Raw genomic sequence first — 57,671 nt, forward strand, 5'->3', positions numbered from 1 at the left:
TACGCCGGACTGTACCTGTGGTCGTTCTGGGACCCCCAGGGCAACCTCGACCGGGTCCCCGTCGCGCTGGTCATGGAGGACCGCCCGGCCACGGTCGACGGCAAGACCCTGCACGCGGGCCAGGACCTGGCCGACGAGCTGCGCGAGCGCAGGACGTTCGCCTGGCACGAGGCCACGCCCCGGCAGGCGGCCGACGGGGTGGCCGACGGCAGCTACTACCTGTCGCTCACCGTGCCCGCCGACTTCAGCGCCCGCCTGGCCTCCCCGTCCGACGACACGGCCACCCCGACCCCGGCCCAGCTCGGCCTGCGCGTGGACACCGGGCGCAGCTACATCGTCGGCAGCATCTCCGACGCGGTCTTCAACGAGGTACGCGCCGCCGCCGAGCGCACGGCCATCCACGACTACTTCGACAAGGTCTTCGTCTCGATCGGCGACATCCACGACGCCACCACCGAGGCCGCCGACGGCGCCGGCAAGCTGCACGACGGCGCGGTCAAGGCGGGCGACGGCGTCTCCCGGCTCAACTCCGGCCTCGGCACCGCCGAGAACGGCGCCCAGCAGCTCTCCGTCGGCCTGAACAGCGCCAACACCGCCACCGGCAAGCTGCGGAACGGCTCGGCCCAGGTCACCGGCGGCATCGGCAAGGCGCAGCAGGCCATCGGCGAGCTGCGCGACGGCCTGCGCAAGCTCCGCAGCGAGGGCACCTCGGAGCTGCGGAAGGGCACCCGGAAGGCGGCCGACCAGGTCCACACCCAGACGCGCGCGGTCAACCAGCTCGCCGACAAGTATGTTCCGGTGCTGAACGAGTGGGGCCCGAAGGTCGCCGACGCCGCCGAACAGGTGGCCGACGCCGCCGACCGGCTGGCGGACGGCTCCGGCACGGCCTCCGGCACGGGCGCCGGCGCGACCCGTGCGGCGGGCAGCGCCCGCGAGGCCGCCTCGCAGGCGCAGGCCGCGCTCGACCGTCTCGGCGCGGACGCCGACCCCGAGGTGCGCTCCCTGCTGCGCAGCGCGGCGAAGGCCGCGGAACGCGCCGCCGAGCAGGCCGGCTCGGCCGGCGCCGGCGGCACGGGCAGCGGCACGGGCGGCGCCTCCGCCCTGTCCGCCCAGGCCCGCGAGCTGGCCAGGAACGCCAGGAAGATCGCGGCCGTGGCCCCGCAGATCGGCCCCAAGGTCGACCAGGTCAGGACCCAGGTGAACGCCCTGGACGACGGCCTGGCCAAGCTGGCCGCGGGCGCGGCGACCGTGGACGCGAGCCTGGCCAAGGCCGGCACCGGCGCGGGCACCCTCTACCAGGGCGCGGCCAAGCTGCACGACGGCTCGGCCCAGGTCACCAGCGGCCTCGGTCAGCTCGGCGGCGGGCTGGTCAAGCTCAGCGACGGCGCGAGCACCCTGCGCACCGGGGTCGGCCGGCTGCACGACGGCGCGGGCCAGGTGGACAAGGGCATGGACCAGCTCGCCAAGGGTTCGAAGGACCTGGCGGGCGGGCTCGGCGAGGGCGCGGAGAAGATCCCCGACTACGACGCCCAGCAGCGGGCCGCCCGCGCCGACGTGATGAGCGACCCCGTGCGGCTGGCCAAGACGGTCGACAACGAGGTCCCCAACTACGGCACCGGCTTCGCGCCGTTCTTCCTGCCGCTGGCGTTGTGGGTGGGCGCGATGATCACGTTCATGGTGCTCAAGCCGCTGAACCAGCGGCGGCTGGCCGGGACCCAGGGCGCGGTGCGCATCGCGCTGGCCGGCTGGCTGCCCGCGGTGGCGCTGGGCGCGGCCCAGGTCGGCGTGCTGGCGGCGGTGCTGCGGTTCGCGCTCGGCCTGGAGGCGGCCCACTGGCTCGGGGTGATCGGGCTGCTGCTGCTGGCGGCGGCCGCGTTCCTGGCGGTGGTCCAGGCGGTCAACGCGCTGCTCGGGCCGCCCGGCCGGGTGGTGGGGCTGGCGCTGCTGATGCTCCAGCTCACCTCGGCGGCGGGAACGTACCCGATCGAGACCTCGCCCGGGTTCTTCCAGACGATCTCGCCGTGGCTGCCGATGAGCTGGGTCGTCTCGGCACTGCGCAGGCTGATCAGTGGTGGCGATCTGACCGTGGTGTGGCAGGCTTGCGGCGTGCTGTCCGCATTCCTCGTGCTCGGGCTCGCGCTGACCACCCTCGCGGTGGAGCGGGGCCGCGTCTGGTCCATGAAGCGCCTGCACCCCGAGCTGTCGCTGTGAGCAGGCAGGACACCCGGGCGAAGGTGTTCACGGCGGCGGTCGAGCTGATCGCCGAGCAGGGCTACGCGGCCACCACGGTCGACGCGATCGCCGAGCGCGCCGGGGTGGCCAAGGGCACCGTGTTCTACAACTTCGGCAGCAAGGAGGGCCTGTTCTCGGCGCTGCTGGAGCACTCGATCGAGCGGCTGGCGGGCGCGCTGGCCGCCGCCGACACCGGCGGCAGCGGCCTGGCCGCCCTCGACTCGGTCGTGCTGGGCCAGCTGCGCTTCTTCGAGGAGCACGGCCCGTTCGCCCGGGTGTTGCTGGCCGAGATGTGGCGCACCGCCTGGCAGGAGGCGGTGGCGCGGCTGCGCGAGAGCGCGCTCGGCGTGTACGCGGGCGTGCTGCGCAGGGCGGCGGCCGGCGGCGAGATCCGCGCCGACCTCGACGTGGAGACGGCGGCGACCGCCCTGTTCGGCATGGTCCTGACGGTCGCCATCGAGCGGCGCGCCCTCTACCCGGAACGGCCGATCGAGCAGACCCACCAGACCCTGGTCGAGCTGCTCCACGGCCGCATCAGGTGAGGCGGTCCCAACGCACCGGCAGCCCTCGTAGAGGGCTGGCTCAGCGCGCCGGCAGCTCTCGCAGAAGGCGGGTTCAGCGCACCGGCAGCTCGTAGACGCGGCGCACGCTGCTGCCCAGCTTGCCGACGTCGGCGCCGTACACGTGCAGCGACACCCCGACCTCGTCGCTGGTGTTGCGCACCATGTGGATGTCGCCGGGCGGGGCGAAGCCGCTGACCTCGCCCGGCCGGTTGTCGGCGCGTCCGATCTCCAGCAGGTGGTCGCCCATGTCGCGGTAGAGCGTCTCGTGCTCGATGCCGCTGAGGATGCCGAACGTGCACCAGGACACGTGGTCGTGGATCACCGTGTACTGGCCGGGACGCCACACGACCGCCACGATCGAGAACTCGTCCTGGGCGTGCAGCAGGTGGGAGGCATAGCGGTCGGGCGTGCCGAGGCGTTCCTCGGGCGTGAGGATGTCCATGCCGGGCAGCCGGTCCCGCAGCAGGTCCGCGACGGCGAACGCGGTCTCGCGGGCGACGAGCTTCCTGGCCACGATCTCGGAGATGCCGGACACCAGAACGTCGAGCCCTGGCCTGGTGGTGGTCGCGACCATGTTCACGGTGTCCCCCTAGAGAGAATGTGGCAATTTGTCCTCCCTCTCTACGGTGGCCCATGGCGATCGATAGGTCCAACAGAAGTCTTCTGGCCTATTGATAGATACGATTGATGAATGCTCGACGTCGCCCGGCTCCGCGTCCTCGTCGCGGTGGCCCGCAAGGGGTCGCTCACCGCGGCCGCCAAGGAGCTCCACTATTCCCAGCCGTCCATCAGCCACCACCTGGCCCGGCTGGAGGCCGAGACCGGCGCCAAGCTCGTCCAGCGGGTGGGGCGCGGCATCCGGCTGACCGAGGCGGGCCGGCTGCTGGCCGACCGCGCCGCCGACATCATCGGCCGGATCGACGCCACGGCCGAGGAGCTGGCCGCCCACGTGGGCCTGCGCGAGGGCCGGGTGCGGCTGGCCGCCTTCCCGTCGGCGCTCGGCACGTTCATCCCGTCCGCCGTCCGCCGCCTGTCGGCCGCCCATCCGGGGCTGCGCCTGGAGCTCACCGAGACCGAGCCGCCCGAGGCCCTCAGGCTGCTGCGCGCCGGCCGCGTCGACGTCGCCGTCATGTTCCGGTACGACGACACCGCCCCCGAGGACGCCGGCCTGCACCTGATCCACCTCCTCGACGACCCCAGCTACCTGGTCTCCGCCGAGCCGGGCGGCGAGCTGGCCGACCACGCCAACTCCCCCTGGATCGCCGGCTGCGACCGCTGCCGCAGCCACCTGCTCGACATCTGCGCCAAGGCCGGGTTCGAGCCGCGCATCTCCTTCACCAGCGACGACATCGTGGCCGTGCAGGCGCTCGTGGCGGCCGGCATGGGCCTGACCGTCCTGCCCGGCCTGGCGCTCAGCGCCCACCGCAACCCCGACGTCGAGGCGACCCAGGTGCCCGGCTCCACCAGGCACGTCTACGCCGCCGTCTACGGCGAGCCGCCGCACCCGCCGGCCACCGGCGCCCTGCTCGAAGCGCTCGGCGCGAGCCTGCCGCCCGCCCGGGAAAGCCGTTGACGGTGTCCTTACCATGAGCACATGCCGGACATCACGCATATCGCGCTGTTCTGCGCGGCCACGCTGGGACTGCTCGTGGTCCCCGGCCCCGCGGTCCTCTACATCGTCACCCGCAGCGTCTCCCAGGGCCGGTCCGCCGGGTTGGTCTCGGTGCTGGGCGTGCACGCCGGCTCGCTGGTCCACATCGGCGCGGCGGCCGTCGGCCTCAGCGCGCTGATCGCGGCCTCGGCGACCGCGTTCACGGTCGTCAAGTACGTGGGCGTGGCGTACCTGCTCTGGCTCGGCCTGCGCAAGCTGATGAAGCGCGGCGGGGAGTCCGAGGAGGTCGTCGAGCTGAAGGTGCAGTCCAGGCGGCGGCTGTTCTGGGAGGGGTTCGTGGTCAACGTGCTCAACCCGAAGACTGCCGTGTTCTTCCTGACCTTCCTGCCGCTGTTCACCGTCCCCGCGGCGGGGCCGGTGGGGCCGCAGATCCTCCTGCTCGGCGGGTTGTGGCTGGTGCTGGGGATGGCCAGCGACGGCATGTACGCGCTGCTGTCGTCCACGCTGGCCGGACGGCTGCGCGGGTCCGTACGCGCGCGGCGGCGGCTCGACGTGGGCAGCGGCCTGGTGTACCTCGGGCTGGCCGCGTGGCTCACAACCGAGAAGGCATGACAAGCCGCGAAATTTCCCGCTCTTAATGCGATAGTGAGATCGATCGGGGGACGAAAAGCCGGGACGTAGCAGCTAGGCGGACCCATGGACGCGCCACCGCACCGCCTCGGCCTCGAACGAGTCGTCGAGGTCTACTCGGGTCACGACGACGTTGTCGGCGTGACCGGGACCGGCCATGTGATCGGCACGGATCTCGTGCTGACCGCGTCCCTCGTGGTGGACCCCGGCGCGCCCTGCCAGGTGCGCCCGCCGTGGTCGTCCCGGTGGGCGGCGGCCGAGCAGGTCTGGCGCGGGCACGGCGCGGCGCTGCTGCGGGTGCCCGGAGAGCCCTGGGCCGACGTGCCCGGCATCGGGCACGTCCGGTGGGCGGCGCCGGCCGGGGAACGGGTGCCGTGCCTGGCCATGGGGTTCCCGCAGGCGCCCCGGCGGTCGGGGTTCAGGGACGTCCGGGTGTTGTCCGGAACCGCCGCCGCCCCCACGGGCCCGGCGTCGCGGACGCTCAGCATGGACGTGCCAGGCCCGCCGCCTCCCCTGCGGGTGTGGGCGGGCCTGACCGGGGCCGCGCTGCTGGCCGAGCCCGCCGGGCAGGTCGCCGCCGTCGTCACGGCCTCGGCCGCCGGGCACGCCCGGGGGCGGCTCGACGCGGTGCCGGTGGGCGTGCTGCTGGGCGACGACCGGTTCCGCGAGCTGACCGGGGCTGCGCCTGGCGCGTTGGAGAGCGTGTCCGCCGGTGACGGGCGGGTGGTCCTGGCCGGGCTGTTGTTGCCGGCGCGGGAGCCGTTGCCGTCCGACTGCCCGGACTGGCGGCTGCTGCTGCCGCGACACGCCGTGGTGCCGTACTCCGGGCGGGACGGGCAGCTCGCCGCGCTGCGGGCCTGGGCCGGGGAGCCGGCCGCGCTGTCGGTCGCGGTGGTGACCGGGCGGAGCGGCACGGGCCGTACCCGGCTGGCCGGGGAGTTGTGCGAGGAACTGCGGGAAGCGGGCTGGGACGCCGGTCTCCTGTCCCTGGACGCCGCGCTCGCCGCCCTGTCCGGGCGCGCGGCGGTGTCGCTGGAGGCGGTGCGGCCCTCGCTGGTGGTCGTGGAGTCGCCGGAGCCGTCCGCTCCGCTGGCTGGCGAGCTGGTACGGCGGCTGGCCAAGCACGGGCACAACCCCCGCGTACGGGTGTTGCTGCTGGCCCGCGAGCCCGGCGAGGCGGAGTGGTGGCGGCGGCTGGACACGGCGGCGGGTGGCTGGCTGCGCCGGCTCAACACCACGACCGTGCAGCTCAACCAGCACCCGCTCACCCTGAACGAGCGCACCGAGCACGCGTTCACGGCGATGAAGTCGTTCGCGCCGAGCCGGGCCGCGCTCCCCACTCCGCCGCGCCTGGACGACCCCGAGTACGGCCTGCCGCTCCGCGTCCACCTGGCGGCCCTGCTGCGGCTGCGCGGCGGCGAGACGGAGGTCCTGCCCGCGCCCACCGTTCCGGACGCCCTGCCCGGCGGCGGGATCGGCGCCCCGCCCTACCGGACGGCGCCCGAGCCCCGCCCCGGGACGTCCTGGAACGCCTTCCGTCCCGGCGGCCGGAGCGGGACCCGGACGCGCGCGGTGGTGACTGTCGGCGAGGAGCTGCTCAGCCGCTTCCTCGACCGCGAACGCGACCAGTGGGCCACCGTCTGGCCCGCCGGCCGCGCCCAGGTGGACGAGACCACCGCCCGGCAGTCCGTCGCCCTGCTCACGCTGACCGCCCCCACCCCCGCCGAGCTGCCCGGACTGCTGTCGGCCGTGCCCGCCCTGCACGGCGACCCGCAGGCCGCGGCGGTCGTCGCCGACTGGCTGGGACGCGTCTTCCCCGGCGTGGACCGGCTGTGCCCGCTCGGCCCGGACCTGGTGGCCGAGCAGGCGCTCGCCGAGACCGAGGACCTGGACGCGCTGGTCCTGGCCGTGCACGACCACGAGCGGCGGACGGCCGGGCACCTGGCACGCCTGCTCGACGTGCTCCGCCTGGGCGCGGAGCGGGCGGAGGTGGGGCGGGCGCTGCGTTCGCTGGTGACGTCCAGGCTCGGGGCGCTGGTCGCGGAGGCGGCGGCGAACCCCGCCACCCGGCTCGGCGACCTGCTCAACGCCGCGCTCACACGACTGCCGGCCGACCGGGCGACGGCCGCGGCGGCGGCCGCGCTGCCCCTCGAACCGCAGGCGGAACCGCAGGCGGAGCCGCTGGTGGCGGCGCAGGGGGATGCGCAGGGGGATTCCCGGGCGGATTCATGGGGTGGTTTCCGGGCTGGGCCGCCGCTCGGGTTGCGGGCCCTTGAGGTGACGCTGGCCGAGCTGGCCGTACGGCACTTCCGTGCAGGTGGCAGGCGGACCTCGCTGGCGGGGGCGCTGGCCCGGCTGTCGTCCCGGTTGTCGGCCGTGGGACGGGTGGGTGAGGCGGTGGTGGCCGCCGCCGAGGCCGTGGAGATCTTCGCGGCCGCTCCCCCGTACGAGGAGGCGGCCGGTCAGGCGGAGGCGCTGTTCGTCCTGGGGGCGTGCCTGCTGCTCGCGGGCGAGTCCGGGAGCGCGCTGAGGCCCGTCCAGGAGGCGGCGACCCGGTTCCGCATCCTGGCCGAGGACGACCCCCGGTACGCGGGACGGGCCGGGCAGGCGTACCACAACCTGGCGTGCGCGCTGCTGGACTCTGGGCGGACGGCCGAGGCGGTGGAGGCGTTCGCGGCGGCGGGCGGTGCCGGCGAGGTCGCCACAGCCCTGACCGACGTCCTCACGGCGAACGCCTTCCCCACCAGCCCCACTTCTGCTCCCCTGCCCCAACCCCCCAAACCCACCGCCCTTCCGTTACCCAGCCTCGAACCGGCCACCACACGCGACACGGTCCCGCCCACCATGCCCGGGATCACCGGACCAGCCACCACGCCAGGCGCCGGACCGGCCGCCATGCCGGGCGTCGTCAGGCGGGTGCCAGCGCCCGTCCCGCCATTCGCCTTCGCCGACGCCGGTCCCGAGCCGGAGGCGTTGCCCGAGTTGGCCGCCTGTCTTGCCGTGGCGGTCACCGCCGCCGTGGCGGGCGCGGCGCCGACCGACAGGGATCTGGCTGAGCGGTTGTGCCAGCTGGCCCGGTGGCTCGGAGAACACGGCAGAGCGGCCGAGGCCGTCGCACCCGCCGCGGAGGCCGTCGTACGGCTGCGCGGCCTGGCGGACGAGGAGCCGGGCCTGCGGCTGATGCTGGCCGAGGCCGCGGGCCTGCTGGCCGGACTCCACCGCGAGCTGGACGACCTGGACCAGGCCGAGCGGTTCGCCGCCGAGGCGGTGCGGAACCTGCGCTCGCTGGTCGCGCTCGAACCCGACGAGCACCGCCCGGCCCTGACCGCCCAGCTCCTCGACCTGGGCGAACTGCTGCTGACCGACGCGCGCCCCCGCGAGGCGCTCGACCCGCTCCAGGAAGCCGCGATCCTCGCCACCGAACTGGACAAACTGGACGAACGACACACGGCCGCCAGGGCCCGCTCCAGGCACCTGCTCGCCCTCTGCCTGGCCGAACTCGACCGCCCCGCCGACGCCCGAGCCCACCTGGAGGCGGCGGCCGCCCTGTACGACGCCCTCAGCACCGAAGACGCGTCCTACCGGCGACACCGGGAGGAGATGCAAGCCTGGCAGGACTCGACGACCGACCCCACCGCCGCCGCCGGAGAACCCGAACAGCCCTGGATGACCACCCTGATCACCCCGCCACCCGACGTGACCAGAGCCGAACGAACCCTGATCGAACGCCGCGCCGCCCTGGAACCCGCGGACACCCCCGCATTCGCCCCCGGCCCTGCGCCCCTGGATGGCCCACAAGCCATGGGCGGCCCGGGATCCCTGGAGGACTCGCAACTCCCCGCCGGACCACAGCCCACGAGTGGCCCGCAGACCCCGAACGGGCCGCAAACCCCAGTCAGGCTCCAGACCCCGAACGGGCCGCAAACCCCAGTCAGGCTCCAGACCCCGAACGGGCCGCAAACCGCAGACAGGCTCCAGGCCGCGAACGGGCCGCAAGCCATGAGGGTGCAAGCGTTCGTCGCCGCCCAGGCAGCGCTGGCGCGCGCCTGGGCCGAAACGGGACGCGCCCGCGACGGCCTCCGCCTCGCAACCCAGGCCGCCGACCTCCTACGACGCCACGCGGCACCTGACGACCCCGGCGACGGGGACGACGCGAACGGCGCAGGTGGCGCGGGCCTGGACGGCGCGCGACTGAGCGGCGGGGGCGGCGCGAGCGGCGGGGGCGGCGCGAGCGGCGGGGGCGGCGCGGGCGGTGGGGGCGTGGGCGGCGGGGGTACCGAGGGGGCTAGAAGCGGCGGCGGGATGTTGGGTGGGGCGGTGGTGGGTGAGCCCACCGCAGGCGCGACCACCGCAGGAGGGTCCGTCGGGAGTGGCCCCGTCGCAGGCGGCCCCCTCGCAGGAAGTCCCCTCCCAGGAAGTCCCCTCGCAGGAAGTCCCCTCGCAGGAGGCCCCCTCGCAGGAAGTCCCGTGGTGGGTGGGGCTGTTGTGGGGGCGGTTGGGCGGGCGCTTGTGGGGTTGGGGCGGTACCAGGAGGCGGTGCCGTACCTGCGGGGGGCTGTTGAGGCGTGTGGGCCGCAGGCTGAGGTCAGCTTCGTGGTGCAGCAGGAGCTGGCCAAGCTGCTCGTCCTGGAGGTCGTGGCGCTGGAGGCCACGGGCCGCCTGGAGGCCGCCGACGGCGAGGCGGAGCGGCTGGTCACGGTGTGTGAGGGGCTGGTGGCCGAGCGGCTGGAGTCCCCGGTCGTGCTCGCGGGTGCGCTGCGTCTGCACGCGGGTCTCCGGCTGGCCGCCGGGAACGTGGCAGGAGCGCTCCAATCGGTAACCCGCGCGCTGGACATCCTCGTGCCCGAGCCGCCCGAGCGCACCCGTCTGCTCACTGCCACCTGCCTGGAGCTCAGCGGCCTGTGCCACGCCGACCTGGACGAACGCGACCTCGCCGCCGCCGAGCTGGCCAAGGGCATCGCCCTGATGGCCGAGGAGGGCCCGCTCACGCGGGATCTGGCCGGCGTGCACGTACAGGCGCTGGCCCGGCTGGCCCGGCTCCGGGTGACCGGTCACGGCCCGTCCGCCGGAACCGACCTGTACGCCCAGATCCTCCGGGTACGCCCCCTACCCCGCCCCGACGTGCTCATCAAGGCCGTGGACGAGCTGTCCGCCCACCTGACCACCCCGAGGACGGCCGCCAGGCTGCTGCCGCTGCTGACGGCGTTCGCCGAGGCGTTGGAGCGCGAAGCCCCGGTGAGCGAGAACCCGCTGCTCCACGAGCGGTTCGGCCACTGCCTCATGCTCAGCGGCGCGACGGCGGCTCCGGCCGTACGCGTCCTCAAGGGGCTGGCCGCGTTCGACGCCCGCCACCGGCATTCGCTGGGCCTGGCGCTGGCCGCGCTCGGCGACGCCGACCTGACCGTCCTTGAGCAGGCCGTGGACCTGTTGGCCGAGGACGGGAGGGCGCTGGCCGACACGCTGAACAGGTACGCGGTCAGGCTGCTGGAGGCTGGTCGGCCGGTGGAGGCGCTGGCCCACTCGGAACGCGCCGCCGACCTCTGCGACGAACTGGACGAGCCCGCCGTCGCCGCCGTCACGTACGCCCAGCTCGGCGCCGCTCTGGCCGCCCTGGACCGCCCGCAGGCCGCGCTGGAGGCGGTGACCTGGTCGCTGGCCGAGCAGGAACGCGCCGCCGAGGCGCGGGGCGGCGAGGCCGGGCTGCTCGGCGTGCGCGCGCACGCGATCCAGGTACGCGGGCAGGTGCTGCGCGCGTCCGGCAGGACGCAGGAGGCGCTGGCCCACCTGGTGGAGGCCATGCGGCTGCACGTCCGGCTCGCCCGGCCCGCGGCGGCGGCCGAGGTGGCCGGGACGGTGGCCGACGACCTGCTGGCCGCCGGGCGTCCCGAGGAGGCCGCCGAGTACGCCAGGATCGCCGTCACCGGCCTGCCGCCGCGCACGCTCAGGCATGCCCTGGCCACCCAGCGCCTGGTCAGGTGCCACATGATGCTGGGCGAGGCGCGGGAGGCGGGCGCGCTGGCCGAGGAGCTGATCCGGCTGGCCAGGCGGTCGCCGGGCGAGCTGACGTACCGGGCGATCCTGGCCGATTCGCTGGCGCAGAGCTCTGAGCTGCTGCCCCTGCTGCGGCCCGGCGCGGCGGCGGAGGCCGAGCAGCGGGCCCGCGAGGCCATCGCGATCTACGACGAGCTGCTGACCACGGGCATGAACGCCGAGGCGCTGCACGTCAGCCGGGCCGGTGCCGGGCTGACGCTGGCCGCCGCGCTCCGGCTGCGCGAGCAGCCGGCGGCGGCGGTGGGGCCGCTGCGCGAGGCCGTCGCCACGCTGGAACGCCACGCCCCCGCCAACCCCCTGCTCGGCGGCATCCTGTCCCGCGCCATGCTCATGCTGGGCGACGCGCTGATGGAGTCGGGCCGGGCGCTGGAGGCGAGCCTGGTCTTCCATCGCGGCGCCCAGGTCATCGACGACGAGCCGGCCGCCGCCGTCGCCCACGCCCGGCTCGGCTTCTGTCAGGAGGAGCTGGGCAGGGACGACGCGGCCGACACCGCCCTCCGGGTCGCGCACGGCCTGCTGCGCGGCCTCCTGACCGCCGGCGGCCCCGCCGCGAACAGCGGAACCGGCGCGAACGGCGCGAACGGCGAGCTCACCGAGCTCACCGAGCTGCTGCGCGACGTGCTGCGCGGCCGGCTGCGGCTGCTGGAGAAGGCCGGCAGGCGCGAGGAGGCGGCCCAGGTGGAGGCCGAGCTACGCACGACGTAACCCTCCCCTGCGGCCGGAACCGACGAGCGACGCCCCCGAGACAGGAGAAAGGCGAGCCCCGACGAGGGCGCGCGGGCCAGGCGGTGTGCTGGGGTGGTCAGGGCGTGCGTTGGGGTGGTCAGGGCGTGCGTTGGGGTGGTCAGACGGTGGGTTGGGGTGGTCAGGGGGTGGCGGTCTCGGCGGTCTGCCTGGCCCAGCGGTAGTCGGCCTTGCCGGCGGGCGAGCGGACCATCTCCTTCACGAACGCGTACGAACGCGGCACCTTGTACCCCGACAACGACGCCCGGCAGTGGGCGTCCAGCTCGGCGGCGGTCACCTCGACGCCGGGACGCGGCTCGACCACGGCCGCCACCCTGCTCCCCCACCGCTCGTCCGGCACGCCCGTCACCACCGCGTCGAACACCCCTGGATGGCCCTTGAGCACGGCCTCGACCTCCTCGGGGAACACCTTCTCGCCGCCGGTGTTGATGCACTGCGAGCCGCGGCCGAACACGTGCACGGTGCCGTCGGCGTCCACGGTCGCCAGGTCGCCGGTGAGCAGCCAGCGGGTGCCGTCGGGGTCGGTGACGAAGGTGCGCGCCGACTTGTCCGGGTCGTTGTAGTAGCCGAACGCCACCCGCCCGGACCTGGCCACCGTCCCCATCTGCCCCGAACCCGGCGGAACGGGACGTCCCCGCTCGTCCAGGACGCTGATCCTGGCCGACGGGTTGGGCTGGTAGCGCAGCCCGGTCTCGGGCGTGGAGCCGGGCAGCGCGGAGGCGGTGTAGCCGGACTCCGTCGAGCCGAAGCTGTCCACGATCATGACGTCGGGCAGCAGGCCCTGGAGCCGGTCGCGGACCGCGCCGCTCAGGATCGCGCCGGTGGAGCTGACGACGAACAACGACGACAGGTCGTACGTGCCCGTCTCCAGCGCCTCGGCCAGCGGCCTGGCCATGGCGTCGCCCGTGATGCTCATGGTGAGCACGCGCTCGCGCTCGACCGCCCGCCACACCTCGTCGGCGTCGAACTTGGGGACGAGCACCATCGTCCCGCCCGCCCACCAGCTGATGAAGGTGGCCATCTGCGCGGCGCCGTGCATGAGCGGCGAGGTGGCCATCATGATCATGGGGGTGGCCTTGACGGCCTCGTCGATGACCTCCTGCGGGGTGGTGCGCGGGTCGCCGTACGGGTTGCCGCCGCCGAAGGCCATGAACAGGTCCTCGACGTGCCACATCGCGCCCTTGGGCATGCCGGTGGTGCCGCCGGTGTAGATGATGTAGACGTCCTGGCCGGTGCGCGGGGGGAAGCCGCGTTCCGGCCTGCCGCGCTCCAGCGCCGCCTCGTACGGCACCGCCGAGGCGATCGACGACTCGCCGCCGACCGCGATCAGGTGGTCCAGCAGCGGCGCCTGGTGCGCGACGGCGGCAACGCGGGGGTCGAACTCGACGTCGTAGACCAGCGCGCGCAGGTCGGCGTCCTGGTAGAGGTAGAGCAGCTCGGCCTCGACGTACCGGTAGTTGACGTTGATCGGCACGGCCCGGATCTTGAGCGCGGCCAGCAGCCCGGCCAGGTACTCCACGCCGTTGTACAGGTGCAGCCCGACGTGCTGGCCCGGCCGCACGCCCAGGTCGGCGAGGTAGTGGGCGAGCCGGTTGGCCTCGGCGTCCAGCTCGGCGTAGGTGCGCCGCCGCTCGCCGCAGATGACGGCGGTGCGGTCCCCGATCGTGTCGGCGAGTGCTTCGAACAGGTCCGCGTGGTTGAACTCCATCAGGGTCTCTCCCGTCCGACGATCCACATCGCGAAGAACTGGGCTCCGCCGCCGTAGGCGTGGCCGAGCGCCGTGCGGGCGCCGTCCACCTGGTGCTCGCCGGCCTGGCCGCGGACCTGGAGGGCGGCCTCGGCGAACCTGATCAGGCCGGAGGCCCCGATCGGGTTGCTCGACAGCACGCCGCCGGAGGCGTTCCACGGGATGTCGCCGTCGAGGGCCGTGGCGCCGGACTCGGTCAGCTTCCAGCCCTCGCCTTCCGCCGCGAATCCCAGGTTCTCCAGCCACATCGGCTCGTACCAGGAGAAGGGCACGTACACCTCGGCCACGTCGATCTCGCGGCGCGGGTCGGTGACGCCGGCCTGGCGGTAGACGTCGGCGGCGCAGTCCTTGCCGCCCTGGGGGCTGACGGTGTCGCGGCCGGCCCGGAAGATGGGCTCCGAGCGCATGGCGGTGCCGTGCACCCAGGCGGGGGTGCCGGTGACCTTGTGCTCGGCGGCCAGGACCATCGCGCACGCGCCGTCGCTGGACGGGCAGGTCTCCAGGTAGCGGATCGGCTCCCAGAGCATCGGCGTGGACTCGACCATCTTCTGGTCGATGCCGGGGATCCTGAGGTGGGCGTAGGGGTTCTTCAGGGCGTTGAGCCGGTCCTTGACCGCGACCAGCGTGCCGATGTGGCCGGGCGCGCCGGACCTGCGCATGTACTCGCGGATGTGCGGCGCGAAGTAGCCGCCGGCGCCGACCACGAGCGACGCGCTGAAGGGCAGATGCGTGGACAGCGCCCAGGTGGCGTTGGACTCCGACTGCTTCTCGAAGGCCACCACGAGCACCCGCTCGTGCACGCCGCCCTGGATCAGGCTCGCGCCGACCAGCGCCGTCGAGCCGCCGACGCTGCCCGCGGTGTGCACCCGCATCATCGGCTTGCCCGCCGCGCCGAGCGCGTCGGCGAGGTACGCCTCGGGCATCATCACGCCCTCGAACAGGTCGGGCGCCTTGCCGACCACGACGGCGTCGATGTCCTTGAACGTCAGCCCGGCGTCCTCCAGCGCCCGCAGCGCCGCCTCGCGGACCAGGCCCGCGATGGAGACGTCCCTGCGCTTGGTGGTGTAGTGCGTCTGCCCGACCCCGATCACCGCGCAGCGGTTGCCCATGATTCACGCCTCCAGGACCGTGACGAGGTTGTGCTGCAGGCAGGGGCCGCCGGCGGCGTGCCCGACGGTGCGGCTCGCGCCGCCGTCGAGGATGCGCCGTGCGGCCTCGCCGATGCGGATGAGCCCCGTGGCCATGACGGGGTTGGCGGCGAGCGGCCCGCCGGACGGGTTGATCACCGTGTCGCCGCCCAGTTCGAGCGCCTCGCGCAGGATGAGCTCCTCGTGCGGGAACTGGGCGTGCAGCTCGGCCACCTCGACCGGGCCCTTGCCGACGCCGGCGGCCCGTGCGGCGTCGGCCGCGGAGGCCGATCTGGCCAGGTCCCGCATGCCGAGGTAGTGCGGCTCGATGCGGTGGGCGATGCCCTTGACGAAGGCGGGGCGGCTGGTGAGCCGTCCGGCCAGTTCCGCCGTGGCCAGCACGATCGCCGCCGCGCCGTCCGTGACGGGCGGCACGTCCGTCTTTCTGAGGGGTTCGACCGCGACCTCCTCGCCGTCCGGTTCGGGCAGGTCGAGCGCGTACGGGTTGCTCCTGCCGTCCGCCCTGGACCGGCGGACGATCTCGTCGAGCTGCTTCCTGTCCGCGTCGAGCGCGTTCGCCTGGAGTGCGGCCAGGGAGAGCTGGTCGAGGCCGAGGGGTTCCAGGTAGTAGGGGTCGAGCTGGAGGGTCATGATGGCGCGCAGGTCGCCGAGCGACGACTTGCCGAAGCCGTAGACCAGGGCCGAGTCGATGTCGCCGTGCTGGAGGCGGACCCACGCCTCGTACAGGGCCCAGGCGCCGTCCATCTCGACGTGGCTCTCGGAGATGGGCGGCCAGGCGCCGAGCGCGTCCAGGGCGCTGACGAACGAGAACGGCGCCCCGGCCAGGTAGTCGCAGCTCCCCGAGCAGGTGAAGCCGAACCTGGTCAGCCCGGTCCGCTCCTTGACCTCGCTGATCACGGGCAGGATCAGCTCGGGCTCGGTGAGCCCGGTGTCGTGGTCGGTGTGGACGGTCTGCGCGAACGCGACGATCGCGACCTCTCTCATGACAGCTCCACGTCGGGCTCGCCGGTGGGGGCGAACCAGCGGATGTTCGCCATGGACTTGCTCCGCTCCTCCTCGGGCACCCAGACGGCCCTGACGCGCATGCCCTGTCGCACCTCGTGCGCGGGCACGTCGCCGATCAGGGCGATCATAGGGATGTCGGCGTGGTCGAGCAGGATGTAGGCGGAGACGAACGGCACTTCGGGCGCGCGCGGGTCCGGCAGGTTGTTGATGGCGAACGTGGTGATCGTCCCGGTGTCGGGGAGTTCGAGCGTCTCCGGGATGAGACCTCCGCACTGGGGGCACGACATCCGGTACGGCACGTACACCTGATCGCACTGCTCGCAGCGTCCGCCGAGGAAGACGCCGCGCTCGACGCCCTCCAGGAAGACGCGGAGCGAGCCGCCCGCCTGGAGGCGGTACTCGGCCCGCACGTTGGACACGATCTTCGTGACCTCGGGTGCGAAGTGGGCGATGTCGGTGATGTGGCCCGTGGGCCGGTCGCGCCACACCGGCCAGACGCGGGAGCCCTTCGACAGCGCCTTGGGGCCGTCGGCGGCGACGGCGTGCACGAGCGCGGTGTCGGCGCCGTCCAGCAGGATCGTGGCCCAGGCGAAGGGCCGGTCGAGCGGGTGGTTCGCCAGGGGCTCGGGCACCCAGGCCCAGGAGGTCACCGTGCCGGCCGGGCCGACCTCGACGTACTCGGAGGTGACGGGGTCGCCGGTGGCGGGGTCGTATTCGAGGGGCGGCACGAGCACCTTGCCCTCTTTCGTGCGCACTCCGACGATGCGGCGGCCGCGCAACTCGGTGAGGAAGCGCCCGATCACCGGCCCGGTGGTCCGGGTGTAGCCGCCGGGGAACTCCAGGACGTGCTGGGCGACCAGCGGATCGTCAGATGGCACGGTCGTGACCCTCCCAGTACGGTGCGCGGAGCTTGCGCTTGAGCAGCTTGCCGTTGGGCTCGCGGGGCATCTCGGCGATGAAGTCGACGCTCTTGGGCCACTTCATCCGGGCCAGGCGGCCCTCCAGCGAGGCGATCAGCTCGGCCGCGAGCTCGGGACCCGGCGCGACGCCCGGCGCGGGCTCGACGACGGCCTTGATCTGCTCGCCCCAGTCGTCGTCCGGGATGCCGAACACGGCCACGTCCGCGACCTTGGGGTGGATCATGAGCTCGTTCTCGATCTCGGCCGGGTAGATGTTCGTCCCGCCGGAGATGATCATGTCGGCCTTGCGGTCGCAGAGGAAGAGGAAGCCGTCCTCGTCCAGGTATCCGATGTCGCCGACCGTGAAGTAGTCCTTGAGCCGGTTCGCGGCGGTCTTGTCGGGGTCGCCCTTGTACTCGAAGGGCACGCCCATCATCTTCATGTAGATCGTCCCGGGGGTGCCGGTCGGTACGGGTTCGCCCTCGTCGTCCGCGATCAGCAGCTCGCTGATCGGCCAGGCGGAGCCGACCGTGCCCGGATGCGCCTTCCAGCCCTCGGGCGTGGCCAGGGTGCCGCCGCCCTCGGTGGCCGCGTAGTACTCGTAGATGCAGTCGCCCCACCACTCGAACATCGCCCATTTGACCGGGACCGGGCAGGGGGCGGCGGCGTGGATCATCCACCTGAGCGAGGACAGGTCGTACTTGGCCCTGGTGGCCTCGGGGAGCGCGAGCAGGCGCTTGAAGTGCGTGGGGACCATGTGGGAGTTCGTGACGCGGTAGCGCTCGCACAGCCGGAGCGTCTCCTCGGCGTCCCATCTGTCCATGTAGACGAGGGTGTGGCCCATGTGCAGGGCGCTGCCGCCGAACTGGGTGACGGCGGTGTGGTAGCTGGGCGAGGTGACCAGGTGCGCGTTGGGCGGCCCGGCCGTGATGCCGAACAGGCCGAGCAGGAAGGTCATCAGCTCGGCGCCGTCGTCGGGGTCGAGGCCGCTCAGCGTGCGCCTGACGCCCTTGGGCCGGCCGGTGGTGCCCGAGGTGTAGTGCATGGTGGCGCCGGCCGTGCGGCCGGGCGGCGCGGTGTCCGGTTGCCCGGCGGTCAGCTCGCTCGCCGGGCGGAAGCCGTCCCGGCCGCCGTCCCCGCCGCCGTCCCCGCCGCCGTCCCCGCCGCCGTCCCCGCCGCCGTCCCCGCCGCCGTCTCCGAGGAGGAAGCGGCGGTGCGGCTCGATCGCCTCGGCCCCCCTGGCGCCCTCCTGGAGGAAGCGGGGGTGGACGAAGAACGCCTTGGCCTCGCTGTCGGAGACGATGTAGCCGATCTCCGGGCCGGTGAGGTGCCAGTTGATCGGCGTGTAGTACCAGCCGGCCTGAAGCGCGGCCAGGTAGAGGACGAGGCCGTCCGCGCCGTTCGGGACCAGGCCGCAGATTCCGTCGCCCGGCTCCAGGCCGAGCTCGCGTAACCCGTGGACGAGGCGGTTCGAACGGGCCAGGAGGTCACCCGCGCGGTGCTCCGTGCCGTCGGGGTCGACGGCCGCGATCCACTCGGGATCCGCCTGCGCCAGCCTCCAGAATCCGAGCGTGCCCATCTGATCTCCTCAGCTCAGGCGTAGCAAAACAGGAACTTGTTCTCGTTTGCTGTGCGGAGCGTATCCCGCGGGTAAAGTGCGGAGCAAGCGCTTGATTCATTGCTTCTGGGATTCGGGAGGCGTACATGGAGCTTCTGCCGATCAGCACCCCGCACTGCCGGGTGGAACGCGACGGCCACGTCCTGACCGTCACGATGAACCGGCCGGAGGCCCGCAACGCCCTCTCCTCGGACATGCTGATCGGGCTGGCCTCGGCGTGGGCGTACGCGTCGGCCGAGCCCTCGATCCGGGTCGCGATCCTGACCGGCGCGGAGGGCACGTTCTGCGCCGGGGCCGACCTCAAGGCCATGGGCCAACCCTCGACCGATCCCGAGGTTCAGGCAAGGGCCGCGCAGATCCCGAACTTTCACTGGAAGGGGCTGCTGAGGGAGGACCTGCCGACCAAGCCGATCATCTGCGCCGTCGAGGGGCACGCGGTCGCCGGCGGCACGGAGCTGCTGGTCGGGACGGACCTGAGAGTGGTCGCCGAATCGGCCACCCTGGGGCTGTTCGAGGCCAAACGCGCACTCTTCCCCATGGGCGGCTGCGCCGTCCGGCTGCCCCGCCAGATCCCCTACTGCCACGCCATGGACCTGCTGCTCACCGGCCGTTCCGTGACCGCCGCCGAGGCCCTGACGATGGGGCTGGTCAACCGGGTGGTGCCGGACGGGCGGGCGCTGGAGACGGCCCAGGAACTGGCGGCGGACATCGCCGCCTCCGGGCCGCTGGCGGTCCAGGCCATTCTGCGGACGTACCGGGACACCCTGGGCATGCCGGAGCCCGAGGCCCTGAAGGTGTCGGACGAGCTCGGCTGGCCGGTGATCGGCTCGGAGGACGCCAAGGAGGGCACCCGGGCGTTCCGCGAGAAGCGCCCGGCCCGCTACGAAGGCCGCTGACCACTCCCCGGGAGGAGAGACGCACGTCACATCCGTTCCTGTCACATCCCGCCGGGCTGCCCCGTCCCAGAGGTGGAAGCAGTCGACGACGACAAGGAGCGCGTCATGGAAGCCCGTCTGAACGTCTTCGAGAACCAGGTCGCGGCCAAGGCTATGAAGCACCTCATCAGCACCAACAAGGTCATCATGGACTCGGGCCTGCCCCACGCCACGCAGGAGCTCGTGAAGATCCGGGCCAGCCAGATCAACGGCTGCGGCTTCTGCACCGACATGCACACCAAGGACGCCGCGCACGCCGGCGAGACCTCGATCCGGCTCAACCTGATCGCCGCCTGGCGCGAGGCCAAGGTGTTCACCGAGGCCGAGCGGGCCGCGCTGGAGCTGGCCGAGCAGGGCACCCGCATCGCCGACGGCGCCGGCGGCGTCCCGGAGGAGGTCTGGGCGAACGCCGCCAAGCACTACGACGAGGAGCAGCTCGGGGCGCTGGTGTGCCTGATCGCCCTGATCAACGCCTTCAACCGGGTGAACGTCATCGTCCAGCAGCCCGCGGGCGACTACGTGCCCGGCATGTTCGGCTGACGGAGAGCTGCCGGGGCTGCCGGGGCTGCCGGGGCTGCTGGAAGAGCTGCCGGAGAACCGCGGCCTGCGGGAAGGGAGTCAGTCCCGCAGGCCGCCGAGGCCCGTCCGCAACCAGGCCCCCACGGCGACAGCCGGGCGATCAGTCCCGGGTGATGCGGTCGAGGCGTTCCAGGGCCTCCGCGTACTCCTCTACGAGCCCGAACACCACGTCCTTCGTCGAGCGCACCTGGTTGGTGAGGCCGATGACCTGCCCGGCGGGGAACGTGGCCAGCTCCGAGGCGTCCGAGCGGCCGATCCGGCGCAGGGCGTCCGAGACGAGCATGAACTGCAGCGGCATCGGCAGCGTGCCCGGCGACTCCTGCGACTCCCACGCCTCGGTCCACTCGTTCCTGAGCAGGCGGGCGGGCTTGCCGGTCCAGCTCCGGGAGCGCACGGTGTCGCGCGAGGTGGCCTCCAGGATGCGGCGTTTCGCCATCTCGGGGGTGTCGGCCTCCTCGACGGTGAGCCAGAGGGAGCCGGTCCAGACGCCCTCCGCGCCCAGCGCCATGCCGGCCGCCATCTGCCGGCCGTTCCCGATGCCGCCCGCCGCGAGGACGGGGACGTCCACGGCGTCCACCACCTGCGGGATGAGCACCATGGTCGAGATCTCGCCGGTGTGGCCGCCGGCCTCGGTGCCCTGGGCGACGACGACGTCCACGCCGACCTCGACCTGCTTGAGCGCGTGCCGCGGGGTCGAGGCCAGGGCGGCGACCTTGACGCCGTGCCGGTGGGCGAGGTCCACGACGTCGGCCGGGGGCGGCCCGAGGGCGTTGGCCAGCAGGGCGATGGGATGGCGGAGCGCGACCTCGACCTGGGGACGCGCGGTGGCGTCGGTCCAGCCGAGCAGCACCCGGCCGGGGTCGGCGTCGGACGACAGCGGCGGCACGCCGTGCCTGCCCAGCAGGTTCTCGACGAACGCGCGGTGCCCCTCGGGGATCATCGCCTGCAGGCGGCCGACGAGCTCCTCGGGGGCGAAGTCGGCGCCCTCGTAGGAGGCGGGCATGACCACGTCCACGCCGTACGATCTGCCGTCGACGTGGTCGTCGATCCACTTGAGCTCCATCTCGAGCTCTTCCGGGGTGAAGTAGAGCGCGCCGAGCACTCCCATGCCGCCCGCGCGGCTGACCGCGGCGACCACGTCCCTGCAGTGGCTGAAGGCGAAGATCGGGAGCTCGATTCCGAACATGTCCGTGACCCGTGTCCGCATGGCCCGACGATAAGCCGCGCCGCAGCCGAACTGCAACGTGTTCTACTCTAGAACCTTTCGTCGGTCGGCCTCCGGGCCTGGGACGCGTTCTAGCGCGGCAGCCGCCGCCAGAGCGGCCGCGGCAGCAGGCGCAGCAGGCCGAACGCCGGGCCGAGCGCCCGCGGCACCCACACGGACGACGCGCCCTCGCGCAGCGCGCGCACGGTGGCCAGGGCCACCTGGCGGGGCGTCGAGGAGAGCGGCGCCGGCGGCAGGCCCTTGGTCATCCGCCCGATCACGAAGCCCGGACGCACGATCAGCACGCGCGCGCCCGACCCGTGCAGCGCGTCGCCGAGCCCCTGCGCGAACCCGTCGAGCCCGGCCTTGGCCGAGCCGTAGACGAAGTTGGCCTTGCGCACCCGGGCCCCGGCGACCGACGAGAGCACCACGAGGGTGCCGTGCCCCTGCTCGCGCAGGACCCTGGCGGCGTGCAGGTCCACCGAGACGTGGCCGCCGTAGTTGACCGCGACGGCCTCGGCGGCGGCGGCCGGGTCGACGTCGTAGTCGTCCTGGCTGCCGAGCACGCCGAACGCGGAGATCACCACGTCGAGGTCGCCCACCAGCTCCACGGCCCTGGCCAGGACGGCGGCGTGCGACCCCACGTCCAGCGCGTCGAACGGCAGGACGTGCACCTCGGCGGCGAGGTCCGCCGGCGGCGTGAGCTCGCCCCTGGCGGCCAGCACGACCCGGCTCGCGCCCAGCCCGACCAGCAGCCGGACGATCTCCAGGCCGATCTCGCTCCGCCCGCCCAGCAGCAGCACGCTGTCCACGGCCCCGAGCGCGTTCCTCACGACGCCCCCCGCCCCGGAGCGGCGGCCGCCCGGCTCGCGTCAGAAGTGGTGGTCACAGTCGTAGTCTCCTGGACAGGTCCGAGCGGAACAGGCCCTCCGGGTCGGCCTCGTCCCTGATGCTCCGCCATCGTTCCAGTTCGGGGTACATCGCCGCCATCATGTCGGCGCGCAGCCGGGCGTCCTTGGCCAGGTACACCCGTCCCCCGGCCTGCGCGACGCGCTCGTCGAAGCCGCGCAGGAGCCCGCTCAGGCCGCGCTGACCGGCCGGGATGTCCAGGGCCAGGGTCCAGCCGGGCACGGGGAAGGACAGGAAACCGCCCGAACCGGGACCGAACCGCTTGAGCACCGTCAGGAACGACACCGTCCCGTGGGCCGACAACGACCCGACGATGCCGCGCAACGTCTCTTCCGCGCCGAACGGCACCACGAACTGGTACTGCACGAAGCCGCGCGAGCCGTACATGCGGTTCCAGCCCTCGACGAAGTCGAGCGGGTGGAAGAACGGCGCGATGCCCTGCGTGACCGTCGCGCTCCGCGGCGCCCTGCGGTACCAGAGCTCGTTGAAGGCGCGCACGCTGAGCCCGTTGAGCAGCCCGTCCGGCGCCCACGGCGGCGCGTGCAGCCGGGCGCGCGGCGCGAAGACCGGCGGCGGCTTCTCCGCGTCGCGGGGCGCGTGGTCGCCCCTGGTCAGGACGCTGCGGCCCATCCGGCGGCCGCGGGCGAGCAGGTCGATCCAGGCCACCGTGTAGCGGTAGCGGTCGTCGGTGCGGGCCATGACGTCGAGCGTCTCGTCCAGGTCGGCTGTGCGCCGTACGTCCACCCGCATCAGGGACGACTCGACCGGCACGCAGCCGAACGTCGCCTCGGCCACCACCCCGGTCAGGCCCATGCCGCCGACGGTCGCCCGGAAGAGCGGGTCGCCGGGGCGCAGCACCCGGGCGGCGCCGTCGGCGGTCACCAGCGTGAGGGAGCGCACGTGCGCGCCGAAGGAGGAGTCGCGGTGGTGGTTCTTGCCGTGCACGTCGGCCGCGACGGCCCCGCCGACCGTGACGTGCCTGGTCCCGGGGCTCACGGGCACGAACCAGCCGCGGGGCACCAGCGCCGTCATCACCTCGTGCAGGCTGACCCCGCCCGCCGCGGTCACTTCGCCGGTGCGCTCGTCGAGGCTCCAGGCGTCCAGGCCGGTGCAGTCGAGGACGAGGCCGCCGGCGTTCTGGGCGGCGTCGCCGTACGAGCGGCCGAGCCCGCGGGCGACGACACCGCGGGCCGGCGCGGCCGCGACCAGGTCGCGCAGCTCGTCCAGGGAACGGGGGCGGCGCAGCACGGCGGGGGTGGGCGAGGTGCGGCCCCAGCCGGTGAGGAACGTGCTCACGCGTAGATCCCGAGCCCCACCAGGACGACCAGCGCGGCGGCGAAGACGAGGGTGGGCCGGTCGCGGATCACCAGTTCCTCGGGCTCCTCGCCGCCGCCCCGCTCGACCAGCAGGTTGTGCCGGAGCACGAGGAGCAGGAACGGGACGATGCTCAGTCCGTAGAACACGTTCTCGTGCGCGTTCAGCGCCCACAGGCAGTACGTGACGATCATCGCCCCGGACGCCATGATCCGCACGTGCGTGAGGTACGCGGCCGGGTAGGCGGCCAGCGTGGCCCGCGTCCCCGACACGCCCCGCGACCGCAGCTCGGCCTCGCGCTTGCCGGCCACGAGCTGCAGCGCGGCCAGCGAGACGACCACGAGGAACCAGCCGGTCACCGGCACCCCGACGGCGACGGCGCCGGCGTAGGCCCTGATCACGTGGCAGCCGGCGACCGCGATGAGGTCCACGACCTCCTGGTGCTTGAGCCAGGTCGTGTAGGCCAGGGTCAGGGCGACGTACCCGGCGACGACCGCGGGCGCCTGCCAGCCGCCGGCGAGCGCGGCGACCGCGGGCCCGAGGACCAGCAGGACGACGCCCGCCACCCGGGCCGTGCGCACCGACACCGCGCCGGAGGCGACGGCCCGGCGGCGCTTGCGCGGGTGCAGCCGGTCGGCCTCCACGTCGGAGGCGTCGTTCAGCAGGTAGGAGCCGCTGGCGGCCAGGCAGAAGGCGGCCAGGACGAGCAGCGCCGCGAGCAGGCGGCCCGGCTGACCGAGCACCCCGGCCGCCATGGGGGCGGCCAGGACGAGCAGGTTCTTCAGCCACTGACGCGGCCGGGCCGCCCTGACCAGGGCCAGCGCGGGCGCGGGCGACCAGGGGCGGGCGACCACGCCCTGGCTCATGCGGACCGGCGGCCGCGCAGGGCGAGCAGCAGGCCGCCCAGGAGCAGGACGACCCCGACCACGCCGAGCACGATCGGCAGCGTGGTCCTGATCAGGTTGATCTGGCTCTTGCCCTCGGCGGCGCTGTCCACCAGGCCCTTGACCGTGTCGTCGGTCATCTTGGCGGTGGCCACGAACGCCTTGGAGCGCTCGATGCCGTCCTGGCTCTTGAGCACCTCGTTGCGCACCTGCTCCTGCTTGACGGGCGCGCCGGTGGTGGGCTCGATCCAGTAGGTGACGGTGCCGGAGTAGAACCGGTTCAGCTGAACGTCGCCCGAGGTGCCCATGCCGAACCAGGCGGCGGGCGCGTTCAGCGTCTGCGTCCTGGTCTCGGGGACGGTCTGCTCGAACTTGTACGTGGGCAGCCCGTTGACCTGCTCCTCGCCGACGAACCTGGCGTCGAACGCCTTGCCCGCGCTGGCGTTGAAGACCTGGTAGGTCTTCTTCTCCACGTCGAACGGGAACTTGTAGATCTGGCCCTGGAGCTGTACCGGCGCCTTGTCGATGCTGGCGCCGCAGCAGTTGAGGCCGACGCCGGAGCGCTTGTCGAAGGCGCTGCGCCGCTCGCTGAAGTTGATGCCCGGCTTGCTGTTGGTGACGTCGTTGACGGCGGTGAACTCGTCCCAGACGACGCGGTCGTCGTTGGCTTCCTTAACATCGCCGCGGGTGGTCACGATGATGTCGAGGTCGGCGGTGAGCACCTTGCCGTCCGGGATGCTGAAGTACTGGGCGCCCGTCGCGTGCAGTTTGCTGATGCTGTACTGGTCGCCCTTGGCGGCCATGAAGGCGGGCGCGACCTGGAGGCGCACCAGGGGAGCCAGAACGATGAGGAATGCCCCGACGGCGATGAGGACGCTGCCAACGACGACCCGGTTCATGGACCCTCCATGTGCGCAGGTGCACTGACGCCTGTTTGGGTGGTTAAGTACTGAAACGAACTACCTACTCGCCGGTATGTTATTGCGACGAGTGACCGACGTCACCAGGGATGCGGAAACGTGACCGAAACAGGTTCTACTTCGGGCGGGGTGCCGGTGGTCTCAGGACACCAGACCTCGCTCGACGGCGTGCGCGCCGTGGCCGCCTTCGCCGTCCTGCTGTTCCACGTGTCCATGGAGGCGGGGACGGCGCTGGACCCGGGGTTCCTGGGCGGCGTGTTGTCCAGGGGCGAGATCGGCGTGCCGATCTTCTTCACGCTCTCCGGCCTGCTGCTGTACCGGCCGTGGGCGGCCCAGGTCCTGCTCGGCGACCGGGCCCCGGACACCCGCCGCTACCTGTGGAAACGCTTCTTCCGGATCATGCCGGCGTACTGGCTGGTGGTCGCCGTGGCGCTGCTGCTGTGGGGGGACGCGCACCGCGCGGACCCCTGGACGTGGGCGCAGATGTTGTTCCTCGTGCACACCTACGACATCACCCCCTGGTGGTACGGCCTCGGCCCCAAGGGGCTCGGCCAGATGTGGAGCCTCGCGGTCGAGCTGACCTTCTACCTCACGCTCCCGCTGATGGCGGCGGTGCTGCGCAGGTTCGCCCTGCGCGGCGACCCCGACCTGCGGACCAGGGGACGGCGGCTGCTCATCGGCCTGGCCGTCTTCGGCGCGCTGTCCTACGTGTACACGGTCTTCGAGTACTTCCCCGACTACCGGCCCTGGATGAACGTGTGGCTGCCGCGCTCCTGGACGTTCTTCGTGCCCGGCATGGCGCTGGCCGTGCTGACCGTCTGGGCCAGGGCCGAGGACGGCCGCGCCCGGCGGCTGAGCGCCGCGCTGGCCTCCTCCTGGGGCACGTTGTGGGTCATCGCGGGCCTGGCCTACCTCATCGCCGCCACGCCGCTCACCGGGCCGCGCGCGGTCGGCCTGGGCAGCATCTGGACGGCGTTCACCGAGCAGGGCCTCTACACGCTCGTCGCCTTCTGCCTGGTCGCCCCCGCCGCGCTGGCGGCCGGACGGCCCACCCGGGTGCACGAGCTGCTCGGCGGCCGGGTGATGAGCTACCTGGGCCAGATCTCCTACGGCGTCTTCCTGTGGCAGTTCGTCATCCTCTACCTCTGGTACGACTTCACCGGCCAGCGGCCGTGGACCGGCAACCTCCTGGTCAACCTGGTCGCCGTCACCGCCATCACGGTCACCATGGCCGGGCTCACCCACCGCTACGTGGAGGAGCCCGCCAGGCGGCTGATCCGCCTGGTGCCTCAGCGCGCCGCCGGGCCCGGCTCGCCGAAGGCCACCGCCCTGAGGCAGAACGCCTGACCCTGCGCCCCGGCCGCGGTGATCCGCATGCCCTTGCCCGGCCCGTCGTGCGGCACGTAGAACAGCGCGCCCATGGCGCCGGTCGCGGGCAGCGTGGCCGCCCGCTGGGCCTCGCCGACCTCCACCACGACCTGCACGGGCCGCGGGCTGACGTACGACATGGCCACCACCACGCCGGGCCCGCCGAAGGACTCGACGGGGAACTCCTTGCCCGCCGGGAAGCACTTGCGCCCCTTGACCGCGTCGAAGAACGGCACCACCCGCCCCACCAGGACGAGCTTGCCCGTGTCGTCCAGCACGTACGGCTCCGACGAGGGCCGCGGGTGGCGCATGCGCTCCCTGGTCGCGTCGTCGGCCAGCGGCGCCAGCACGTACGAGGTCATCCGGCGCTCCCCGTTCCACGGCAGGACGATCTCCGGTGGCACCGGACGGGCGTAGATGTCGGCCTCCCCGGCCGCCGCGGCCAGCGAGGTCTTCGCGTTCTCCAGGTACGTCCTGACCCGGTCGCCGGTGAGCGTGTCGCCGAAGGTGTTGATCGAGATCAGCGACACGACGAGGAAGACGGCGGTCAGCGCGCCGCCGACGGCCGGCAGGCTCGCCGGCACCGGCCGGCGCACGACGTCGGGCTCGTCCTCCACCGGCATGACGGCCAGCGCCAGGCAGAGCGCGAAGAGCACGGCGGCGTCGGCGACGTACCGGGTCTCGGCGCCGATCAGGTCCCAGGCGGTGGCCCGCGCGATCACGGTGGGCACCGCGTCGGCGACCACCACGTAGGCCGCCAGGATCGCCCACGCCCGCCAGGCCCGCCTGCGGTACACGCAGGTGACCACGACCAGCGCGGCGAGCACCGCCCACGCCACGGCCACGGTCACCGGGGCCGGGTCGGCCAGCCCGCCGGTCGAGGTGACGCCGCCCCAGCGCAGCGGGCCGCCGACGGCCCCGGTGGGGAAGGTCTCGCCCAGCAGCCTGCGCAGCAGCCCGGGGACCACCTCGGCCTTCGGACCGGTCAGCGCGTCGGCCCCGGCGGTGTCGCGGCGCAGCCAGTAGAGCAGCGCGTACCCGGCCAGCAGCAGGCCGTGCGCCCACCAGACGGGCTTGCGCAGCTCGGCGAGCAGGGCGCGGGCCCACAGGCCCCGGCCGAGGTAGGCGCTGCTGACGCCGAGCACCACGAACGGGATGAACACCCCCTTGGTGGAGAAGGCCATCCCGACGGCGGTCCAGGCCAGGGCCCGCCAGCGGCCCTTGCCCTCGCGTACGTACCTGACGTGCGCGGCCAGCGCCGCGATCAGCGCGAGCTGCAGCGGCACGGCGTTGAGCGCCGCCGACCACCAGCTCATGGCGGGCACGGTGAGCGGCGCGAACGCGTAGACGGTCAGCGCGGCGAGCACCGCCGCCCGGTCGCCGAACAGCCGCCGCAGCAGCACCAGGAACATGACCGAGGCGGCCCCCTGGATCGCCACGGTCACGAACGACACCAGCGCCCAGCTGTACGGCGCGACCGACGTGAGCAGCCACACCAGGCCGAGCGCGCCCGGCATGAGGTGCCCCTTGTGCACCCTCATCAGGTACTCCCAGGTCGGCCCGCTGTCGCCGGCCCCGGCCACGAAGAGGAAGTCGTCCTCGACGAAGTAGGCCTTGCTGAGCAGGCTCGCCCGGAACACCAGCGAGATCAGCACGATCAGCAGGCCCACGCCGATGACCGGCCCGGTGCGCACCGCCGGGATGGTGATCTGGAAGGGCTCGGCTCGCTTGACGTCTTCAGCCATGGACGTATCCCTCCACTGCAGTAAGCTCCGCGCCGTGGACACCGAACCGTTCCGAGCGGATCTCGGCAGATCCGTCCGGTTGCTGCGCGCCTTCCGTCTGGAGCAGAGCGACCCCGACTTCTTCTACGGCACCCTGGCCAGGGACACGGTGGCCCAGCTCGCCACCTACACCGACCTGGCCGGCGCGACCGTGGCCGACATCGGCGGCGGCCCCGGCTACTTCGCCGACGCCCTGCGCGCGGTCGGCGCGCGGCCGCTGTGCGTCGACTGCGACGCCGGTGAGATGCGCCTGCGCGACGGCGTGCCGCCCCGCGACGCCGTGCTCGGCAGCGCGCTCGACCTGCCGCTGGCCACCGGCTCGGTGGACGTGTGCTTCTCCTCCAACGTGCTGGAGCACGTGCCCGACCCGCTGCGGATGGCCGACGAGATGGTCCGGGTGACGCGGCCGGGCGGCGTGGTCTACCTGTCGTACACGATCTGGTTCTCGCCCTGGGGCGGCCACGAGACCTCCCCCTGGCACTACCTCGGCGGCCACTACGCCGCCCGCCGCTACGCCCGCACCCACGGCAAGCCGCCCAAGAACGTCTTCGGCGAGAGCATGTACGCCATCGGCGTGGCCAAGCCGCTGGCCTGGGCACGCAGGAGGCGCGACGTGGAGGTCCTCGACGCGATCCCCCGCTACCATCCACGCTGGGCCAGGCACGTCGTCCACCTACCTGGCATCCGCGAGCTGGTCACCTGGAACCTGCTCCTCGTCCTGCGCCGCAGGTGAGCGCCGCCGCGACAACCACAGGGCGGCCGCCACGCAGCCCACGCCGAGCAGGCCGCCGCCGATCGGCGCCACCGTGCCGAGCAGCAGGATCCAGCGCTTGTAGGCGGCCGCCGTCGCCAGGGCCGCGGCGACGTCCGGCTCGGCGGTGCGGAAGTCGGCGTCGAGTGCGGTCAGGCGGCCCCGGCCGTCCGCGGTGACCAGCGTCTCGGTCACCTCCTCCAGCGTCCTGACGGGCAGGCCGCTGACCGGTTCGACCCAGTACGTGCGCCGGATCTCGGCGTAGCGGCCGAGGCCGACGTCGCCCTTGCCGGGCAGGCCGAGCAGGCGGCGCGGCAGCGGCGGCGTCTCGCCGGGCACCAGCTGGCGCGGCGTGCGCTGGACGTAGCGGTAGGTCTCGACGCCGCGCACCCGCTCGACCCCGTCGAAGACGGCCGTGACCGGGCGGCGCAGGCGCAGGTCGAACAGCGGGTAGTCGCGGCGCTCGGCGTTGAACGGCCAGCGGAAGGCCTGCCCGGTCTGCCGGACGGAGACGTCCTCGTCCAGGTACTCGCCGCAGCAGTTCACGATCTCGCCGGTACGCCGGTCGAAGGCCAGGCGGCGCTCGTGGTAGTCCAGGCGGTGGCCGTCGCGGGTGGCCAGGGAGACCGACTCGCCCCACACCGCGCGGTCGTCGTCGCCGGCCAGCACGTCGCCGATCAGCCACCGGGTCTGGACCAGGTCGCCGGTCGTCTGCCGCATGGTCGCCGGGTCCACGTACGTGGCCGACTCGGCGGTCGCCCTGGTCATGCTCTGCTGTTCCAGGGGCGCCTTGAGCACCCGGTCGTAGACGTACAGGCGGCTCAGCGGGATGAGCGTCAGCAGGAAGGCCCCCACGGCGGCCAGCACCAGCGCGAGACTCCTTCGGCTCGGTGCGGTCACGGCCGGGGCACCGCCTGTCCCGGCGTCACGTCGCCCAGGCACAGGCCGGGCGGCACGTCGTGCACGACGATCCGGTCCGCGCCCGGCACGGCCAGCACGAAGACCCGGCCGAAGCCGGCGCGCAGCTTCATGTCGGTGGCCCGGTCGCCCATCCACAGGGTGACCGTCGTGTCGGACCGGGCCGCGTACCCCAGCCTGACCAGGGTGCCCTCGACGCGGGTGACGCGGTTGTCCAGCGGCACCTGGACGGTCCCGCCGGTCACCGGCCAGCACCGGTCGCGGGTGGTGGGCACGAGCGGGATGCCCTGCACGTCCACCGGCCGCAGCCGGCCCTGGTCGTCGAAGACCAGGCCGTCGAGCGCGGCGGGCGGCGCCTGCATCCTGGCCCTGAGCGCGGGCGTGGCCAGCGCGCCCAGCACCCGCGAGGTCAGGCTGTAGGTCCGGTACGAGTTCGGCAGCACCTCCGTCGGCACCAGCCGGTCGTAGATCACGCTGTCGGGGGCCGCCCTGGCCAGCTCGGCGCGGGCGGTCTCGATGTAGTCGTGCCGCCGCTCGGCCCCCAGGTACCCGGCGAACAGCGTCACCGTGACCAGCGACGCGCCCGCGAACAGCCCGAGCATCGCGCCGGCCGTCCCGGTCACCCGCTCCCGCGCCGGCAGCGCCCTGCGGTACGGCTCCGCCTCGCCGCGCAGCGGCAGCAGCACCAGGCCCACGACCAGCGCGAGCAGCGGGACGGCGTCGGCGACGTACCGGGTGTCGGTGCCGACGAACGAGCCGAGCAGGTGCACGCGCCCCCACAACACCGGCAGCGCGTCCGCGACGAGCAGGTAGCCCAGCAGCGTGGCCCAGGCCAGGACCGCCCGCCTGCGGTACCGGCTGGTGACCGCCACCAGCGCGGCCAGGACGACCAGGGAGGCGATCACCAGCGGCAGCGGCGGCGAGGCCACCCCCCAGTCGCCGCCCGCGAACCACCGCCACGGCCCGCCGAGCACGGTGGTGGCGAACGTCTTGCCCAGCAGCTCCCACAGGAAGCCCAGGGCCTGGTCGAAGATCGGCAGCGCCCCGGTGTTCGGCGCCGACAGAGACCGCTGGACGTAGAGCGCGCCGAAGGCCACCAGCACGGTGGCGTACATGGCCCAGGCGGCCAGGTGGCGGCGCAACGCGGCGCGCAGGCCGCCGTGGTAGATCGCGGTGAGGGCGAACAGCAGCAGCGGCAGCGCGAACCCCTTGACGAAGCCCAGCAGCCCGACCAGCACCCACAGCGCCGCGGCCACGGCGTGCCGCAGCCGGCCCGTCCGCAGGTGGTGCCAGTGCGAGGCGACCGCCATGGGCAGCGCGACCTGGAGGAAGACGGTGTTGAGCCCGGCCGCCCACCAGGCCAGCGCGGGCACGGTGACCGGCGCGAGCAGGAAGACCAGCAGCGGCACGAGCGTCGCCGGCCGCCTGCCGAACATCACCCGCAGCATGCGCAGCACGCCCAGCGCGGCCAGGGCGTGCAGCGCCAGCACCGTGCCGGCCGCCCACCCCCAGTCGAACGGGTGCAGCCGGGAGACCAGCCAGGCCACCAGGAAGCCGCCCGGCATGAACTGGCCGAAGTGGATCCGGGTCAGGTAGTCGAAGGACAGGTCGCTCTCCATCGCCCTGGCCACGAACTCGTAGTCGTCCTCCTTGAAGTACGCCTCCTGGACGACGGCCGCCTTGCCCGCCACCGCGGCGGCGACGAGCAGGAGCCCGGCCAGCAGGACGCCGTGGCGGCGGACCCAGCGGGCGGCACGCGCCACCGGGCCGGGCACCGTGATCACGGTCCCCGGACGTGGCTTGATCGTGTCGGTCACGGAACACTCGTCATGGTCGGGCCGCCGGCGGCGACGGTGATCGGTACGGTGGTCTGCCGGGCCGGCGCGCGCCTGGCCGCCACCTCGACGAGGAGCTGCCCGAGCAGCGGCAGGCAGAGCAGCTGCGCCCACAGGCCGCCCGCGCCGAGCGCCACCGCGACCGTGGCGGCCAGGTAGAGTGCCAGCCCGCCGGGCGGCCCGAGCAGCAGGGTCCAGCGCCGCCGCCCGCGCAGATGCTCGGCCTCCCGCAGCGGACGCGACCAGGCGCCCAGCACGAACGCCACCCCGGCCACGCCCGCCCCCGCCGGCCCGCCGACCCAGTAGCCCAGCGCCACGGCGAACACCGCGACGTGCCGGACCCGTGGCCGGGCGGCCAGGACGGGCGCCAGATGGCGTCCCGGCCGGCCCCTGCCCACCAGGGCCAGCCCGGCGACGAGCAGCGCCAGCGCCCCGCCCGCGGCGAGCCCGGCCCGGTACGGCTCGTCCGGCTCGTAGGTGAGCCTGACCGTCCCGGCCGTGAACGCGGGCAGGAACCAGGCCTGCCGCCAGCCGTCGAGCCGGACCGGCTTGAGCGCCGCGGCCCCCAGCGTGGCCTTCCAGCCGGCGTTGAAGTTCTCGTTGACCACCAGGTAGGCGTCGTCCTGGACGTTCACCTGCACGACCCGCTCGCCGGCCGCCCACTTGGTGACCGGCGTGCGCCGCATGACGGTGGGCCCGGCCGCGGGGCTGCCCGGCTCGTGCCGCACGACCGCCGACTCGACCCGGTACGACTCCCCCGGCCGCACCGACAGCCGGGTCGGACCGGCCACGAGCTGCAGCCGCTCGCAGGTCTCGAAGGTCACCGGCCGGCCGGTGACCACGTCGTGCAGGGTGCCGCCGGTGACGGCGGTGTGCACCTCGTTGCCGTCGATGGTGAGCGTCGGCCCGAAGCCGCACGGCAGCGTGAGCTTGAAGCCGGTCAGCGCGCCGAGCGGCCGCACGCCGGGGAAGGCCACGTCGCTGATCTCGATCGGCCGGCCGCCGGACGCCCCGAACTCCAGCGCCACCTTCCTGGCCTTCATCGCCGGGAAGCGGACGAGCCCGTCCGTGCCGACCCAGCTCTGCCGGACGCCGCCCTCGGCGCGGATCGTCACCCGGACGGGAGGGGCGCCGAGGTAGGAGTCGGGCGTGATGACGCGGATCTGCGACAGCTTCGTCTCGCGGGCCAGCTCGACGTTCAGCGTGGGCCTGGGGTCGAGCGGGTCGGCGAACCAGGCCGTCCTCGGGTCGCCGTCGAAGGCCCAGCGGCCGCCCGCCGCGCCGCTGTCCACCGCGGTGGAGGAGGCGCGCACGCTCAGGGAGTCGCCGGGCAGCGTGCTGAGACGTTCGATCGTCGCGCGGTCGGTGACCGTGGCGCGGCCCGAGATGCCGTACGCGCCGTCCTTGCCGGTGACGAAGGAGCGGTCGAAGCCGTTGCCGTCGTCGCCCAGCACCTCGTGGCCCTTGGCGCAGCTCCAGGCGGCCGAGCCCCGGACGCAGCCGGGCACGTCGCCGGTCCTGGCGACCGAGATCGTGGCCGGCTCGCCGGTGTCCTCGCGCGGGTCGGGCACGACGATCGAGCGTCCGGGCCGGACGCCGGGGATGTCGAGCTCGGTGATGCCGACCCGGCCGCCGAGGCGGTTCGCCGGCTCGTACGCGGTGGCGACGACCTTCACCCGCAGCCGCTCGACCGGCCCCTTCGGCACGGCCAGCTCCTGCGGGTCGGCGGTCGCGCGCACCTTCTGGCGCAGCGCGCCGGCGCCGGTCTCCACGACGACCTCGCTGGGCGGCGGGCCGATCGGCGAGTTCTCGAACGCCACCTGGATCGTGGGGATCGTCAGCGGCTCGGCGAAGGTCACCTCCAGCCACTCGCCGACGGCGCCGTTCCAGCCGGTGGAGCGCCAGCTCGTGCGCCGGTCGCCGTCCAGGGCGGCGAAGGGCTGGTGGCCGGGCTCGCGGCTGTTCGCCGCGGCGCCGACGTCGGCCTCGGAGCTGGAGGCGGTGACGCCCGCGACGCCGGTGAGGCCGGCCGTGGAGACGTACCGCGCCCAGCCGGGGTCGAGCAGGTCGTTGGAGGGCGAGCTGCCGCGCAGGGGCTCGTCCGCGGTGAGCGTGGCGCTGGCGTTGCGGCGCAGGTCGGCGAAGGCGACCTCCCTGCGGCGCAGCGTGTCGGTCAGGATCGTGTCGTGCGCGGGCACCTTGACCACGCCCGCGTCGTCGTTGAGCAGGACGGGCCGGTCGTCGTCCAGGAGGCCCTGCTCGGCCAGGGAGAGCACGGACTCCGGCGCGCCGCCGACGCGCAGCGGGCGGGTGGCGTCCACGGTGCCGACCAGCGGCGCGGCGCCGGCCACGCGGTAGATCTCGACGGCCGGGTAGGGCTGGTCCAGCCAGGCGGCGGCCCGGCCGTACTGGGCGATGCCGACGCCCGGTCCCATCCGGGCCACGAGCGAGACGCCGGGCGAGTCCTCCAGCGCCTGGTGCACCCGGACCGGCCAGGCCGTGCCGATCGTCGCCCGGTCCAGGTCGTTCCGGACGACCAGGTACGACACCCCCATCCGGCGCAGCGTGGCGGACAGCCCCGGCGAGCCCTTGCCGGTGGCCAGGCGGTCGTCCACGGCGGCCATGAGCCGCGAGATGCCGGCCGAGCCCCACGGCACGATCGTGTGCGTGGCCCAGCGGGCCTGCGAGAGCGCCTGCAGCGGCTCGTCGAGGGGGCGGCCCCACAGGTACTCGCCGCGTTTGGCGCCCGGCACGGCCAGCACCATGCCGTCGCCGGCGTTGCGGTTGAGCCAGGTGATGGCCTGCCGCCAGTAGTCGGGGATGGCGGTGAAGCCGCCGGCGGGGGCGAGGCCGGCGTACAGGATGGGCAGGCCCGACAGGGTCACGAGCCCGGCGGCCAGCACGGTCAGGGGCGTGCGCAGGCGCGGCCGGGCCAGTGAGAGCAGCCCGGCCAGGCCGAGCGCGACGGGCAGCCGGATCAGCGCGTCGAACTTGTGCAGGTTGCGGAAGGCGGCGAGCGGGCCGTCGAGCAGCCCGACCATGAACTGCTCGTGCGGCGTGCCGGGATGGCCGGTGGTGATGATCGCGATCCCGCACAGCAGGCTGATCACCAGGAACGGCCGCTCGGGCAGCCGGCGCAGGGTGAGCCCCGCCAGGCCGAGCGCGGCCACGGCGGCGGTGACCACGATCAGCCACGGGACGGTGGACTGCTGGTGGGCGTCGGGCAGCCAGGTCTGGCCGTCCACGGTCAGGAAGCTGAGCCAGCTCGACGTGCCGCGCAGCGCGTTGACCAGCGACGTCACGCCGGTCGTCGCGGTGGCGGTCTCGATGTAGGGCAGGAAGGAGAAGATGTAGCCGCCGAGGGTGAGCAGCGGGACGGCCCACCACAGCGAGGCCAGCAGAACCAGCGGCAGCCACCAGGCGATCAGGCGGCGCTTGACCGGCCCGCCGCGCCTGGTCAGCAGGTAGACCATCGGCACCACGAGCACGGCCGCCTCGGCCACCGCGTTGACGCCGCCGCAGAACAGGAAGGCGAACGCCGACAGCGCGGCCGACCGGCGCGGCGTCAGCTCGCCCTTGGCCCCCTTGACCAGCGGCAGCAGGATCCACGGCAGCACGGCGCTGGGCAGGAACTCCGAGGAGTTGATGCCGATCAGCGCCTGGGCGTGCGGCGCGAGCGCGTACACGAAGCCGGCCAGGACGCGGGTGTGCGGGCCGCCGACGCCGAACGCGCGGGCGAGCTGGACCACGCCGAGGAAGGCGACGCACAGCACGAGCGACATCCACAGCCGCTGGACGGCCCACGACTCCATGCCCAGCTTGAGGAAGATCGCGTAGAACGGGCCCATCGGGAACAGGTAGCCGTACGCCTGGTTCTGCAGGTGACCGAAGTAGGCGCCGTCCCACAGGTGCAGCGCCCGGCCGAGGAAGCCCAGCGGGTTGACCGCCATGTCGAGCTTCGTCTCGGGGATGATCTTCTCGGTCGAGGTGTTGAACGCGATGGCGCCGAGCAGCAGACAGGACGCGAGCAGCCGCAGCCTGTGCCTGATCCGGGCCTCGTAGCTCTCGACGGTGGAGTCCCCGCGTTCCCCCGGGGGTCCAGGCGAGGCTTGGGTCACTGAGGGGCTCCGCCGCAATCTTGGAGTTTCGCCAGGATAAGTCCGGTCATGCTAGCCCCAGTTCGGGCCCACGTAAATTCCCCGGCCCAGGCGCGGCAGGCCGCGGCCACCTCCGCCCGCCGCCGCGGGTCGGCCAGCTCCTTCAGCGCGCGGCCGGTCACCTCGGCCAGGCTCTCGCCGTCCCGGACGAGCCAGCCGGTGACGCCGTCCCGCACGGAGTCGCGCAGCCCGGCCACGTCGTAGGCCACGGTCGGCACGCCGAGCGCGGCGGCCTCGATCACGGTCAGCCCCCAGCCCTCGAACTCCGAGGCCGTCACGTTCAGCCGGGCGGCGGCCAGCAGGGCGTTCTTGTGCGGCTCGGGCAGGAAGCCGTGCAGCTCGACCCGGCCGTCCAGGCCCCGGGCGGAGATCCGGGCGGCCAGGGCGTCGTGCTCGGGGCCGCGGCCCACGACGTGCACCCGCAGGCCCGGCCAGGCGTCGCCGAGCTCGGCGGCCAGGTCCACGACGCGCTCGATGCGCTTGTGGCCGATCAGGCGGCCGGCGTACACGAGGGCGGGCTCGCCCGCGGCGGCCGGCGGCTCGCTGCGCGCGGGCTCGGCGCAGCCGTTGGGCACGACGGTGACCGGCGCGAGCCAGCGCAGCTTCGTGGCCAGGTCGCGCCTCGACGACTCCGAGACGGTGACCGTCAGGCAGCGCCGGTAGACCAGCCGGGCCACCTCGCCCTCCACGAAGCACCCGATGCGGGCCAGCCAGGCGGGCAGGAAGGCGTGGAACTGCCGGTCGTGGACGTGGTGCACGAGGCTGATCACGGGCGTGCGGCGGCGGACGACGAGCGGGGAGAAGAACGGGATGCCGTTCATGGTGTCGATGACGACGTCCACGCGCCGCCGGTGGATCAGCAGCCAGAGCGGCACCAGCAGGTAGACGAGGTACGGGTTGCCCATCCTGCGCAGGTCGACGCCGTCGAGCACCTCGGCGCGGCGCTGCCCGCGCTGGCGGCCGGTGACGAACACGACCGAGGCCCCCTGGGTCAGCAGGAACCGGCTGACCTGCCAGGCGTACTCCTCGGCGCCGCCGGCCGTGGACTGGCAGGGTTCGCGGAAGTTGAGCATCGCCACGCGGACGCCCGCGAGTGGCCGCTCCTCCGCCGTCGCGTCGCTGGTCCGCGGCTCGATCAGCCGTGCCGTGTCCGCTTTGCGCTCACCGGTAAAGACCACCATCACTCCTCGTCGGCGGGCATGCGGGCATGGCGGAGCCACACTCCGTGCTCGCTGTGTATGGCCCCGCGTCAAGCGGGATGGATCACCTGGTGCCGTAGTTGTAGAGCGGCTGGTTGGGCGGGGTGAGCGACGGTGAGGCCACGTTGACCACCGCGACGGAGGCTCCGACCGCCAGCAGGGCTCCTATCGCCAGGGCCACGAGAAGTCGCAACACGAAGCTCTCCCTTCCTTCCGGTGACGCGGTGTGCCGAGACTAGAACGTGTTTCGTCTTGAATCCATAACATTGGTCAAACCGTGATAAAGCAAGTTACTCTCCGGTACATCATGAAACAGCCGGTCAACGCCGCAGCAAGCGCAGCTCTTCGCCGTCGAAGACCGTTCTCCAGCCGGGCGGCGCCGACGGGAACCCGTTCTCGCCCGCGGCCATGAGGAGATACCTGGCGGGCAGCTCGCCGTAGGCGCCGGCGGCCAGCAGGTCGCCGGTGAGGCGGTTCAGCGGGTCCTCGCCGCGCACCCGCAGCCGGCCGCCGCCGGGCAGGCCGACGAGCAACGTGTCGTCCCAGAGCACCCGGCGCCGGAACAGCTTGGTCGCCGGGTCGAGCACGACCCGGCCGCCGTTCCAGGCGAAGGCCCGGTGTGCGCCCCACGGCAGCGACACCAGCGGGCCCGGCGCGGGGTCGCCGTCCACGATCCGCTGGACCGCCGTCCATTCCGCCGGGTACGTCACCGCCGCCAGCCGGCCGAACGCGCCCAGCGCGAACGTCGGCAGGGCCAGCACCGGGGCCAGCACCCCGACCAGCGCGAGCGCGCCCGACCGCAGGACCGAGGCCAGGCCGACCGCCGTCAGCAGGGCCAGCGGAGCCAGGTACACCTGGCCGTCGCGCAGCGGCCCGAATCCCGGCGACAGGGCGATGAGCCACTTGAGCGCCTCGCGCCCCGGCTGGAACGCGCCCAGCCCGGCGACGCAGAACCCGGCGGCCGCCGCCACCGCCAGGCCGCCCCACCAGGCGGGCCGCTCGGGGGCCGCGCGGAGGCGGGCGTAACCGTACAGGCCGGCGAGGACCAGGAGGAGCCGGGCGGTCGCCGTCCACCACGCCTCCTGGTCCGGCAGCCCGGCCTCGGCGTTCCAGATGCCGCCCAGCGAGAGCAGGCTGCCCAGCACGCCGAAGGGCCCGTCTGCACGGGCCGCGAACGCGTCCACGCCCGCCGGGTCGGTCACCGCGCCCGAGCCGAGCGCGGGCACCGCCCACGGCAGGCTGTAGGCGACCAGCACCCCGGCGGCGACCGGCGCCCTGCGCCGGGCGACGGCGATCGGCATCAGGGTGAGCCAGGACACCAGCATCGCCTGGAACCCGCCCACCGCCGCGGGCAGCAACGCCACCGCCAGCCGCCCGAACCGGGCGACCCCTCCGGAGGTCTCCCGCGTGAGCGCGCGGATCGCCCACGGCAGCCCGGCCACGCCCAGGAGCAGGGCCCACTGGCCGAGCATGAGCCGCTGGGCGAGGTAGAGGTTCCAGGCGTAGAACGCGGCGGCCACGAGCCGGGCGAGCCTGCGCTCCGGCGGCACCAGCGCCGCCGCCCCGGTCGCGGCCAGCACGAACACGGCGACCAGGGCCGCCTTCTGCACGATCTCCACGGGCAACGCCCTGGACAGCAGCGCCACGACCAGGTCGCTGGGCACCGCCCGGGGGAAGCCGCCGCGGTCGGGCCACAGGGGCGGATCGGGCACGAAGAGCAGGTCGTACCGGAGCACCAGCCCCCAGCCCAGCGCCGGGCCGAGCGCCAGCACCGCCAGCCCGAGCCCCAGCGCCGCCGGCCCCCAGCGGCCCGCACGGCCTTCGCGCACCGTGACACCGCCTCTCCCTCGTGCCAGGACCGGCGATCCGGGCACAAGGGAGATTAGCCGCCGACGCCTCACATGTGTTATTTGCCGGGCTCGGGGTCCCGGGGCAGGCCGAGCATGCGCTCGCCGATGATGTTGAGCTGCACCTCGGTGGTGCCGCCGTAGATGGTCATGGCCCTGGTCGCGAGCACCGCCCGGTTCCAGTAGCCGGCGTCGCCGAGCTTCATGTCGGCCGCCACCACGGCCTGCGCGCCGAGCAGGCCGACGGCCGTCTCGGAGACGTGCTGGGCGTGCGAGGTGGACAGCAGCTTCCGTACGGACGCGTCGGCGCCCGGCTCGTTCCCGGCGAGCTGCTTGAGCGTGACCCGCAGCGACAGCGCGTTGATTGAGTGCCCCTCGCACACGACCCGGGCCACCTCCTGCTCCTCGGCCGGCGTGAGCTCGCGCCCGAGCCGCCCGATCAGCCCCAGCAGGTCGGGCACGGACGCGCCGGTGCCGCCCGATCCGGACGACAGCGAGACGCGCTCGTTGGACAGCGTGTTGCGGGCCACCTTCCAGCCGTCGCCGACCTCGCCCACGACCAGGTCGTCCGGGACGAAGACGTCGTCGAGGAAGACCTCGTTGAACAGGTTCTCGCCGGTCATCTCGGTGAGCGGCCGGACCGTGACGCCGGGCGCCTTCATGTCCACCAGGAAGTACGTGATGCCCTCGTGCTTGGTGCCCTCGGAGGAGTTGCGGGCGATGCAGATGCCCCATTCGGCCACGTGCGCGACCGACGTCCAGATCTTCTGGCCGTTGAGCCGCCAGCCGCCCTCGACCTTCTCCGCCTTCATCTGCAGCGAGGCCAGGTCGGACCCGGCGCCCGGCTCGGAGAAGAGCTGGCACCAGATCATCTCGCCGCTGAGCGTCTTGGGCAGGAAACGTTCCTGCTGCTCGGGCGTGCCGTACACGGCGATGGACGGCACCACCCAGGCCCCGATGATCATCGCGGGCAGCCTGACCTTGGCGGCCTTGAGCTCCTGGGCGATGAGCACCTGCTCCAGCGGCTTGGCCGCGCGGCCCCACGGCCTGGGCAGGTGGGGCATGACGAACCCGCGGTCGGCCAGCGCCCGCTTCTGCTCCTGGCCCTCAAGGCGGGCGATCTCGGCGATCTCCGCACGGATGCCCTCGCGCAGCTCCTCGGCGCCCTCGGGCAGGTCGATCTCCATCTCGCGGCCGACGCCCTGCAGGGCCAGCGCGGTCACCGAGGCGGCCCACTCGGCCGACGAGCCGAGCAGGGCGCGCAGGGTGAGGGCGCGCCGGTAGTACAGGTGCACGTCGTGCTCGAAGGTGTAGCCGATGCCGCCGAACGTCTGGATCGCGTCCTTGGCGCACTGGACGGCCGCGTCGGGGGCCATCACCCCGGCGACGGCGGCGGCGTACTCCAGCTCACGGCCCTCGGCCCTGGTGGCGTCCCAGACGGTGGCGCGGGCCTGCTCCAGCGCGACGAGCATCCGGGAGATCTTGTGCTTGATGCCCTGGAACTGGCCGATCGGGCGGCCGAACTGCTCGCGTACCTTGGCGTAGGCGGCGGCGGCCGTGACGCACCAGGACGCCAGCCCGGCGGCCTCAGCGCCGAGCAGGATCGCGGCCAGGTTGAGCACGTCGGGGCTCTCGACGCCGTCGAGCACGCGCTCGGCGGGCACGCGTGCCTCCGACAGCTCCACCTTGGCCACCGGCCGGGTCAGGTCGAGCGACCGGACCGGCGTGACGGTGACGGCCGAGGCGTCGACGGCGATCCACTCCTCGCCCTCGGACGTGGTCACCGGCAGCACCAGCACGTCGGCCAGCGAGCCGGCCAGCACCGGGTCGGCCGTGCCGGACACGACCAGCGAGCCGTCGTCGGCACGGGAGCCGGTGAGCGAGCCGGACAGCGCGACGGCGCCCGTCAGCGAGCCGTCGGCGAGGGCTTCGAGCAGGTCGTGCCGCTTGGAGGCGTGGATGACCGCGCCGGCCAGCACGGTCGGCACGTACGGGCCGGGGGCGAGCTTCTCGGCCAGCGCCTCGACGGCGACGGCCGCCTCCAGCAGCCCGTAGCCCGACCCGCCGGACTCCTCGGGCAGGTGCAGGCCGAGCAGCCCCTGCTCGGCCAGGCCCGGCCAGAAGGGCGGACGTTCGTCCGACCCGGATCGCAGCAGCTCCGAGGGGATGTTCCGCTCGGCCCAGCCGCTCACCGAGTCGCGGAGCGCCTCGTGCTCCTCGCTCAATCCGATCGCCATTGCTCATCCTCCAGCCAGGTCAAAGTCAGTACCCGATGCCCAGAACCATATTCTAGAGCATGCTTCTGGCCTAGAGGGGACGTACCTGCTGGAGGAGTGTGTTCAAATCAGCCCATCGCGCCTTGTTCTTCTCGGGAATCGACGCCAGCAGCAGCGCCGGCTTGGTCTTGCCCACCTCGACGACCGTCACCACGGCCTGGGCGGTCCCCGTCTTGCCGCCCGAGACGTAGGTGACCTTGTACCCCAGCGACCAGCCCTTGCCGACCGGCACCTTCGCGGACCCGGTCCAGGAGGTCAGCTCGGCGCCCGCCGGGTACTGCGTACGCAGCGCCCAGCGGGCCGCGCGGACGGCCATCTCGCGGTAGTCGGCGTCCTTGGAGGGCTTCTTCGCCGGGGCGTCGCCCGGGAACATGGCCGAGGCGATCACGGTGTACGGCGCCGCCACCTTGCCGATGCGCTGGGCGACGGTGAACGGCGCGAACGACTTGGCGTCCCAGGGCGCGGCCAGGCGCGGGTAGCTGATGCCGCTCGTCTTGTCGGAGATGATCCCGCTCACCACGGACGCCTTGCCCGGGAACGCGGGGAACGCCTTGCTCGCCGGCACCGAGGGGAGCGCGACCGGCGTCTCGCTGGGGGTCGGGGAGGCGGTCGGGGTGGCGGTCGCGGCCGGCACGGGGGCGACGGAGACCGTCGTCCCGGCGGGGTCGCCGCTCGTGGGCACGTCGCCGGAGAACACGACGAAGATCAGCAGCACCGCCGTGACGGTGACGAGGATGGCGCCCATCAGGTAGATCGCGCGGATGGGGATGTCCCCGATGCCACGCTTGTGCGGCTTGGTAACAACCGGCGTCACAGGACCGGCGAAGCCCGGCTGAGCCTGGGGCTGGGCCTGGAGCTGGGCCTGAGGCTGGGCCTGGGTCTGGGGCTGGGTCTGGGGCTGGGCCTGATGGGGCTGAGGTTGGGGCGACCCGGGCGCTCCCGGCGGCCACACCTGCACGGGCTGATGCTGCGGCGCCTTCCCTTGCCCTGGCCGCTGCCCCGCCCCCTGCGCGTGAACCTGCCCCGCCCCCTGCACGAGCCCTGGCCCCGGCCCTTGCGGAAGCCCCTGCTGCCCCGGCCCCTGCGGCCCTTGCACGAGTCCTTGCCCCGCCCCTTGTCCAGCCCCTTGGGCGACGCCCTGCCCCGGCCCTTGCGGGCCGCCGCCTTGGAACTGCGCGTTCCCGCCCGGCGGATGCGGCGGGCGTCCCTGTGGGCTGGACGGAGGCTGCGGGCGCACCTGCGGGCCCGACGGCGGCCCAGGGTAGGGACGCGGTTGCGGGCCGGACGACCACTGCGGACCAGATGACGGCTGCGGACCAGATGAGGGCTGCGGACCGGACGACGACTGCGGGCCGGATGGCGGTTGCGGAGTCGGTCCCGCCGGCTGGGACGCCCCCGGGCGCGGCGGGCGCGGGATCTTGACCGTCTGCTCGGCGGGCGGCACGGCTTGCTCGGCGGGCGGCACGACGACCTTGCGAAAAGGTTGGGTGTCCTGTGCTGAGCTCTCGTCGCCGACGTCCGCCATGGCCTTGAGGTTACGTCACCGAAGAGCAGGATAATTCCTCTATTCCCCCAGCAGAATCAAATTCTGTATGGTCTGCGGACATGAGGGGTTTCTACGAGATCGCAGCCGCCGACCCGGACCGTCCCGCCCTGCTCGGCGACGCCGGCGCGACCTACGGCGAACTGCTCGCCCGCGCCAACAGAGCCTCCCACGGCCTGGTCGCGCGCGGCGTCCGGCCGGGCGGCGCCGTGGTGACCGTGCTGAAGAACGGGCTCGACGCCCTCACCATGATGCTGGCCACCTACCAGATCGGCGCCTACCTGGTGCCGGTCAACTGGCACTTCACGGCCGACGAGATCGACTACATCGTCGCCGACTGCGGCGCCGACGTCGTCGTCTCCCCCGGCGCGCTGACGGTCGCCGACCTGATCGACGGCCGGCCGGACACCGCGCCCGAGCACCGCCGGGCTGGCTCGATGATGCTCTACACCTCCGGCACCACGGGCCGCCCCAAGGGCGTGCGCCGCCGGCTGCTCGACCTGACGCCCGAGGACCTCTACCCCATCCTGATGCGCAAGAGCTGGCGGCACTTCGGCCTGCCGTCCGACGGGGTGCACCTGGTGTGCTCGCAGCTCTACCACTCGGCCCCCTACGGCCAGGCGATGATGGCGCTGCAGTTCGGCCACTCGATCGTGGCGCCGGAACGGTTCGACGCCGCCGAGGCGCTGGCGCTGATCGAGCGGCACCGGGTGACGAACGCGTTCATGGTGCCCACGATGTTCCACCGGCTGCTCGCCGTGCCGGACCGGGAGACCTACGACCTGTCCTCCCTCACCCACCTCTACCACGGCGCCGCCCCCTGCCCGCCCGCCACCAAGCAGGCGATGATCGACTGGCTCGGTCCCGTCCTGTGGGAGTACTACGGCTCGACGGAGGCGGCGGTGGCGACGATGGTGTCGTCCCAGGAGTGGCTGGACAGGCCGGGCACGGTCGGCAGGGCCCTGGACGGGATGGCCTTCACGATCATCCGCGACGACGGCCAGGAGGCGGCCCCCGGCGAGCCCGGGACGGTCTACATCGGCGGCATCAACCGCTTCGAGTACCACGGCGACCCGGACAAGACCGCCTCGGCCATGCGCGGCGCCGCCTACACCCCGGGCGACATCGGCTACCTCGACGCCGACGGCTACCTGTTCCTGCTGGACCGCAGGACCGACCTGATCATCTCGGGCGGCGTCAACATCTACCCCGCCGAGATCGAGGCCGCGCTGCTCGAACATCCGTCGGTGGCCGACGTCGCGGTGATCGGCGTGCCCGACCCCGAGTGGGGGCACAAGGTCGTGGCGCTGGTCCAGCCCGTGCCGGGCGTGACGGGCGGCACGGACCTGACCGCCGAGCTGCTGCGGCACTGCGCGCCCCGGCTGGCCCGGCTGAAACACCCCCGGGTGATCGAATACCGCGAGTCGTTGCCGCGCACCCCGACCGGCAAACTCAGCAGAAGGGACGTCCGGGAGGCGTATCTTTCCAGCTGAGCTGGGCAGAGACCTCCCCATGAGGGAGATCGTCGCCGGACTGGCAGCCGTCGTACTGCTCACCGCCTGCGGGCGGTCCCCGTCCATCCCGGCGTCCACCTCGACGGCCGCCGCGAGCCCGGCCACGACCACGCCGGGCTCGCCCACCGCCACCGCGGAGGCGCCGGGGAGCGCGCCGCAGTCGCTGGAGAGCGCGTACGAGCGGGTCATCACGGACGTCCTGCCGTCGATCGTGCAGATCAACACCAAGGTGGGCCTCGGCTCCGGCATCGTCTACGACACGGCGGGTCACATCGTCACCAACGCCCACGTGGTCGGCGAGGCGACCGAGATGAACGTCACGATCGCCACCGGCGGCGCGCCCCGCCCGGCCAAGCTGGTCAAGGCGTTCGGCGCCGGCGACCTGGCGGTGATCAAGGTCGATCGGCCCGACGGGCTGCGCCCGGCCAAATTCGGCGACTCGGGCAAGCTGCGGGTGGGCCAGATCGTCCTGGCCATGGGCAACCCGCTGGGCCTGTCGGGCAGCGTCACGAACGGGATCGTCTCGGCGCTCGGCCGTACCGTCAGCGAGCCCCAGAGCCCCGAGTCGCCGGGCGCCACCATCAGCGGCGCGATCCAGACCTCCGCCGCGATCAACCCCGGCAACAGCGGCGGCGCGCTGGTGAACCTGGCCGGCGAGGTCATCGGCATCCCGACCCTCGCCGCCACCGACCCTCAGCTCGGCGGCGGGGCCGCGCCCGGCATCGGGTTCGCGATCCCGAGCAACACGGCCACCGACATCGCGGCCCAGATCGTGAAGAACGGCAAGGTCACCAACAGCCACCGGGCCGCGCTCGGCATCCGCGGCAGCACGGTCATCGGCGCCACCGGGCAGCCGAGCGGTGTGGGCGTGGCGAGCGTGGAGAAGGGCGGCGGCGCGGAGAAGGCCGGGATCCGGGCCGGTGACGTGATCCTGTCGATCAACGGCAAGAAGACCACGACCATGGCCGCGCTGTCGGAGGAGATCACCGCCTACAAGCCCGGCGACCAGGTCAAGGTGGAGATCCTGCGGCCCGACGGCGACACCCAGACCGTCACGGTGACCCTCGGCGAGCTCAAGGCCGAGTGACGCCCCGAGCGGGCCGCCCTGTCACCGCCGAAGCCATCCCTCACTGCCGGGCCGTGAAGACGATCTCCACGCGCCGGTTCTTCGCCCGGTTCCGTTCCACCGGCTTGCCCTCGACCAGGTTGGGCAGCTTGGGCCGCCTCTCACCGTATCCGGCGGCCCGGAGGGTCACGTTCCCGCCGCCCAGCAAAGGGCCCAGCGCCGCGCGCACGGCCTGCGCCCGCCGCCGCGACAACGCCAGGTTGTACGCGTCGCTCCCCTGGTCGTCGGTGTGCCCCTCGATGCTGACGACGCCGCTCGCGCCCTCCGCCTCGACCTTCGCGGCCACGTCCGCCAGCCGTTCGCGGGCCTTGGGCGTGAGCCGCCACTTGTCCAGCGCGAACAGCACGTCGCTGGTCAGCGCGACGGTCACCGTGCGGCCCTGCCTGGTCTCGCTCTGCGCGCCGTCCATGGACTCGACCTCGCCGACGATGTCCTCGACCGGCAGCACCAGGTCCTCCACCGGGCCGGCGGCGTCGGCCGGGACCGGCGCGGGCGTGGGCGTCAGGACGAGGGCCAGCGCCAGGCTAAGAGAGCGGAACATCGGTCAGCACGCCCAGCATCGGCATCTCGACGTTGACCTTCGTGACCTCCGGCGGCGGGGCGGCGAAGACCGCGTACAGCGTGCTGGACTTCCCCGCCTCCAGGAACTGGCCCTGGGTGCCGGAGCACACGCACGTGGCGTCGGCGGCGGTGCCGTTGCGGGCGACGCGGTAACGCTTGGCGTTCACCGGGTCGATCAGGGAGACGTTGGAGACCGTGTAGTCGAAGCCGCCGCCGCCCAGGCCGTTGTGCACGTTGACCTTGCCCTCGACGGCGGTGATCGTCCAGTTGAGGGTGACGGTCCTGCCCTGGCGCTTCAGTGCGGTGATCTCGACGCGGGCCTTGCCGTACTGGTCGCCGGAGCCGACCTTGGCCTCGCGGGTGGCGACGACCACGTCCGCCTGCGGCGGCGCCGTCTGCGCAGGCGTCTGCTGCGGCGCGGTCTGCTGCGGCGCGGGGGCGGTGGTGGTCGCCTCCTTGGCGGCGGTCCGCGGCTGCCCGCCGGACACCATGCCACACCCTGACAGGACGACGGCCGCCCCGATGAGCACGATCGTCTTTCGCATCTACTGATCACCCTAATGCCGAGAAAAGAATCAAGTCAGACACCCTAGCCCGGATTGCCCGTTTCGGGCGGGACAAACGGTGATCAGCCGGTCGCGGACGACTGGGTCAGCCGGTAGCGGGAGGGCGGGATGCCGTACCGGTCCACGAACGCCTGGCGCAGCGTCTCGGCCGTCCCGAACCCGCAGCGCACGGCGATCGCGGACATGGGCAACGAGGTCGAGGCCAGCAGCTGAGCCGCCCCCTCGGTACGGGCCCGCCGCACGAACCTGCCCGGCGTCTGCCCGAGATGCCGGAGGAACAGCCGGGTGAGATGGCGTTCGCTGACGCCCGCCGCGGCGGCCAGCGTGGCCGCCGTGAGGTCGGCGGCCAGGTTGGCGGAGATGTGCTCGACGACCCGCCTGACCAGGCCGTCGGCGGGCGCCGGCGGGCTGACGAACATGCTCATCTGGGCCTGGTTGCCCGGCCGCTGCAGGTAGGTGACCATGCCGCGGGCCACCGTCCTGGCCAGCTCCGCGCCGTTGTCCTCCTCGACCAGCGCGAGCGTGAGGTCGATCGCGGCGGTGACCCCCGCGGACGTGGCCACCTCGCCGTCGCGGACGAAGATCGGGGCCGGGTCCACGGTGACGCGCGGGTAGCGGGCGGCCATGTCGGCCGCCTCCCGCCAGTGGGTGGTGGCGCGCCTGCCGTCGAGCAGCCCGGCGGCGGCCAGCACGTACGCGCCGGTGCACACCGACGCGACCCGCCTGCTCTCCCGCGCCAGCCTGCGGACATGGCCGACGACCAGCGGGTTCGCCGCGGCGTCCACGTGGCCGGTGCCGCCGGAGACGATGAGCGTGTCGAGCGGCCCGGTGATCCGCTCCAGCGCGAGCTGGGCCTGCAGCACCAGCGCGCCGGCGGTGGTCACGGGGTGGCCGCCGGGGGTGGCCAGCCGTACCTGGTAGTACGGTGAGGCGCCGTGCCAGTTCGCGTTCTCCAGCGTCGAGCTGACGCACGCGATGTCGAGCAGCTCGGCCGCCTCGTAGGCGACGACCACGACCCGCCGGTACTCCATGGCACGACTGTAGGTCCGGAAGACAAAGAACCCAAGTTTCCGGACACGTACGGCTTCGCCCCCTCGTCCCCGTCCCCCACCCGGCCACAGTCGGAGCCATGACACCGACGCCCTCTGCACCCGCGACCCCCTCCGCCGCCGGACGCCGCTGGTCGAAGTTCGCCCTCCACTACGTGGAGATGATCGTGGCCATGTTCGTCGGCATGTTCGCGCTCGGCGCCCTCCAGTCGGCCGTCGGCCTCTCGGTCTCCCACGAGGAGTCGCCGGAGCCGGCCTACCTGATCATGGCCGTGAACATGTCGGTGGGCATGGCGGCCTGGATGCGCTTCCGCGGCCACCGCTGGCCGTCGACGCTGGAGATGTGCGCGGCGATGTTCGTCCCGATCGTGCCGCTCTATCCGCTGCTCTGGCTCGGCGTCATCGACGGCGGCGTCCTGATGCTCCTCGCGCACGTCGCGATGTTCCCGCTCATGCTGGCCGCCATGTTCCGACGCCTCGACGAGTACACCGGCTGCGCCCACTAGCCCGGCACCCCATCCCCCTCGGCCCCGCGCCCACGGGGATCCCTAAGATGCCGCCATGGCGCGTTTCGAGACCGTGACCCTGGTCTTCGCTCCCCCCGACGTGCTCTTCGACACGTCGCTGTCGGTGGAGACCCACACCGCGTCCATGGCCGGCTCGTCGGAACGCGCGGTCGCGGGCGTCACCACGGGCCTGCTCGGCCTCGGCGACCAGGTCACCTGGCAGGCCAGGCACTTCGGCCTCACCTGGCGGATGACCTCGACGATCAGCGCCTGGGAACGGCCCGGGTACTTCGTGGACGAGCAGGTGTCCGGGCCGTTCCGCCACTGGCGGCACGAACACCGCTTCGAGGCGGCCCCGCACGCGGGCGCCACCCTCATGACCGACGTCGTCGACTTCTCCGCCCCCGCCGGCCCCCTGGGCCGCCTGGCCGAGCTGCTGGTGCTGCGCCGCCACATGACCCACCTCATCAACCTGCGCAACCAGCACATCAAGACGATCCTCGAACGGTCCCCTTGACCGAACCCGCGCCGCTGGGCGGTCGTCCAACCCAGCGGCGAAGGCTGCCGCGAGGAACGGAGACCGGGGTGCGCACGAACATCGGGACCGGCCGTCCCCCCGGCGGGGTCGCGCTGCGGCCGCTGCTGGTCCTGGCCCAGCTCGTCGGCGCCTGGGCGGCCGGGTCGGTCTTCCTGCCGACGGCGTGGCTGGTCCTGCCGGCCGTGCTGTTCGCCGGCAGCGAGGCGGTGTTCCTCGCCGCCGCCGCACTGGGCGTGGCGGCCCTGCTCGGCTACCTGGTCATCGTGATCGGGGCCACCCGCGCCGTGTCCGTCCTCGGCGCGACGCGCGGCGGCCGGCTCCTGTGGGCGCTGCTCGTGCTGGGCCTGGGAACCGCCGGCTGGGCCCTCGGCTGGGCGGTGACCGACGTCGCCGGCCTCGGGGTGAGCCGCGACATGCCGCTTGCGGCCGTGCTGGGCGGGGTGCCCTACGCCCTCGTGGCCGGGGCGCTGCTGCGCGGGTGGCGCTGCAAGGGGGTGGCGCTGGGGCTGAGCGTGGCGCTCGTGGGGACGGGCGTGGCGGTGCTGCGCCAGGAGCCGCCGGACGACCTGGCGGCCCGCCTGACGGTGGCCGACCTCCACCGGGAGACCGCGTACGTGGTCGCCGTCCCCGGTTACCGTCCCGACGACAGGGACTACGGCGGCGGGCTGGGCGGCTCCGGCTTCACCCCGGCGGACCCGGCCGCCATCCCGCCCGACCGGTACGTCCGGATCGTCGCCTACGACCGGCTCCTGCCGGGCGCGGCCGTGTGCGGCCAGCCCACCGCGCAGGACGCCGACCTGCCGGCCGGACCCTGCACCGCCGAGCCCGGCGGCCTGGTCCACCGGCAGGGTCCGGTCGAGCACGGCTACCAGGTGCGGGTGGGCCGCCGGTACGTCACGGTGGTGGGGAGCGCCGCCGTCCCCCGCGACCTGCTCCGGTCGGCGGCCCGGAGCCTGCGTCCGGCCGCCGCCCGCGAGCTGGGCGACCAGGAGCAGACCGGCGACTACTACGCGGCGCGCATCCCGGGCTACACCCCCCATCTCACGGGCATCCCGGCGGGCCTGGTCTACACGCCCGCCGACCACACCGGCAACGGCGGCCAGAGCGTCCACATCACGTTGTCCGTGCGCCCGGCCGACGACGACGTCTGCTACCTCGCCGAGAAGTGCGCCCCGGCCGGCTCCGGCCTCACCTACGTCCGCCGCGAGGACACGCACGGTTACGCGGTGCGCCGCGGCACGGTGACCGTCCAGGTGCTCGGCGGCCTGCGGGTGGACGCGAAGCCGCTGCGCCAGGCCGCCCTCGACGCCCGCCCGGCCACCGACGACGAGCTGCGCCGCCTGCTGCCCCCGCTGGAGCCGCGCACCCCCCTCGACCGCCTCCGCCGGTGGCTGCGCACGTTCTAGTGGACGCGCACGCTGGTGGACGCGCACGCCCCCGGACAGCGAAAAGCCTCCGACCCGCCGAGGTCATCGGCAGGCCGGAGGCTTTTTGATCACGTGGAGGTGGCGGGAATCGAACCCGCGTCCTTCAATCCCAAGTCAGGGCTTCTCCGGGCGCAGCCTGCTGTGCTTTTCTCAGCCCCGGCGATCACGCAGGCGAGTCGCCGACGGGCTCAGCCACTGTTTGATTTCCCGATCTCCCCCGTGGCCGGGTCGATCGGTTGAGCCTTCTAGCGATGCCAGACACCGGGCCGAAGGCACTCCCGGGCTGACAGAGGTTTCGCTACTTAGGCAGCGAGAGCCAGGGAACCCTGGCTGACCTCAGTGCGCTTGGAATTGGCACTTATTGGTTTGCGGTCACAGGATTAACGAGGTTATGTCCGCAGTCCTCGGCCCGCTTCACCTGGCTTGCAAGATCGAAGTCGAAGCCAGTCACCCCCTGTGCAGTTGTCAACACGCCTCACGCTGATCGCTGATCACACAGAGGCGAGCAACACTGAATCTACAGGGGACAACGCCCCCAACGCCAACTTAATTCCAGCATGGCGAAACCCCCGGGAGCGTGGCACAGCAGCACGCGCTCCCGGGGGCCGACCGGCAGGGTCGAGCCGGTCCGGACGGCAGGACTTCCCCCGAGATGAAGTCCTGATCTCATCACGGCGACTGAGTCCGCAACCCCCCGAGCGGGCCCAGTCATTCAGTAAGACGCAGCCGCGACGCGGAACGGTTGCTCGCCGTCACAAAATTTTCACGCAGGGTCACGAAGGCCCGAGAAGAAGCTGCCCGCTATGGCCGCCGCGTCGTAGCTCTTGGCCAGGACGGCGATCGCCACGTCGCCCTGCCAGCCGACGAACCAGGTCATCGGCTTGTCCTGGGTGCCCGCCGTCGCGCGCACGCCGTAGACCCTGCCCCGGCCCGCCTGGGCGGGGCTGCCGACCGCCCCGGCGCGCATCATCGCGGTCAGCGCCGTGCGCACCTTCGGATCCATCGGGACGGCGTCCGGCTGCTTGGCCGGGACGACCTCCGCCGCCGGATCGGGCGACGTGGGCGCGGTCACGAGCACCGGCGGCCGCCAGGTGCCCGACCCCACGGCCGCCGCGACCAGCGCCATCGACAGCGGGCTGACCTCGACGGTCTGGCCGGCGATGGCCCTGGCCTTGTCGGCGTCGCTGGACAGCTCGGGCATCGCCCCGCTGAACGACTTCAGCGGCAGCCGCCACGGCTGGCCGATGCCGAAGTCCTTGGCACTCGCGGCCAGGCCGCCGGCGCTCGCCCGGCGGGCCAGCGAGGCCAGCGCGGTCACGCAGCCCTTGGCGAAGTTGTCCTGGAACGTGGCCGACGACGTGACCCCGGCGGTCTGGCTGGCGTGCACGAACTTGGCGCCGCCCACCGTGCGCTCGGCCGGGCAGGCCAGGCGCTGCTTGGTGCTGACGCCACTCTTGATCAGCGCGTCGGCCGCCACGATCGAGAAGGCCGTGCCTGCCGGGAATCTGCCCGCCAGCGCGTCCTTCTCCTGGTTGAGCCCGCTGGTGCCGACCGCCAGGATCTCGCCGGTGTCGCGCTGGACGGCCACCAGCGCGCTGGTGGCCGTCTCGGCCACCGCCCGCTCGGCCGCCGCCTGGGCGCGGCTGTCGATCGTGGTCTTGACCGAGACGTTCTGGCGGCCCGGCCACTCCTGCAGCTTGGCCACCTGCCGGCCGGTCTTGAGATCGAGGGTGATCACCCTCGTCTCGGTGGAGCCGGTCAGATAGTCCTGGTACGCCTGCTGCAGGCCGCTCTGGCCGATCGAGTCGCCGGCCCGCTGGGGGCCGCCGAGCTTCTGCTCGTCCTCGGGGGTGAGCGCGCTGACCTTGCCGACGATCTGCTTGGGGGCGGCCGGGTCGATGGGCTGCGGTTGCGGGTCGGTCTGGATGCCGGAGATGCCGGCCAGCTTCGACTTCATCGACAGGTAACGCGAGCGCCCGAACGTGACCAGCGGCACGAACTTGTCGGGCGGCGAGGATCTGATCCGGCTCAGCAGCCGGTCCTGGGCGTAGCCGGTGATCGCCGACAGCTTGGCCACGACCTCCTCGGCCCGGTTGCCCAGCGCGGACGGCACCACGCCCACGACGTAGACGTAGAGCTCGTTCTGCAGGGGGTCGTCGGTCCGGTCGACCACGGGCTGGCGCGGCTTGGGGTTGGTCTCGACCGCGAACCGCTGGCCCTCCTTGAGCTGCGGGTGCAGCACCGACGGCGACCAGCGCACCTTCCACCTGCCGTCGACCAGGTGCAGCGGCAGCGAGCCGTCGTACGCCCAGAGCGGGGTGTTCTCCCCCAGGTCGACCTCGGCGCGGAAGTCGGCCTTGGACTCCTCGCCGGTCACGCTCACGCTCTTGATCTTGAAGCGGAACGAGGCCGCGTCGAGCTCCAGCTTGGCGTTGGCCAGGGCCTTGCCCACCTTGGCGGGGTCGCCGTCGGTGCGGCCCGCGGCCAGGGCGTAGTCCTCCGACTGCCAGCCCACGAGGAAGTCGCGCACCGCGTCGTGCGGCGAGGACTCCTCGAAGCAGCCGGTCAGCGTCATGCTCGCGACCGCCAGGGTGACGGTCGCGGCAAGGGTGCGGCGCGCGCGTGTCATCGGTTAGAGTGCCGCCGCTCTCATCGGTTGCGGTGCCGCAGGGCCCGCGCCATCTCCCGCTTGGCCTGCTGCTCGGCCAGCGACTGCCGCTTGTCCCAGTCCTTCTTGCCCCGGGCGACGGCGATCTCGACCTTGGCCCGGCCGTCCTGGAAGTACAGGACCGTGGGGACGATCGTGAGGCCGCCCTCCTTGGTCATGGCGGCCAGCTTCTCGATCTCCTTGCGGTGCAGCAGCAGCTTGCGCTTGCGCTTGGCGGCGTGGTTGGTCCACGTGCCCTGCATGTACTCGGGGATGTGCACGTTGAGCAGCCACGCTTCGCCGTCGTCGATGCTGGCGTAGCCGTCGACGAGCGAGGCGCGGCCCTCGCGGAGCGACTTCACCTCCGTGCCCTGGAGCACGAGCCCCGCCTCGAAGGTGTCCTCAAGGTGGTAGTCGTGCCGGGCCCGCTTGTTCTGGGCGATGACCTTCCGCCCGGTCTCACGTGGCATGCTTCGACCTTACCGGCGATTCCTCACACCCTGAGGTATCGGCGGAGCGTCACGAACGAGGCCAGCACACAGATCACGACGCCGATGGCCATGGTGAGCGTGATGGTCTGGGCCACCGCGTCCCAGCCGAGCTGGGCCATGCCGCTGCCGAAGTAGCCGGCGATCTCCTCGAACAGCAGGACCTTCGTCACGATCAGGATGATGGCCGCGAAGACGCCGCCGATCAGACCGGCGATCACGCCTTCCATGACGAACGGCAGCTGGATGTAGAGGTTGGAGGCGCCCACCAGGCGCATGATCCCCGTCTCCCGGCGCCGGTTGAACGCCGACAACCGGACCGTGTTGCCGATCAGCAGCGCCGCGGCCAGCACCAGGACGATGGCGACGGCCAGCGCGTAGAAGGACAGCTTGTCGAGCAGGTCGAAGAACTTGCCGATGAGCTGCTTGTGGTCCATCACCTGGGACACGCCCGGCTGGCCCTTCACGGCGTCGATCACCGGCTGGTAGTTGTCGGGATCGACCAGCTTCACGCGGAACGACTGCGGCATGTCCTCGACCCTGGTGGCCTGGACGAGCGTCGGGCTGGCCTGGTAGGCCGTCTTGAAGTTCTCGTACGCCGTGCTCTGGTCCTCGTAGAAGACCTCCTTGACGCCCTGGAGGCTCTCAAGACGGGTCTTCAACGCCTTGGTCTGGGCCGGCGTGACGGCCTTGCCGTTGCACTCGGGGATCGCGGTGCCCTTGGTGCACAGGAAGACCGAGATCTCGACCTTGTCGAACCAGAACGACTTGAGCATGGAGACCTGGGCGTTGATCATCAGGCCGACGCCCAGCATCGCCATGCCGACTGCCACGGTGATGACGACCGCGATCGTCATGGTCAGGTTGCGACGGAGGCCGATCCAGACCTCGGAGAAGATGAAGTTCGCCCGCATGTTGTGTCTGCCGCTCCCTGTCAGTACGCCTGGCCGTACACGCCACGCGACTGGTCACGGACGATCTTCCCGTCCTCCAGCTCGACGACGCGTTTGCGCATGGAGTCCACGATGGCCGCGTCGTGCGTGGCCATGACGACCGTGGTGCCAGTTCGGTTGATGCGGTCGAGCACCTTCATGATGCCGATGCTCGTCGCGGGGTCGATGTTGCCCGTGGGCTCGTCGGCCAGCAGGATCATCGGCCGGTTGACGAACGCGCGGGCCATGGCGACACGCTGCTGCTCGCCGCCGGACAGCTCGTCGGGCATGCGATGGGCCTTGCCCTCCAGGCCGACCAGCTCGATGACCTCGGGCACGACCTTGCGGATGAACCGCCTGGGCTTGCCGATCACCTCTAGGGCGAACGCCACGTTCTCGTAGACGTTCTTGTTCGGGAGCAACCTGAAGTCCTGGAAGACGCAGCCGATGCGGCGGCGCAGGTGAGGCACCTTGAAGTTGGAGAGGCGGGCCAGATCCTTGCCGGCGACGTGGATCGCCCCGGAGTTGGGCCGCTCCTCCTTCAGGACCAGACGCAGGAACGTGGACTTGCCTGACCCCGAAGGGCCGACGAGGAACACGAACTCGCCCTTGTCCACGTCGACGGAGACGTGGTCGAGAGCGGGCCGGTTCTGGTTCGCGTAGACCTTGGTGACATTATCGAAATGGATCACGAGAGCATCACGGCATGCCAGTCTAGGGGTCAGGACGGAAGCGAGGGTGGCACATGCCCATTTCCCGCCGCCGGCCGATCGGGGGCGCCGTCTTTACTGATGATCGACGTTCCGATTGGCCAGACGACAGTCTAGGGGGAAGACTGGCATGGAACGTCCATAACGGAAACAAAACGATTGTGCGGCTAGACTTGGGGCTGTCATGAGTTGTGAACACCTCGTATGCGCGCAGTGCGCCCACCCCGTGATCGAGGGCCGCTGCCCCCTCTGCCGAGCCAACAGGGAGCGGATGCACAGTCACGGCTTCGCCGGACTGTCACCCGCCCTCGTCGTCGTCCTGCTCCTCGTGCTGCTCTTCGCGACGCTGGTGCTCAGGCACCTAGTCGGTGGCGCCTGACTCCGCCCTGCGCATCCAGCGGATCTCCGACTCGATGAACCCGTCGAGGTCGCCGTCGAGCACCGCCGACGGGTTGCCCGCCTCCGTGCCCGTACGCAGGTCCTTCACGATCTGGTACGGGTGCAGCACGTAGTTGCGGATCTGCGTGCCCCATGACGTGGTGGTCGCGCCACGCAGCTCCGACATCTTCTCCGCCTCCTCCTGCCGCTTGCGCTCCAGCAGCTTGGCCTGGAGCACGTTCATGGCCGAGGCGCGGTTCTGGAGCTGGGAGCGCTCGTTCTGGCAGGAGACCACGATGCCGGTGGGCAGGTGGGTGATGCGCACCGCCGAGTCGGTGGTGTTGACGCCCTGCCCGCCGGGGCCCGAGGACCGGTAGACGTCGACCCGCAGGTCGTCCTCGTTGATGTCGATGTGGTCGGTCTGCTCGACGACCGGCACGATGTCGACGCCCGCGAACGAGGTCTGGCGGCGGCCCTGGTTGTCGAACGGGCTGATGCGGACCAGCCGGTGGGTGCCGTGCTCGCCGCGCAGCGTGCCGTAGGCGTAGGGGGCCTTGATGGTGAACGTGGCCGACTTGATGCCGGCCTCCTCCGCGTAGGAGGTGTCGTAGACCTCGGTGGAGTAGCCCTTGCGCTCGGCCCACCGCAGGTACATGCGCAGCAGCATCTCGGCCCAGTCGGCGGCGTCGACGCCACCGGCCTGGGAGTTGATGGTGACGAGCGCCTCGCGGGCGTCGTACTCGCCCGACAGGAGCGTGCGCACCTCAAGGGCGCCGATGTCGGTCTTGAGCGTCTCCAGCTCCTTGTCGGCCTCGAGGCGCGTGTCGTCGTCGCCTTCCTCGGCCGCGAGCTCGTAGAGCACCTTCAGGTCGTCGAGACGGCGCGCCACGCCCTCGACGCGGTTGAGCTCGCCCTGGAGGTGGGAGAGCTTGCTGGTGACCTTCTGCGCCTGCTCGGGGTCGTCCCACAAGTCTGGGGCGGCAACCTGCTGCTCCAGCTCCTCGATCTGCTTGCGCATCGCGTCGAGGTCGAGCACGTCCTGGATGCTGCGGAGCGTGTTCGCGAGCTCGTTGATCTCTTCTGCCGGATCGATGCCTGCCACGTCTCCCTAGGGTACGCGACCCTCGCGTGCACGAATAACATGGCGAGGTGCGTGCATACGGTCGGGGGAAGATGCTGGCGCTCGCCGTCGGCGTGCTGGCCGCGGCGACCGCGTGCACAGGCCCTGCTCAGACGTCCCCGGCGGTGACCCAGGGAAAGGCGGGCGCCACCGGCGCGGCGAGCCCCTCGCCCAGCGCGCCGCCGCCCGCCGTCACGCGTCAGGAGGCGGCCGAGGCGGTCGCCGAGATCCTGCCCACCGACGACGTGCTGCGCGTGGAGAGCCCCGTGACGGGGCGGCTGTTCCTCGGCACCGACCTGGTCCGCGACGGTCAGCTGGCGCTCACGCAGGCCGCCTTCGAGTCCACCGGCGACCGCCCGCCGCGCTACTCCTGGGGCTCGCCGACCCTCTACGTGCCCAGGTTCGCCCAGGGCGAGCGGGCGCCCTGGTTCAGCGCGCTGGCCACCCGCAACGGGCAGCCGACGCTGCTGACGTTCGCCAAGAGCGGCGACGACTGGCTGCTCAGCTCGGCCGCGCAGCTGCTGCCGGGCCAGGAGCTGCCGCGGGTGCGGCTCGACGCCGACGGCTACGCCACGGCGCTGACGCCCGACGACAAGACCGTCACGATCAGCCCCCAGTACATGGGCCCGGTGCACGCCAGCGTGGCCGAGACCGGGTCGGCCGGGGTGACGGCGGGCCTGCTCGCCGACGGGCCGTACACGACGGAGGTGGCCAGGCAGATCGCCGCCGACCGCGAGAAGGCCAAGAAGGACGGGTTCAGCTACGACTCGATCTTCAGCGCCGACAACTGGCCGGTCTACGCGCTGCGCACGGCCGACGGCGGCGCGCTGATCCAGTACTCGCTGTCGCGCAACACCTCGACCCGCACCGTCGCCAACAACACCTACATCATCCCGGTGCCGCCGGAGGCGGGCTGGGCCATCTCGACCTCGTCGGTGCGCCGCAGCCTCAAGCTCACCGAGGTCCACCAGTACGCCACGGCGGTGCCCCCGCTGTCGGCCCCGGCCGCCGCCAGGGTCGTCGCCCACGACGGAGCCCTCACCCGCGCCAGCGGCGAGTGAGGGCCCCCTCGGGCGGTTCCTACGCCTCCGTGTGAGGCAGGTTGCTGGCGGCCACCAGCGTGCGGATCGCGCGCAGGGCCACCGAGAGCGTCGCCAGGTCGAAGTGGTCGCTCTCCCAGATCTCCGACAGCGTCTGGCGGGCGCGTCCCACGGCGGCCGAGTTGCCGTCGGTCCACCGGGCCAGCCGCTCCTCGGGCGGCAGCCCGGACGTGCTGTGGGCCAGCACGTCACGGGTCAGCGAGGCGTGCGCGGCGTACAGGTCGTCGCGCAGCGCCGAGCGGGCGATGGAGTTCCACCTGTTGTCCCTGGGCAGGGCGATGACGCGTTCGCGCAGACGGGCCAGCTGCAGGCGGTCGGCCAGGTCGAAGTAGACCTC

44 protein-coding genes and 1 other RNA gene (2 of these 45 cut by a window edge) are annotated in these 57,671 nt (G+C 72.8%); 15 read left to right on the forward strand and 30 right to left on the reverse strand.

Annotated features, from left to right (window positions below; all coding sequences use genetic code 11):
• Positions 1 to 2,211, forward strand: the 3' portion of a protein-coding gene (locus tag ACFYYW_RS08655; protein ID WP_387646578.1) for a YhgE/Pip family protein. It extends 69 nt beyond the left edge of the window; only the last 2,211 of its 2,280 coding nucleotides appear in the window; its start codon lies beyond the left edge, outside the window; it ends in the stop codon at positions 2,209 to 2,211.
• A complete protein-coding gene (locus ACFYYW_RS08660) occupies positions 2,208 to 2,774 on the forward strand; it encodes a TetR/AcrR family transcriptional regulator (protein WP_352323085.1) in 567 nt (188 codons plus the stop codon). The genes ACFYYW_RS08655 and ACFYYW_RS08660 overlap by 4 nt, the downstream gene beginning before the upstream one ends.
• Before the next feature lie 73 nt (positions 2,775 to 2,847).
• Here the strand turns inward: ACFYYW_RS08660 and ACFYYW_RS08665 are convergent, their stop codons facing one another.
• Entirely contained in the window at positions 2,848 to 3,369 is a 522-nt protein-coding gene (locus ACFYYW_RS08665) for a cysteine dioxygenase family protein (protein WP_352323086.1), read from the reverse strand.
• 117 nt (positions 3,370 to 3,486) lie between these two features.
• Between ACFYYW_RS08665 and ACFYYW_RS08670 the strand changes: the two genes are divergently transcribed.
• The 3 genes from ACFYYW_RS08670 (at position 3,487) to ACFYYW_RS08680 (ending at position 11,793) form a co-directional block, all read left to right on the forward strand.
• Positions 3,487 to 4,368, forward strand: coding sequence for a LysR family transcriptional regulator (locus ACFYYW_RS08670; RefSeq protein WP_387646582.1), 882 nt, complete (start codon positions 3,487 to 3,489; stop codon positions 4,366 to 4,368).
• A 21-nt stretch (positions 4,369 to 4,389) separates the two neighbouring features.
• On the forward strand, positions 4,390 to 5,019 hold the full coding sequence (locus ACFYYW_RS08675) for a LysE family translocator (protein ID WP_352323088.1): 630 nt from the start codon (positions 4,390 to 4,392) through the stop codon (positions 5,017 to 5,019).
• An 84-nt stretch (positions 5,020 to 5,103) separates the two neighbouring features.
• Positions 5,104 to 11,793 (forward strand): hypothetical protein, encoded by a 6,690-nt coding sequence (locus tag ACFYYW_RS08680; protein WP_387646585.1) that lies wholly within the window; start codon positions 5,104 to 5,106, stop codon positions 11,791 to 11,793.
• Between the two features lie 160 nt (positions 11,794 to 11,953).
• On the opposite strand, the gene ACFYYW_RS08685 is transcribed toward ACFYYW_RS08680, so the two are convergent.
• The 5 genes from ACFYYW_RS08685 to ACFYYW_RS08705 are packed head-to-tail and all read right to left on the reverse strand — an operon-like array spanning position 11,954 to position 18,210.
• On the reverse strand, positions 11,954 to 13,540 hold the full coding sequence (locus tag ACFYYW_RS08685; RefSeq protein ID WP_387646588.1) for an acyl-CoA synthetase: 1,587 nt from the start codon (positions 13,538 to 13,540) through the stop codon (positions 11,954 to 11,956).
• Entirely contained in the window at positions 13,540 to 14,688 is a 1,149-nt protein-coding gene (locus tag ACFYYW_RS08690) for a thiolase domain-containing protein (protein ID WP_352323091.1), read from the reverse strand. Before ACFYYW_RS08690 ends, ACFYYW_RS08685 begins: the two co-directional genes overlap by 1 nt.
• 3 nt (positions 14,689 to 14,691) lie before the next feature.
• The gene (locus ACFYYW_RS08695) at positions 14,692 to 15,711 is read right to left on the reverse strand and encodes a thiolase domain-containing protein (protein WP_387646591.1); all 1,020 of its coding nucleotides are present in this window, start codon (positions 15,709 to 15,711) and stop codon (positions 14,692 to 14,694) included.
• Complete coding sequence (locus tag ACFYYW_RS08700; RefSeq protein WP_352323093.1) at positions 15,708 to 16,610, reverse strand: OB-fold domain-containing protein; 903 nt, start codon at positions 16,608 to 16,610, stop codon at positions 15,708 to 15,710. Before ACFYYW_RS08700 ends, ACFYYW_RS08695 begins: the two co-directional genes overlap by 4 nt.
• A complete protein-coding gene (locus tag ACFYYW_RS08705; RefSeq protein WP_387646594.1) occupies positions 16,600 to 18,210 on the reverse strand; it encodes an acyl-CoA synthetase in 1,611 nt (536 codons plus the stop codon). The genes ACFYYW_RS08700 and ACFYYW_RS08705 overlap by 11 nt, the downstream gene beginning before the upstream one ends.
• A 125-nt stretch (positions 18,211 to 18,335) precedes the next feature.
• Here ACFYYW_RS08705 and ACFYYW_RS08710 point away from each other — a divergent pair, with 125 nt between their 5' ends.
• Positions 18,336 to 19,145 (forward strand): crotonase/enoyl-CoA hydratase family protein, encoded by an 810-nt coding sequence (locus ACFYYW_RS08710; protein ID WP_387646597.1) that lies wholly within the window; start codon positions 18,336 to 18,338, stop codon positions 19,143 to 19,145.
• A 105-nt stretch (positions 19,146 to 19,250) separates the two neighbouring features.
• Complete coding sequence (locus ACFYYW_RS08715) at positions 19,251 to 19,724, forward strand: carboxymuconolactone decarboxylase family protein (RefSeq protein WP_387646599.1); 474 nt, start codon at positions 19,251 to 19,253, stop codon at positions 19,722 to 19,724.
• Between the two features lie 139 nt (positions 19,725 to 19,863).
• On the opposite strand, the gene ACFYYW_RS08720 is transcribed toward ACFYYW_RS08715, so the two are convergent.
• The 5 genes from ACFYYW_RS08720 to ACFYYW_RS08740 all read right to left on the reverse strand — a co-directional run bounded on the left by ACFYYW_RS08720 (position 19,864) and on the right by ACFYYW_RS08740 (position 24,973).
• Positions 19,864 to 20,970, reverse strand: a complete 1,107-nt coding sequence (locus tag ACFYYW_RS08720; RefSeq protein ID WP_387646602.1) for an NAD(P)H-dependent flavin oxidoreductase — start codon at positions 20,968 to 20,970, stop codon at positions 19,864 to 19,866.
• An 89-nt stretch (positions 20,971 to 21,059) separates the two neighbouring features.
• Entirely contained in the window at positions 21,060 to 21,800 is a 741-nt protein-coding gene (locus ACFYYW_RS08725; RefSeq protein ID WP_387646605.1) for an SDR family NAD(P)-dependent oxidoreductase, read from the reverse strand.
• A gap of 52 nt (positions 21,801 to 21,852) precedes the next feature.
• Positions 21,853 to 23,172, reverse strand: a complete 1,320-nt coding sequence (locus tag ACFYYW_RS08730) for an FAD-binding protein (protein WP_387646607.1) — start codon at positions 23,170 to 23,172, stop codon at positions 21,853 to 21,855.
• Positions 23,169 to 24,056, reverse strand: a complete 888-nt coding sequence (locus tag ACFYYW_RS08735; protein WP_364413606.1) for a decaprenyl-phosphate phosphoribosyltransferase — start codon at positions 24,054 to 24,056, stop codon at positions 23,169 to 23,171. The genes ACFYYW_RS08730 and ACFYYW_RS08735 overlap by 4 nt, the downstream gene beginning before the upstream one ends.
• Complete coding sequence (locus tag ACFYYW_RS08740) at positions 24,053 to 24,973, reverse strand: DUF3068 domain-containing protein (protein WP_352323101.1); 921 nt, start codon at positions 24,971 to 24,973, stop codon at positions 24,053 to 24,055. Before ACFYYW_RS08740 ends, ACFYYW_RS08735 begins: the two co-directional genes overlap by 4 nt.
• A 120-nt stretch (positions 24,974 to 25,093) precedes the next feature.
• Here ACFYYW_RS08740 and ACFYYW_RS08745 point away from each other — a divergent pair, with 120 nt between their 5' ends.
• Entirely contained in the window at positions 25,094 to 26,341 is a 1,248-nt protein-coding gene (locus tag ACFYYW_RS08745; RefSeq protein WP_352323102.1) for an acyltransferase, read from the forward strand.
• Here the strand turns inward: ACFYYW_RS08745 and ACFYYW_RS08750 are convergent.
• Positions 26,284 to 28,107, reverse strand: a complete 1,824-nt coding sequence (locus tag ACFYYW_RS08750; protein WP_387646611.1) for an ArnT family glycosyltransferase — start codon at positions 28,105 to 28,107, stop codon at positions 26,284 to 26,286. The two genes, ACFYYW_RS08745 and ACFYYW_RS08750, sit on opposite strands and share 58 nt — an antisense overlap.
• Between ACFYYW_RS08750 and ACFYYW_RS08755 the strand changes: the two genes are divergently transcribed.
• Positions 28,106 to 28,879: a methyltransferase domain-containing protein gene (locus tag ACFYYW_RS08755; protein ID WP_352323104.1), complete on the forward strand. Its 774-nt coding sequence runs from the start codon at positions 28,106 to 28,108 to the stop codon at positions 28,877 to 28,879. The genes ACFYYW_RS08750 and ACFYYW_RS08755 overlap by 2 nt on opposite strands.
• On the opposite strand, the gene ACFYYW_RS08760 is transcribed toward ACFYYW_RS08755, so the two are convergent.
• The 8 genes from ACFYYW_RS08760 to ACFYYW_RS08795 all read right to left on the reverse strand — a co-directional run bounded on the left by ACFYYW_RS08760 (position 28,820) and on the right by ACFYYW_RS08795 (position 41,943).
• On the reverse strand, positions 28,820 to 29,797 hold the full coding sequence (locus ACFYYW_RS08760) for a DUF3068 domain-containing protein (RefSeq protein ID WP_387646615.1): 978 nt from the start codon (positions 29,795 to 29,797) through the stop codon (positions 28,820 to 28,822). The two genes, ACFYYW_RS08755 and ACFYYW_RS08760, sit on opposite strands and share 60 nt — an antisense overlap.
• Complete coding sequence (locus tag ACFYYW_RS08765; protein ID WP_387646618.1) at positions 29,794 to 31,632, reverse strand: hypothetical protein; 1,839 nt, start codon at positions 31,630 to 31,632, stop codon at positions 29,794 to 29,796. The genes ACFYYW_RS08760 and ACFYYW_RS08765 overlap by 4 nt, the downstream gene beginning before the upstream one ends.
• Complete coding sequence (locus ACFYYW_RS08770) at positions 31,629 to 35,768, reverse strand: alpha-(1->3)-arabinofuranosyltransferase family protein (protein WP_387646621.1); 4,140 nt, start codon at positions 35,766 to 35,768, stop codon at positions 31,629 to 31,631. The genes ACFYYW_RS08765 and ACFYYW_RS08770 overlap by 4 nt, the downstream gene beginning before the upstream one ends.
• Positions 35,765 to 36,988 carry a glycosyltransferase family 4 protein gene (locus ACFYYW_RS08775; protein WP_387646624.1) on the reverse strand — a complete coding sequence of 408 codons (1,224 nt, stop codon included), beginning with the start codon at positions 36,986 to 36,988 and terminating at the stop codon, positions 35,765 to 35,767. Before ACFYYW_RS08775 ends, ACFYYW_RS08770 begins: the two co-directional genes overlap by 4 nt.
• An 82-nt stretch (positions 36,989 to 37,070) precedes the next feature.
• On the reverse strand, positions 37,071 to 37,202 hold the full coding sequence (locus ACFYYW_RS08780; RefSeq protein ID WP_260477562.1) for a hypothetical protein: 132 nt from the start codon (positions 37,200 to 37,202) through the stop codon (positions 37,071 to 37,073).
• A 124-nt stretch (positions 37,203 to 37,326) separates the two neighbouring features.
• Positions 37,327 to 38,835 (reverse strand): hypothetical protein, encoded by a 1,509-nt coding sequence (locus ACFYYW_RS08785; protein WP_387646628.1) that lies wholly within the window; start codon positions 38,833 to 38,835, stop codon positions 37,327 to 37,329.
• A gap of 77 nt (positions 38,836 to 38,912) precedes the next feature.
• Entirely contained in the window at positions 38,913 to 41,090 is a 2,178-nt protein-coding gene (locus ACFYYW_RS08790) for an acyl-CoA dehydrogenase (protein ID WP_387646631.1), read from the reverse strand.
• A 70-nt stretch (positions 41,091 to 41,160) separates the two neighbouring features.
• The gene (locus ACFYYW_RS08795; protein ID WP_387646633.1) at positions 41,161 to 41,943 is read right to left on the reverse strand and encodes a hypothetical protein; all 783 of its coding nucleotides are present in this window, start codon (positions 41,941 to 41,943) and stop codon (positions 41,161 to 41,163) included.
• Between the two features lie 791 nt (positions 41,944 to 42,734).
• Here ACFYYW_RS08795 and ACFYYW_RS08800 point away from each other — a divergent pair.
• The gene (locus tag ACFYYW_RS08800) at positions 42,735 to 44,165 is read left to right on the forward strand and encodes an AMP-binding protein (RefSeq protein WP_387646635.1); all 1,431 of its coding nucleotides are present in this window, start codon (positions 42,735 to 42,737) and stop codon (positions 44,163 to 44,165) included.
• Between the two features lie 19 nt (positions 44,166 to 44,184).
• Positions 44,185 to 45,273, forward strand: coding sequence for a S1C family serine protease (locus ACFYYW_RS08805; RefSeq protein WP_387646638.1), 1,089 nt, complete (start codon positions 44,185 to 44,187; stop codon positions 45,271 to 45,273).
• Positions 45,274 to 45,313: 40 nt separating this feature from the next.
• Here the strand turns inward: ACFYYW_RS08805 and ACFYYW_RS08810 are convergent, their stop codons facing one another.
• The 3 genes from ACFYYW_RS08810 to ACFYYW_RS08820 form a co-directional block, all read right to left on the reverse strand.
• Positions 45,314 to 45,853: an OmpA family protein gene (locus ACFYYW_RS08810; RefSeq protein ID WP_387646641.1), complete on the reverse strand. Its 540-nt coding sequence runs from the start codon at positions 45,851 to 45,853 to the stop codon at positions 45,314 to 45,316.
• Complete coding sequence (locus tag ACFYYW_RS08815; protein WP_387646643.1) at positions 45,837 to 46,418, reverse strand: lipoprotein; 582 nt, start codon at positions 46,416 to 46,418, stop codon at positions 45,837 to 45,839. Before ACFYYW_RS08815 ends, ACFYYW_RS08810 begins: the two co-directional genes overlap by 17 nt.
• A gap of 83 nt (positions 46,419 to 46,501) precedes the next feature.
• Entirely contained in the window at positions 46,502 to 47,470 is a 969-nt protein-coding gene (locus ACFYYW_RS08820) for a helix-turn-helix domain-containing protein (RefSeq protein WP_352321726.1), read from the reverse strand.
• Between the two features lie 98 nt (positions 47,471 to 47,568).
• Between ACFYYW_RS08820 and ACFYYW_RS08825 the strand changes: the two genes are divergently transcribed.
• From ACFYYW_RS08825 to ACFYYW_RS08835, 3 genes are all read left to right on the forward strand, one after another.
• Positions 47,569 to 47,994 (forward strand): hypothetical protein, encoded by a 426-nt coding sequence (locus ACFYYW_RS08825; protein ID WP_387646646.1) that lies wholly within the window; start codon positions 47,569 to 47,571, stop codon positions 47,992 to 47,994.
• A 55-nt stretch (positions 47,995 to 48,049) separates the two neighbouring features.
• Positions 48,050 to 48,511, forward strand: coding sequence for a cyclase (locus ACFYYW_RS08830; protein WP_387646648.1), 462 nt, complete (start codon positions 48,050 to 48,052; stop codon positions 48,509 to 48,511).
• A 68-nt stretch (positions 48,512 to 48,579) separates the two neighbouring features.
• Positions 48,580 to 49,938, forward strand: a complete 1,359-nt coding sequence (locus tag ACFYYW_RS08835) for a hypothetical protein (RefSeq protein WP_387646650.1) — start codon at positions 48,580 to 48,582, stop codon at positions 49,936 to 49,938.
• A gap of 91 nt (positions 49,939 to 50,029) precedes the next feature.
• On the opposite strand, the gene ssrA is transcribed toward ACFYYW_RS08835, so the two are convergent.
• The 6 genes from ssrA to prfB all read right to left on the reverse strand — a co-directional run bounded on the left by ssrA (position 50,030) and on the right by prfB (position 56,216).
• Positions 50,030 to 50,414: a transfer-messenger RNA gene (ssrA, locus tag ACFYYW_RS08840) on the reverse strand.
• Between the two features lie 308 nt (positions 50,415 to 50,722).
• Positions 50,723 to 52,588, reverse strand: a complete 1,866-nt coding sequence (locus ACFYYW_RS08845; protein ID WP_352321719.1) for a penicillin-binding transpeptidase domain-containing protein — start codon at positions 52,586 to 52,588, stop codon at positions 50,723 to 50,725.
• 20 nt (positions 52,589 to 52,608) lie between these two features.
• Positions 52,609 to 53,076, reverse strand: a complete 468-nt coding sequence (gene smpB, locus ACFYYW_RS08850) for an SsrA-binding protein SmpB (RefSeq protein ID WP_352321717.1) — start codon at positions 53,074 to 53,076, stop codon at positions 52,609 to 52,611.
• A 23-nt stretch (positions 53,077 to 53,099) separates the two neighbouring features.
• A complete protein-coding gene (gene ftsX, locus ACFYYW_RS08855; RefSeq protein ID WP_352321716.1) occupies positions 53,100 to 54,008 on the reverse strand; it encodes a permease-like cell division protein FtsX in 909 nt (302 codons plus the stop codon).
• A 20-nt stretch (positions 54,009 to 54,028) separates the two neighbouring features.
• Positions 54,029 to 54,718 carry a cell division ATP-binding protein FtsE gene (ftsE, locus tag ACFYYW_RS08860; protein WP_020541427.1) on the reverse strand — a complete coding sequence of 230 codons (690 nt, stop codon included), beginning with the start codon at positions 54,716 to 54,718 and terminating at the stop codon, positions 54,029 to 54,031.
• 379 nt (positions 54,719 to 55,097) lie between these two features.
• Entirely contained in the window at positions 55,098 to 56,216 is a 1,119-nt protein-coding gene (gene prfB / locus ACFYYW_RS08865) for a peptide chain release factor 2 (protein WP_352321713.1), read from the reverse strand.
• Positions 56,217 to 56,263: 47 nt separating this feature from the next.
• On the opposite strand from prfB, the gene ACFYYW_RS08870 reads away from it, so the two are divergent.
• Complete coding sequence (locus ACFYYW_RS08870; RefSeq protein WP_352321712.1) at positions 56,264 to 57,295, forward strand: hypothetical protein; 1,032 nt, start codon at positions 56,264 to 56,266, stop codon at positions 57,293 to 57,295.
• Between the two features lie 19 nt (positions 57,296 to 57,314).
• On the opposite strand, the gene ACFYYW_RS08875 is transcribed toward ACFYYW_RS08870, so the two are convergent.
• Positions 57,315 to 57,671, reverse strand: the end of a protein-coding gene (locus ACFYYW_RS08875) for an NAD-glutamate dehydrogenase (protein ID WP_387646656.1). 4,512 nt of this gene lie beyond the right edge of the window; the window shows 357 of its 4,869 coding nt (coding positions 4,513-4,869); its start codon lies beyond the right edge, outside the window — the gene reads right to left on this strand; it ends in the stop codon at positions 57,315 to 57,317.

This window comes from Nonomuraea sp. NPDC001831 (assembly GCF_042892035.1).
GTDB lineage: Bacteria > Actinomycetota > Actinomycetes > Streptosporangiales > Streptosporangiaceae > Nonomuraea.

Coding starts and splice junctions, on each gene's coding strand:
- ACFYYW_RS08710 (WP_387646597.1), top strand. CDS start 18,336: ATGGAGCTTCTGCCGATCAGCACCCCGCACTGCCGGGTGGAACGCGAC.
- ACFYYW_RS08740 (WP_352323101.1), bottom strand. CDS start 24,973: ATGAACCGGGTCGTCGTTGGCAGCGTCCTCATCGCCGTCGGGGCATTC.
- ACFYYW_RS08805 (WP_387646638.1), top strand. CDS start 44,185: ATGAGGGAGATCGTCGCCGGACTGGCAGCCGTCGTACTGCTCACCGCC.
- ACFYYW_RS08695 (WP_387646591.1), bottom strand. CDS start 15,711: ATGAGAGAGGTCGCGATCGTCGCGTTCGCGCAGACCGTCCACACCGAC.
- ACFYYW_RS08720 (WP_387646602.1), bottom strand. CDS start 20,970: ATGCGGACACGGGTCACGGACATGTTCGGAATCGAGCTCCCGATCTTC.
- ACFYYW_RS08830 (WP_387646648.1), top strand. CDS start 48,050: ATGGCGCGTTTCGAGACCGTGACCCTGGTCTTCGCTCCCCCCGACGTG.
- ACFYYW_RS08825 (WP_387646646.1), top strand. CDS start 47,569: ATGACACCGACGCCCTCTGCACCCGCGACCCCCTCCGCCGCCGGACGC.
- ACFYYW_RS08750 (WP_387646611.1), bottom strand. CDS start 28,107: ATGGCTGAAGACGTCAAGCGAGCCGAGCCCTTCCAGATCACCATCCCG.
- ACFYYW_RS08715 (WP_387646599.1), top strand. CDS start 19,251: ATGGAAGCCCGTCTGAACGTCTTCGAGAACCAGGTCGCGGCCAAGGCT.
- ACFYYW_RS08810 (WP_387646641.1), bottom strand. CDS start 45,853: ATGTTCCGCTCTCTTAGCCTGGCGCTGGCCCTCGTCCTGACGCCCACG.
- ACFYYW_RS08665 (WP_352323086.1), bottom strand. CDS start 3,369: ATGGTCGCGACCACCACCAGGCCAGGGCTCGACGTTCTGGTGTCCGGC.
- ACFYYW_RS08845 (WP_352321719.1), bottom strand. CDS start 52,588: ATGACACGCGCGCGCCGCACCCTTGCCGCGACCGTCACCCTGGCGGTC.
- ACFYYW_RS08735 (WP_364413606.1), bottom strand. CDS start 24,056: ATGAGCCAGGGCGTGGTCGCCCGCCCCTGGTCGCCCGCGCCCGCGCTG.
- ACFYYW_RS08690 (WP_352323091.1), bottom strand. CDS start 14,688: ATGGGCAACCGCTGCGCGGTGATCGGGGTCGGGCAGACGCACTACACC.
- ACFYYW_RS08685 (WP_387646588.1), bottom strand. CDS start 13,540: ATGGAGTTCAACCACGCGGACCTGTTCGAAGCACTCGCCGACACGATC.
- ACFYYW_RS08755 (WP_352323104.1), top strand. CDS start 28,106: ATGGACGTATCCCTCCACTGCAGTAAGCTCCGCGCCGTGGACACCGAA.
- ACFYYW_RS08680 (WP_387646585.1), top strand. CDS start 5,104: ATGGACGCGCCACCGCACCGCCTCGGCCTCGAACGAGTCGTCGAGGTC.
- ACFYYW_RS08820 (WP_352321726.1), bottom strand. CDS start 47,470: ATGGAGTACCGGCGGGTCGTGGTCGTCGCCTACGAGGCGGCCGAGCTG.
- ACFYYW_RS08800 (WP_387646635.1), top strand. CDS start 42,735: ATGAGGGGTTTCTACGAGATCGCAGCCGCCGACCCGGACCGTCCCGCC.
- ftsX (WP_352321716.1), bottom strand. CDS start 54,008: ATGCGGGCGAACTTCATCTTCTCCGAGGTCTGGATCGGCCTCCGTCGC.
- smpB (WP_352321717.1), bottom strand. CDS start 53,076: ATGCCACGTGAGACCGGGCGGAAGGTCATCGCCCAGAACAAGCGGGCC.
- ACFYYW_RS08790 (WP_387646631.1), bottom strand. CDS start 41,090: ATGGCGATCGGATTGAGCGAGGAGCACGAGGCGCTCCGCGACTCGGTG.
- ACFYYW_RS08775 (WP_387646624.1), bottom strand. CDS start 36,988: ATGGTGGTCTTTACCGGTGAGCGCAAAGCGGACACGGCACGGCTGATC.
- ACFYYW_RS08675 (WP_352323088.1), top strand. CDS start 4,390: ATGCCGGACATCACGCATATCGCGCTGTTCTGCGCGGCCACGCTGGGA.
- ACFYYW_RS08670 (WP_387646582.1), top strand. CDS start 3,487: ATGCTCGACGTCGCCCGGCTCCGCGTCCTCGTCGCGGTGGCCCGCAAG.
- ACFYYW_RS08815 (WP_387646643.1), bottom strand. CDS start 46,418: ATGCGAAAGACGATCGTGCTCATCGGGGCGGCCGTCGTCCTGTCAGGG.
- ACFYYW_RS08705 (WP_387646594.1), bottom strand. CDS start 18,210: ATGGGCACGCTCGGATTCTGGAGGCTGGCGCAGGCGGATCCCGAGTGG.